At 60.9% G+C, this 57671-nt stretch carries 51 protein-coding genes and 1 pseudogene (2 of these 52 running past the window's edge); 17 read left to right on the top strand and 35 right to left on the bottom strand.

The annotated features are described in order from the left end of the window. The 11 genes from AB4N84_RS23005 to phnC form a co-directional block, all read right to left on the bottom strand. On the bottom strand, positions 1–64 hold the start of the coding sequence (locus AB4N84_RS23005; RefSeq protein ID WP_074749845.1) for an alpha-D-ribose 1-methylphosphonate 5-triphosphate diphosphatase. The gene continues 1100 nt to the left of window position 1, outside the view; the window shows 64 of its 1164 coding nt (coding positions 1–64); the start codon lies at positions 62–64; its stop codon lies beyond the left edge, outside the window. After that, the gene (gene phnL / locus AB4N84_RS23000; protein WP_460043330.1) at positions 58–774 is read right to left on the bottom strand and encodes a phosphonate C-P lyase system protein PhnL; all 717 of its coding nucleotides are present in this window, start codon (positions 772–774) and stop codon (positions 58–60) included. The genes AB4N84_RS23005 and phnL overlap by 7 nt, the downstream gene beginning before the upstream one ends. A gap of 33 nt (positions 775–807) precedes the next feature. Next, a complete protein-coding gene (gene phnK, locus AB4N84_RS22995; protein ID WP_460043328.1) occupies positions 808–1623 on the bottom strand; it encodes a phosphonate C-P lyase system protein PhnK in 816 nt (271 codons plus the stop codon). After that, positions 1620–2507: an alpha-D-ribose 1-methylphosphonate 5-phosphate C-P-lyase PhnJ gene (locus AB4N84_RS22990; protein WP_460043327.1), complete on the bottom strand. Its 888-nt coding sequence runs from the start codon at positions 2505–2507 to the stop codon at positions 1620–1622. The genes phnK and AB4N84_RS22990 overlap by 4 nt, the downstream gene beginning before the upstream one ends. Further along, the gene (locus tag AB4N84_RS22985; RefSeq protein WP_460043326.1) at positions 2504–3577 is read right to left on the bottom strand and encodes a carbon-phosphorus lyase complex subunit; all 1074 of its coding nucleotides are present in this window, start codon (positions 3575–3577) and stop codon (positions 2504–2506) included. Before AB4N84_RS22985 ends, AB4N84_RS22990 begins: the two co-directional genes overlap by 4 nt. Next, a complete protein-coding gene (gene phnH, locus AB4N84_RS22980; protein WP_074749835.1) occupies positions 3577–4182 on the bottom strand; it encodes a phosphonate C-P lyase system protein PhnH in 606 nt (201 codons plus the stop codon). Before phnH ends, AB4N84_RS22985 begins: the two co-directional genes overlap by 1 nt. Then, positions 4182–4649, bottom strand: coding sequence for a phosphonate C-P lyase system protein PhnG (phnG, locus tag AB4N84_RS22975; RefSeq protein ID WP_460043325.1), 468 nt, complete (start codon positions 4647–4649; stop codon positions 4182–4184). Before phnG ends, phnH begins: the two co-directional genes overlap by 1 nt. 14 nt (positions 4650–4663) lie before the next feature. Continuing rightward, positions 4664–5356, bottom strand: coding sequence for a phosphonate metabolism transcriptional regulator PhnF (gene phnF, locus AB4N84_RS22970; RefSeq protein WP_074750245.1), 693 nt, complete (start codon positions 5354–5356; stop codon positions 4664–4666). A gap of 96 nt (positions 5357–5452) precedes the next feature. Then, positions 5453–6241: a phosphonate ABC transporter, permease protein PhnE gene (gene phnE, locus AB4N84_RS22965; protein ID WP_074750243.1), complete on the bottom strand. Its 789-nt coding sequence runs from the start codon at positions 6239–6241 to the stop codon at positions 5453–5455. A gap of 91 nt (positions 6242–6332) precedes the next feature. Beyond that, a complete protein-coding gene (phnD, locus tag AB4N84_RS22960) occupies positions 6333–7337 on the bottom strand; it encodes a phosphonate ABC transporter substrate-binding protein (protein WP_460043324.1) in 1005 nt (334 codons plus the stop codon). 57 nt (positions 7338–7394) lie between these two features. Further along, on the bottom strand, positions 7395–8228 hold the full coding sequence (gene phnC / locus AB4N84_RS22955; protein ID WP_460043323.1) for a phosphonate ABC transporter ATP-binding protein: 834 nt from the start codon (positions 8226–8228) through the stop codon (positions 7395–7397). A 393-nt stretch (positions 8229–8621) separates the two neighbouring features. Between phnC and AB4N84_RS22950 the strand changes: the two genes are divergently transcribed. Further along, positions 8622–9494 (top strand): alpha/beta hydrolase, encoded by an 873-nt coding sequence (locus AB4N84_RS22950; protein ID WP_460043322.1) that lies wholly within the window; start codon positions 8622–8624, stop codon positions 9492–9494. Positions 9495–9665: 171 nt separating this feature from the next. Here AB4N84_RS22950 and AB4N84_RS22945 read toward each other — a convergent pair whose 3' ends face one another. From AB4N84_RS22945 to AB4N84_RS22935, 3 genes and pseudogenes are all read right to left on the bottom strand, one after another. Beyond that, the gene (locus tag AB4N84_RS22945) at positions 9666–10430 is read right to left on the bottom strand and encodes a methyl-accepting chemotaxis protein (RefSeq protein WP_425262193.1); all 765 of its coding nucleotides are present in this window, start codon (positions 10428–10430) and stop codon (positions 9666–9668) included. A gap of 141 nt (positions 10431–10571) precedes the next feature. Beyond that, positions 10572–11558 (bottom strand): annotated as a pseudogene (locus tag AB4N84_RS22940) (cache domain-containing protein); the annotation flags it as partial. A 388-nt stretch (positions 11559–11946) separates the two neighbouring features. Next, positions 11947–12387, bottom strand: a complete 441-nt coding sequence (locus AB4N84_RS22935) for a VOC family protein (protein WP_062382530.1) — start codon at positions 12385–12387, stop codon at positions 11947–11949. Between the two features lie 107 nt (positions 12388–12494). On the opposite strand from AB4N84_RS22935, the gene AB4N84_RS22930 reads away from it, so the two are divergent. Further along, entirely contained in the window at positions 12495–13361 is an 867-nt protein-coding gene (locus AB4N84_RS22930; protein WP_460043320.1) for a LysR family transcriptional regulator, read from the top strand. A gap of 181 nt (positions 13362–13542) precedes the next feature. On the opposite strand, the gene AB4N84_RS22925 is transcribed toward AB4N84_RS22930, so the two are convergent. The 7 genes from AB4N84_RS22925 to AB4N84_RS22895 all read right to left on the bottom strand — a co-directional run bounded on the left by AB4N84_RS22925 (position 13543) and on the right by AB4N84_RS22895 (position 20943). Then, positions 13543–14529: an oligopeptide/dipeptide ABC transporter ATP-binding protein gene (locus AB4N84_RS22925; protein ID WP_074749823.1), complete on the bottom strand. Its 987-nt coding sequence runs from the start codon at positions 14527–14529 to the stop codon at positions 13543–13545. Continuing rightward, complete coding sequence (locus tag AB4N84_RS22920; RefSeq protein WP_460043318.1) at positions 14526–15566, bottom strand: ABC transporter ATP-binding protein; 1041 nt, start codon at positions 15564–15566, stop codon at positions 14526–14528. Before AB4N84_RS22920 ends, AB4N84_RS22925 begins: the two co-directional genes overlap by 4 nt. Continuing rightward, positions 15563–16462 carry a D,D-dipeptide ABC transporter permease gene (ddpC, locus tag AB4N84_RS22915; protein ID WP_460043317.1) on the bottom strand — a complete coding sequence of 300 codons (900 nt, stop codon included), beginning with the start codon at positions 16460–16462 and terminating at the stop codon, positions 15563–15565. The genes AB4N84_RS22920 and ddpC overlap by 4 nt, the downstream gene beginning before the upstream one ends. Position 16463: 1 nt before the next feature. Then, entirely contained in the window at positions 16464–17480 is a 1017-nt protein-coding gene (locus AB4N84_RS22910) for an ABC transporter permease (RefSeq protein ID WP_074749817.1), read from the bottom strand. A gap of 234 nt (positions 17481–17714) precedes the next feature. Continuing rightward, a complete protein-coding gene (locus AB4N84_RS22905) occupies positions 17715–19283 on the bottom strand; it encodes an ABC transporter substrate-binding protein (protein WP_460043316.1) in 1569 nt (522 codons plus the stop codon). 183 nt (positions 19284–19466) lie between these two features. Next, positions 19467–20021, bottom strand: a complete 555-nt coding sequence (gene ddpX, locus AB4N84_RS22900; protein WP_460043315.1) for a D-alanyl-D-alanine dipeptidase — start codon at positions 20019–20021, stop codon at positions 19467–19469. A 70-nt stretch (positions 20022–20091) separates the two neighbouring features. Further along, positions 20092–20943 carry a MurR/RpiR family transcriptional regulator gene (locus AB4N84_RS22895; protein WP_425262190.1) on the bottom strand — a complete coding sequence of 284 codons (852 nt, stop codon included), beginning with the start codon at positions 20941–20943 and terminating at the stop codon, positions 20092–20094. On the opposite strand from AB4N84_RS22895, the gene AB4N84_RS22890 reads away from it, so the two are divergent. Then, positions 20942–21205, top strand: coding sequence for a hypothetical protein (locus AB4N84_RS22890; RefSeq protein WP_460043314.1), 264 nt, complete (start codon positions 20942–20944; stop codon positions 21203–21205). The genes AB4N84_RS22895 and AB4N84_RS22890 overlap by 2 nt on opposite strands. A 101-nt stretch (positions 21206–21306) precedes the next feature. Here AB4N84_RS22890 and poxB read toward each other — a convergent pair whose 3' ends face one another. Beyond that, a complete protein-coding gene (poxB, locus tag AB4N84_RS22885; protein WP_460043313.1) occupies positions 21307–23028 on the bottom strand; it encodes a ubiquinone-dependent pyruvate dehydrogenase in 1722 nt (573 codons plus the stop codon). A gap of 353 nt (positions 23029–23381) precedes the next feature. Beyond that, positions 23382–25316, bottom strand: a complete 1935-nt coding sequence (gene mrdA, locus AB4N84_RS22880; RefSeq protein WP_460043312.1) for a penicillin-binding protein 2 — start codon at positions 25314–25316, stop codon at positions 23382–23384. 688 nt (positions 25317–26004) lie between these two features. On the opposite strand from mrdA, the gene AB4N84_RS22875 reads away from it, so the two are divergent. The 4 genes from AB4N84_RS22875 (at position 26005) to AB4N84_RS22860 (ending at position 31149) form a co-directional block, all read left to right on the top strand. Next, positions 26005–26751, top strand: a complete 747-nt coding sequence (locus tag AB4N84_RS22875; protein ID WP_460043310.1) for a gluconate 2-dehydrogenase subunit 3 family protein — start codon at positions 26005–26007, stop codon at positions 26749–26751. 6 nt (positions 26752–26757) lie between these two features. Continuing rightward, the gene (locus AB4N84_RS22870) at positions 26758–28521 is read left to right on the top strand and encodes a GMC family oxidoreductase (RefSeq protein ID WP_460043308.1); all 1764 of its coding nucleotides are present in this window, start codon (positions 26758–26760) and stop codon (positions 28519–28521) included. Continuing rightward, positions 28518–29744, top strand: coding sequence for a c-type cytochrome (locus AB4N84_RS22865; RefSeq protein ID WP_460043307.1), 1227 nt, complete (start codon positions 28518–28520; stop codon positions 29742–29744). Before AB4N84_RS22870 ends, AB4N84_RS22865 begins: the two co-directional genes overlap by 4 nt. A 304-nt stretch (positions 29745–30048) precedes the next feature. Continuing rightward, positions 30049–31149 carry an SMP-30/gluconolactonase/LRE family protein gene (locus AB4N84_RS22860; RefSeq protein WP_074749801.1) on the top strand — a complete coding sequence of 367 codons (1101 nt, stop codon included), beginning with the start codon at positions 30049–30051 and terminating at the stop codon, positions 31147–31149. Between the two features lie 112 nt (positions 31150–31261). Here the strand turns inward: AB4N84_RS22860 and AB4N84_RS22855 are convergent, their stop codons facing one another. From AB4N84_RS22855 to AB4N84_RS22840, 4 genes are all read right to left on the bottom strand, one after another. Further along, complete coding sequence (locus AB4N84_RS22855; protein ID WP_460043305.1) at positions 31262–31870, bottom strand: hypothetical protein; 609 nt, start codon at positions 31868–31870, stop codon at positions 31262–31264. Positions 31871–32062: 192 nt separating this feature from the next. After that, positions 32063–33094 carry an alpha/beta fold hydrolase gene (locus AB4N84_RS22850; protein WP_460043303.1) on the bottom strand — a complete coding sequence of 344 codons (1032 nt, stop codon included), beginning with the start codon at positions 33092–33094 and terminating at the stop codon, positions 32063–32065. Positions 33095–33238: 144 nt separating this feature from the next. Continuing rightward, positions 33239–33616 carry a winged helix-turn-helix transcriptional regulator gene (locus AB4N84_RS22845; RefSeq protein WP_074749794.1) on the bottom strand — a complete coding sequence of 126 codons (378 nt, stop codon included), beginning with the start codon at positions 33614–33616 and terminating at the stop codon, positions 33239–33241. 86 nt (positions 33617–33702) lie between these two features. Next, on the bottom strand, positions 33703–34002 hold the full coding sequence (locus tag AB4N84_RS22840) for a hypothetical protein (RefSeq protein ID WP_074749792.1): 300 nt from the start codon (positions 34000–34002) through the stop codon (positions 33703–33705). A gap of 97 nt (positions 34003–34099) precedes the next feature. On the opposite strand from AB4N84_RS22840, the gene AB4N84_RS22835 reads away from it, so the two are divergent. Further along, entirely contained in the window at positions 34100–34552 is a 453-nt protein-coding gene (locus AB4N84_RS22835) for a hypothetical protein (protein WP_460043302.1), read from the top strand. Here AB4N84_RS22835 and AB4N84_RS22830 read toward each other — a convergent pair. Next, positions 34536–37421, bottom strand: a complete 2886-nt coding sequence (locus AB4N84_RS22830; protein WP_460043300.1) for a sensor domain-containing phosphodiesterase — start codon at positions 37419–37421, stop codon at positions 34536–34538. The two genes, AB4N84_RS22835 and AB4N84_RS22830, sit on opposite strands and share 17 nt — an antisense overlap. Before the next feature lie 296 nt (positions 37422–37717). Between AB4N84_RS22830 and AB4N84_RS22825 the strand changes: the two genes are divergently transcribed. From AB4N84_RS22825 to AB4N84_RS22810, 4 genes are all read left to right on the top strand, one after another. Then, the gene (locus AB4N84_RS22825) at positions 37718–38782 is read left to right on the top strand and encodes an NAD(P)-dependent alcohol dehydrogenase (protein WP_074749788.1); all 1065 of its coding nucleotides are present in this window, start codon (positions 37718–37720) and stop codon (positions 38780–38782) included. A 360-nt stretch (positions 38783–39142) separates the two neighbouring features. Next, positions 39143–39805: a (2Fe-2S)-binding protein gene (locus AB4N84_RS22820; RefSeq protein WP_460043299.1), complete on the top strand. Its 663-nt coding sequence runs from the start codon at positions 39143–39145 to the stop codon at positions 39803–39805. Then, positions 39805–40788: an FAD binding domain-containing protein gene (locus AB4N84_RS22815; protein WP_460043297.1), complete on the top strand. Its 984-nt coding sequence runs from the start codon at positions 39805–39807 to the stop codon at positions 40786–40788. The genes AB4N84_RS22820 and AB4N84_RS22815 overlap by 1 nt, the downstream gene beginning before the upstream one ends. Before the next feature lie 16 nt (positions 40789–40804). Continuing rightward, positions 40805–43039 carry a xanthine dehydrogenase family protein molybdopterin-binding subunit gene (locus AB4N84_RS22810; RefSeq protein ID WP_460043295.1) on the top strand — a complete coding sequence of 745 codons (2235 nt, stop codon included), beginning with the start codon at positions 40805–40807 and terminating at the stop codon, positions 43037–43039. Between the two features lie 136 nt (positions 43040–43175). On the opposite strand, the gene AB4N84_RS22805 is transcribed toward AB4N84_RS22810, so the two are convergent. Next, positions 43176–45185, bottom strand: coding sequence for a sensor domain-containing diguanylate cyclase (locus AB4N84_RS22805; RefSeq protein WP_460043293.1), 2010 nt, complete (start codon positions 45183–45185; stop codon positions 43176–43178). A 159-nt stretch (positions 45186–45344) separates the two neighbouring features. Beyond that, positions 45345–47615 carry a bifunctional 23S rRNA (guanine(2069)-N(7))-methyltransferase RlmK/23S rRNA (guanine(2445)-N(2))-methyltransferase RlmL gene (gene rlmKL / locus AB4N84_RS22800; protein WP_460043291.1) on the bottom strand — a complete coding sequence of 757 codons (2271 nt, stop codon included), beginning with the start codon at positions 47613–47615 and terminating at the stop codon, positions 45345–45347. Positions 47616–48190: 575 nt separating this feature from the next. Here rlmKL and rmf point away from each other — a divergent pair. Then, complete coding sequence (rmf, locus tag AB4N84_RS22795) at positions 48191–48406, top strand: ribosome modulation factor (RefSeq protein ID WP_010223328.1); 216 nt, start codon at positions 48191–48193, stop codon at positions 48404–48406. A gap of 175 nt (positions 48407–48581) precedes the next feature. Here the strand turns inward: rmf and AB4N84_RS22790 are convergent, their stop codons facing one another. Continuing rightward, positions 48582–49604: a quinone-dependent dihydroorotate dehydrogenase gene (locus AB4N84_RS22790; RefSeq protein ID WP_460043290.1), complete on the bottom strand. Its 1023-nt coding sequence runs from the start codon at positions 49602–49604 to the stop codon at positions 48582–48584. A gap of 276 nt (positions 49605–49880) precedes the next feature. Here AB4N84_RS22790 and AB4N84_RS22785 point away from each other — a divergent pair, with 276 nt between their 5' ends. The 4 genes from AB4N84_RS22785 to AB4N84_RS22770 all read left to right on the top strand — a co-directional run bounded on the left by AB4N84_RS22785 (position 49881) and on the right by AB4N84_RS22770 (position 54843). Next, a complete protein-coding gene (locus tag AB4N84_RS22785; RefSeq protein WP_460043289.1) occupies positions 49881–51089 on the top strand; it encodes a CmpA/NrtA family ABC transporter substrate-binding protein in 1209 nt (402 codons plus the stop codon). A 13-nt stretch (positions 51090–51102) separates the two neighbouring features. Further along, positions 51103–51678, top strand: coding sequence for an ANTAR domain-containing response regulator (locus AB4N84_RS22780; RefSeq protein WP_074749771.1), 576 nt, complete (start codon positions 51103–51105; stop codon positions 51676–51678). A 240-nt stretch (positions 51679–51918) separates the two neighbouring features. After that, entirely contained in the window at positions 51919–53130 is a 1212-nt protein-coding gene (locus AB4N84_RS22775) for a nitrate/nitrite transporter (RefSeq protein WP_460043288.1), read from the top strand. An 18-nt stretch (positions 53131–53148) separates the two neighbouring features. After that, a complete protein-coding gene (locus AB4N84_RS22770; protein WP_460043287.1) occupies positions 53149–54843 on the top strand; it encodes a protein kinase domain-containing protein in 1695 nt (564 codons plus the stop codon). A gap of 149 nt (positions 54844–54992) precedes the next feature. Here AB4N84_RS22770 and AB4N84_RS22765 read toward each other — a convergent pair whose 3' ends face one another. The 4 genes from AB4N84_RS22765 to AB4N84_RS22750 all read right to left on the bottom strand — a co-directional run. Next, positions 54993–56027 carry an OmpA family protein gene (locus AB4N84_RS22765; protein ID WP_460043286.1) on the bottom strand — a complete coding sequence of 345 codons (1035 nt, stop codon included), beginning with the start codon at positions 56025–56027 and terminating at the stop codon, positions 54993–54995. Positions 56028–56134: 107 nt separating this feature from the next. Further along, positions 56135–56725 carry an RNA polymerase sigma factor SigX gene (gene sigX / locus AB4N84_RS22760; RefSeq protein ID WP_460043285.1) on the bottom strand — a complete coding sequence of 197 codons (591 nt, stop codon included), beginning with the start codon at positions 56723–56725 and terminating at the stop codon, positions 56135–56137. Positions 56726–56814: 89 nt separating this feature from the next. Further along, a complete protein-coding gene (locus tag AB4N84_RS22755; RefSeq protein WP_074749761.1) occupies positions 56815–57639 on the bottom strand; it encodes a mechanosensitive ion channel family protein in 825 nt (274 codons plus the stop codon). A 2-nt stretch (positions 57640–57641) separates the two neighbouring features. Continuing rightward, positions 57642–57671, bottom strand: the end of a protein-coding gene (locus AB4N84_RS22750; protein WP_074749760.1) for a CrfX protein. It continues 234 nt past the right edge of the window; only the last 30 of its 264 coding nucleotides appear in the window; its start codon lies off the right edge, out of view — the gene reads right to left on this strand; it ends in the stop codon at positions 57642–57644.

Genomic DNA, 57671 nt, shown 5'->3' with positions numbered 1-57671 from the left:
TGCCGGTGAACACCTGATCGGCAGTGACGATTCTGGCATTCGTCAGGATCTGTTCGTTCAGCATTGCAGTAACTCCTTCGCAGTCAGGTCGAGCGGTGTCATGTCCAGATGGCGGTCGGACACCGCCTCGCGAGCCAGACGGTCATGGAAAATGCCGGTCACGGCAGCACCGGCAGTTTTCGCTTCGTTGATCAGCTCCAGCACCACCTGGCGATTGCTGTCATCCAGCGACGCCGTGGGTTCGTCCAGCAGCATCACGGGCCACGGCACCATGAAACCCCGTGCAATGTTGACCCGTTGTTGCTCGCCCCCGGAGAAGGTCCCCGGCGCCAGTTGCCACAGGCGCTGCGGGATGTTCAGACGGCTCAGCAGGTGTTCGGCACGGGCCTGGGCCTGTTCACGGTTCCAGCCACGTGCCAAGGCGGGCTCCATCACCACATCCAGCGTCGCGACACGGGGAATCACCCGCAGAAACTGGCTGACGTAACCCAGCGTCTGTTGCCGTACCGCCAGCACGTCGCGCGGCTCGGCACCCACCAGCTCCAGCCATTGGCCCTGATGCTGCACGCGGATGCTGCCGCCTGCGGGCAGATAATTGCCATACAACGTGCGCAACAGCGTGCTTTTACCGGCGCCGGAATGGCCGTGCAAGACCAGGCACTCACCGCTGCGTACCGCGAAACTCAAACCGCGCAACACGTTCAACACCACCCCGTTCTGCTGATGCAGGGTGAAGGTTTTCGAGAGGTCACGGACCTCGATCAGCGTGTTCATTGGGACACCTTACAGTCAAAGGCTGAATTCAAATCAGGGCTGCAGCACCGAGGACACCAGCAGTTGCGAATACGGGTGCTGCGGATCGTCGAGGATCTGGTCCGTGAGACCGGTTTCCACCACGTGAGAACGGCGCATCACCATCAAGCGGTCGGCCAGCAGGCGGGCCACCGCCAGGTCGTGTGTCACGATCACCACGGCCAGGTCCAGCTCACGCACCAGGCCGCGCATCAGATCGAGCAGCCGCGCTTGCACCGACACATCGAGGCCACCGGTCGGCTCGTCCATGAACACCAGACGCGGTCCGGAAACCAGGTTGCGGGCAATCTGCAGACGCTGTTGCATGCCGCCGGAGAACGTCCGGGGCAGGTCGTCGATACGGGCCGGATCGATTTCCACCTGATTGAGCCAGTCGAGGCCGGCTGCACGCAGTTGCTGATAATTGCGCACGCCCTGAGCCATCAGGCGTTCACCGATGTTGGCGCCCGCCGACACCGCCATGCGCAGACCGTCACGGGGGTTCTGCTCGACGAAGCCCCATTCGGTGCGCAGCAACGTGCGGCGCTCGGCTTCACTGGCGCTGTACAGGACCAGCCAGGCGCCTTGTGTGGTGCGGTAATCGATGACACCACGGTCAGGGGGGCAGCGACCGCTGAGCAGCGAAAGCAGCGTAGATTTGCCCGAGCCGGACTCACCGACAATGCCGAGCACCTCGCCTGGGTACAGCTCGAAGCTGACGTCCTGACAGCCCTTCTCCAATCCGTACAGTTTGGTCAGGCCATTGACCTTGAGCAGCGGTTGCGTGCGATCCGCGACCGTCACCTGAGAAACCTTCTGAGCGGCGTTCATTGGCCCTCCCTCCCCTCATTGACCCGCTGCGCGCAGTAGTCGGTGTCCGAACAGACGAAGCTCTGGGTGCCCTGATCGTCGAGAATCAGCTCATCGAGGAACGAGTCCTGGCTGCCACAGATGGCACAGTTGTGTTCCCACTTCTGCACCTCGAACGGGTGATCCTCGAAGTCCAGGCTGGTGACGCGGGTGTAAGGCGGCACCGCATACAGACGCTTTTCACGGCCTGCACCGAACAGCATCAACGCCGGGCTCATGTCGAGTTTCGGGTTGTCGAATTTGGGGATGGGCGACGGGTCCATCACGTAGCGCTCGTCCACGGTCACCGGGTAGGCATAAGCCGTCGCGATGTGACCGAACGTGGCGATGTCTTCGTACAGTTTTACGTGCATCACGCCGTAGTCGTTCAGCGCGTGCATGGTGCGGGTTTCGGTTTCCGAGGGCTCGATGAAACGCAGTGGCTCGGGGATCGGCACCTGATAGACCATGATCTGATCGGCGTGCAGCGGCGTCTCCGGGATGCGGTGGCGGGTCTGGATGATCGTGGCCTCCGGCGTGCGCTCGGTGGTTGCGACGCCGGCGGTGCGGGCGAAGAAGCGGCGGATCGACACGGCGTTGGTGGTGTCGTCGGCGCCCTGATCGATGACTTTGAGCACGTCTTCGGCACCCAGGATCGCGGCGGTCAGTTGCATGCCGCCGGTCCCCCAACCGTAAGGCAGCGGCATTTCACGCCCGCCAAACGGCACTTGATAGCCGGGAATTGCCACGGCTTTGAGCAGGCCGCGACGGATCATGCGTTTGGTCTGCTCATCCAGATACGCGAAGTTGTAAGCCTCGTCGCGCTGTGGGCGAGACTGCGGCCGAGGTTGCGTAGCGGCATTCATTGGGCCTGCTCCTTGGAGGGCTTGCGCAGTTTGCGGATCAGTTCCAGTTCGGCCTGGAAGTCGACGTAGTGCGGCAGTTTCAGGTGCGAGACGAAACCTGAAGCTTCGACGTTGTCGCAGTGCGCGAGCACGAATTCTTCCTGCTGCGCCGGTGAGATGATTTCCTCGGCGTATTCGCCAGCGCGCAGCGAACGGTCCACCAGCGCCATGCCCATCGCCTTGCGCTCGGCATGACCGAACGCCAGGCCATAGCCGCGCGTGAATTGAGGCAGCTCGGTGGCGGAACCGACGAACTGGTTGACCATCTCGCACTCGGTGACTTCGATGGCGCCGATGGCGATCGGGAAGCCCAACTCTTCAGGCTCGATCCAGACCTCGACGTCTCCGACCCGTATCTCGCCCGCAAACGGGTGGTTGCGGCCGTAGCCACGTTGCGTCGAATAACCCAGTGCCAGCAGGAAGCCTTCGTCGCCCCGGGCCAGGGCCTGCAAACGCTCTGCACGGCTGGCCGGGTATTCCAGCGGTTCGCGGGTGATGTCGGCGACCGGCGCGCCGGTGTCGGCCTCTTCCTTGATCAGCCCTTCCTTGGCGAGCAGGCCCAGCACCCGCGGGCAAGCCTCTACAGTGGCATCCGGTTTGCCTTGCGGCCCCGGGTATTCACCTTCGGCCAGCAGGGTGAAATCCAGCAGACGGTGGGTGTAGTCGAAGGTCGGCCCCAGCAACTGCCCGCCCGGAACGTCCTTGAAGGTCGCGGACAGACGACGGTTGAGCTGCATCGAAGAGGTGTCGATCGGCAGGCTCGCGCTGAAACGCGGCAGCGTGGTGCGATAAGCGCGCAGCAGAAAGATCGCCTCGACCAGATCGCCGGCCGCCTGTTTGATCGCCAGTGCGGCCAGTTCTTCGTCGTACAGCGAGCCTTCGGTCATGACCCGGGCGACGGCCAGCGGCAGTTGCTGACGGATTTGCTCGACGGCAAGCTCGGCCACCGAGGTGTCGCCCCGGCGCTTCTTCGCCAGCAGCTTGTGAGCATTGTCGATGGCCTGCTCGCCACCTTTGACGGCAACGTACATCAGGCACCTCCTTTCTTGAACGCGACCTGGGTGCTGCGCGGCAGGCCCATCAGTTCGCTGCCCGCGAGGAAGAACACGTCGATGCCACGGGGGAAATCGTTGTGCGCTTCACGTTCTTCCCAGAACGCTTCCTGCAACGGCAGGCTCACATGATTCCGGGTTTCGATGCCGGGACCGCGCAGGGCCACCTGACGCCCGCCCTGCAGACTCGGCAGCTGAATCAGCAGCGTGCAGGACTGGTCGGGATAACGGTCGTTGCCCAGATCGAAGCCACTGAGGTCGTGCAGTTGGCTGTCGTCCAGCAGGGCAAAGCGCGCATTCTGCCGGTCACTGACGATCGGGCAGCCACAATGAAAGGTCAGGTTGGCGCGAATCGCCTGGGTGTCGAACCTCGGTGCCAGCCACAGCGGTGTGTCGATATCCAGCAGCGCGAGGCACAACGCGTGGCTGGCCGATGCCAGGCCTTCGAGGTGCGGCGGGGTCTGCGCTGACAGCAGGCTTTGCGTGACGCCGGGACCTGCCAGGGCCTTGAGGGCGGCACGAAAACTGCGCTGGGCATCCAGCACGGGGTCGGCGAAAGCAGGCTGCAAAAGGGTCGCACTCATCAGTTTTCTCCTCTGACCAGCGTGAAGAACTCCACTTTGGTCGCTGCGGTTTCGGCTTGTTGTCGGGACCGGCGCGCGGCTTGCGCCTGGGCCAGCGGTTCAATCAGCTCTCGTATCCAGTGAGCCTGCTGTGCACCTTGCAAATGCGCATCGGCCAACGCGGCCAGTTCGGCATGGGCCTTATCGCGCCCCGCCAGATAGCTGTAACCGGTGCGGCCATCGGCCAGGCGCACGACACAACGCGTCACGCTCATTTCACCGACGTTGAACGGGGCGCCGCTGCCGCCCATGCGGCCACGCACCAGGGTCATGCCGATTTCAGGCGCGCGAATCAGCTGGTATTCGGCGTCACGCAGCGCGTTTTCATGGGGCAGCAACTCGGCGCGATGGGTGCGCGAGAGCACGCCGATCCAGTGCTGACGGGCAGCATGCTCAGGCGCGGTAGCGGGAACAGATGTGGCAGTCATCGAGGGCATCTCCATCAGGTGACGATCTGATACTGGAAGCGGTCGGAACGGCTGGTGGAATGGGCAATCTCCACCGGGTGTCCGTCCGCGTCACGGGAAAGGGTGAGCACGGTCAGCGCCGGAAGGTGGCGCGGCATCAGCAACACGCTGGCCTCCTCACGGCTGGGCAGGCGTGCGCCGATGAGGCTGAACGTGCGGGTCAGCGGCAAGCCGTGCGCCGCGAGAAACTGGCGCACCGAACCGCTTTTGTAGTCTGCGAGCAGGTCGCTGCGGCTGGCGCAATAACGATGCCGAATCAGGCTCACTGGCTGGCCGTCGAGACGACGCAGGGTTTGCAGTTCGATCAGCGGCGCGTGCTCTTCGAGGCCCAGGTGCCCGGCTTCCTCACGCGTCGCAACGCACGGGCGGCGTTGCAGCAGGATGGCTTCGACGCCATGGCCCTGCGCCGACAGCGACTGGCTGTACGCGCTTTCCGCCGCCACCGGGTACACCAGCGGACGGCCCAGCACCTGAGTGCCCTTGCCTTGACGGCGCAGCAGGCTGCCTTCGCGGACCAGCTCGTCGATCGCCCGACGCACCGTGTGGCGGTTGACGTCGAAGCGAGCCGCCAGTTGCGTTTCGGCGGGCAGGAATTCGCCTGCGATGTAACGGTTCAATTCGCTGCGCAAGGTGTCCGCCAGTTCGCGGTACACCGGTTCTCGGCTCATCGATTCCCGCTGCGGGGGTTCACGGTGCAGGGCTTCGGCTTGTCTAGACAACTGCATGGCTAAAAAAAGGGTTCGCACCCTCTCCTGTCGTTGGCATTAGATGAACTGCTTGCGCAGGCGCTGGGAGAAGATGTCGATCACGCTGACCACCACTATGATGACCAACAGCACCGAACAGGTCTGGGTGAACTGGAAGGCGCGGATGTTTTCCCAGAGGATCACACCGATCCCGCCCGCGCCGACCATGCCGACGACCGTGGCCGAGCGCACGTTGGATTCGAAGCGGTACAAGGCGTAGGAAATCCACAGTGGCATCACCTGCGGGATCACCCCAAAGATCACTTCCTGCAGTGCACTGGCACCGGTGGCACGCACACCTTCGACGGGGCCGGGATCGATGGCTTCCACGGCCTCGGCGAACAGTTTGGCGAGCACCCCGGTGGTGCTGATCCACAACGCCAGGACACCGGCGAACGGGCCCAGGCCTACGGCCACGACGAACAACATCGCGAAGACCATTTCATTGATGGAGCGGAATGCGTCCATGACCCGACGCAACGGTTGGTGAATCCACCACGGGGTGATGTTGTCGGCGCACAGCACGCCCAACGGCACCGAACAGACGATCGCGAGCAACGTGCCCCAGAGGGCGATGTGCACGGTGACGATCATTTCCTTGAGGTAAGCGCGCCATTCATGGAAGTCAGGCGGGAAGAAGTCGGCGGCGAACGTCGCCATGTTGCCGGAGTCGCGGTACAGCGCCAGCGGGTTCATTTCAGCGCCGTGCCAGGCCCAGGCCATGATGGCGAGGAACAGGCCCCAGCCCAGGTATTGCGGCCAACTGCGCTTGCCGGCGACTTCAACGTAAGCAGCGTGAGTGGTCATAAAATTTCCCGATTGCGAATGCATGAACTGCAATGACTGACGCGGCGCCCCGCTTGCCGTGAGGCTCAGCTTGAGCGCCGCGTCCGTACCATCAACCCGCCTTGGCGGTGTTCTGTTTTTCCAGTTCCGAAATGCGGTCCTGCAGTTTGGTCAGGCCAGCGTCGATCTCTTTCAGGCGGCTCGCCTTTTCGTCGGCGCTAAGCGTGGTGCTGGCGGTGGTTTCGGTCTTTTGCTTGAACAGCTCAAGCTGGCGAATGGTCAGCAACTGGTCGTCCGAAGACTTGAGGAACTTGCCCATCTGCATGTTCTTCAGCACGGCTTTTTCTTCGTCGGTGTCGCCATAATTGACGAAGAAATCGCGGATCTTGTTCTTGGTCTCATCGGCCATGCCCTTGCGCCAGACCATCGGGTCGGCCGGGATGATCGGCGACTTCCAGATCACCTTGAGCATGGCGGCCTTGTCCGGCTGCGTGACTTCCAGACGGTCCCAGCTTTCGGTGTTGAACGTCGCGACATCCAGCTGGCCCTTGGCAACGCTCAGCGCGTTGACTTCGTGGCTTGAGTTCAGCGTGCGTTTGAAAGCGGTGGCCGCATCAACGTGGTTCTTGGCGAACACGTAGTAACCCGGTACGAGGTAGCCCGAAGTGGAGTTCGGGTCACCGTTGCCGAAGGTCAGTTCCTTGGCGTGCTTGAGCATGTCCTCGACCGAATTGATCGGGCTGTCCTTGCGCGCAATGATCACGCTCCAGTAACCCGGCGCGCCGTTGGCGGCAGCGGTCTGGGCGAAGATTTCGCCGCCTGAACGGTCCACGGCTTCCATCGCCGCCTTGTTGCCCAGCCAGGCCACGTCGACCTTGTTGAAGCGCATGCCCTGGATCAAGCCGGCGTAGTCAGAGGCGAAGGTGGCGTTGACTTTCAGACCGGTTTTCTTCGACATGTCGTCGAGAAACGGCTGCCAGACGCTTTTCAGGTTCTGCGAAGATTCGGTGGACATGATGCCGAAGTTGATGGCGCTGTCGTCAGCCTGCGCGGTGCCCATCAGGCAACCGGCGAGCACAGCGGCAGACGCGAACACGCGACCGAAACGGTTCAACATGGAGAGCTCCTGGAACGTAGTTGTGGTGTGTTGTGAGTGGTTAAAGCGACGCAGTCGTCAGGCCTGGGCCAGCGCCAGCTGTGGCGGGTGGCCTTGATTGCGCCCTTTGTCTGCGAACATCAGACTGGCGTCGGCGTCGGCGCCATACAGGTCGTTGAGGAACGGTCCGCTGAGCTCGGCACCGTTACCGTCGAAGTGGATGCGGCCACCCTTCAGGGCCACGGCACGCGGGCAATAGCGCACGGCGTAGTCCACCTGATGCAGGGTGACGACGACGGTCTTGCCGTCCTGACGGTTGATGTCGGCAAGAATTTCCATGACCTTGCGCGCGGACTCCGGGTCCAGCGATGCGATGGGTTCGTCCGCCAGGATGACTTCGGCTTGTTGGGTCAGCGCCCGGGCAATCGCCACGCGCTGCTGCTGACCGCCGGACAATGTTGAAGCACGCTGGTGAGCCAGATCGGCCAGACCCACGCGGCCCAGGTTAGCCATTGCACGGGCTTTTTCCTCGGCATTGAACATTCCCAGGCTGCCACGCCAGCGCGGCATGCGGCCCAAACAACCGAGCAGGACGTTGTCCAGCACACTCAGGCGGTTGACCAGGTTGAACTGCTGGAAGATGTAGCCGATGTCGGCGCGCAGTCGGCGTACCTTGCCATTGAGTCGGCCCGAGGCCTGCACTTCACGGCCCAGAACCCGCACACTGCCGCCATTGCTGCGATCGCAGCAGGCCAGACCTGCGAGATGGCGCAACAGCGTGGATTTTCCCGAACCGGAAGCGCCGATCAGCGCGACCATTTCTCCGGGTTGTATAGACAATGCGAGGTCAACCAAAGCGGTTTTGCGAGCAAATGTCTTGTTCAAGCGGTCGACATGGATGGCTGCGTTCATGGGCTTCTCTTGTCTTTGATTGCGGCGTCCTGCCGAGGTGAATGTTCTACCGTTCAGCCCGTCCCTGGCCGCGTTCGGTGCGAGTGACATTAGAGAGCGCGTGTGGCAGTTCGATGAACCGTCCATGAACGCGAGATAACAGTTCGTTGACCATTTGATGCGGGGTAATTGGCGGTTTTTGTCGACATGTTTGCCGAAAACAGCGGCCTTGCGGGGGTGCTGGCTAGACAAGTCGAACGAAAGGAACGTGGCTTGTCCCGCGATCAACTGCGCAGAAGTCGTGAAGAAAAATGCAGTGGGTCAGGTAAAACGCGTAGCAGGCATTACGACCGGTTCCCGGCCGATCGCGGGACAAGCCACGCTCCTACACATTCAGCACCTGAGCACCTATCAATGAACTGGAAACAAACCCTCACCGTCGTACTGCTCAGCGTCTTGCCCTTCCTGGCCAGCGCCGACAATCAGGAGAAGCCCACTTTGGCCGCAACCGGCTCTGCCCATTACCGCTTCGAACGCCTGACCATCGATTCTCCGGATGGCCAGCGACATTACCGCCTCGACATCGGCATCCCTCGTAACCCTGCGCCAGCGATTGGCTATCCGGTGATGTACCTACTGGATGGCAATAACGTATTGGCCGAGTTGCAGGACAGCTGGCTGGGCGAGCTGGACGCAGGCTCCCCGCCGCTGCTGGTAATGATCGGCTACGACATCGAAGACACTTACGACGGCGAACAGCGCACCCGGGATTACACCGGGGCCACGTCTAAAGCGTTTCTGGAACTGATCGAGTCAACGATCAAACCGCAGATACAGGCGCGCTACGCGACCGACGTCACCCGACAAACGCTATGGGGCCACTCGTTCGGCGGGCTGTTCGTGCTGTCTGCGCTGCTGGAACGGCCTGATGCTTTCCAGACCTGGATCGCCGCCAGTGCATCACTGTGGTATCAGCCGATCACCTTCGACCATGGCATGGCGCTTGGAAAATTCCCCGAAGGGACCACACGCACCGTGCGCCTGGTCAGGGGCGAAAGAGAAGGCAAGCCGCCCATCGCACAATTCGATGGCGGCTCGCCGGAAAGAAGGAAAGCGATGCAGGCAGTGCCCAGCGACGCCAATCGCCTGCTGGCAGAACACCTGGCCACCCTGCCCGGCACCGAGGCCAGCTACGAGCAGTACAATGGCCGCAACCACGGGCAGATGTTCAGCACGGCGTTGCACCTGGGTTTGCGCAGGGCAGCCGGATTGCCCGAGCGGCCTTGAGGTTCTGAGGTTCTGAGGTTCTGAGCGATAAGTCGTGCTCACGACAAAACCTGTGGGAGCGAATTCATTCGCGATGCAATCCATCAGCCGACACATCCGCGGCGGATGCAACGGCATTTCGCGAATGAACTCTCTCCCACAAAGGCGTGCGTTGCGCCGCAATCGGTGTTGTCAGATCCTGAACGTCCCCACCAGGTGCTGCAACCGCGCTGCCTGATGCTCAAGATGGGTACAGGCGTCCAGCGTCGACTTCAGGTTGTCCACGCCTTCCTGGTTCAGGGTGTTGATCTCAGTGATGTCAACGTTGATCGACTCGACCACCGCGGTCTGTTCTTCGGTCGCGGTGGCCACCGACTGGTTCATGCCGTCGATTTCACCGATGCGGCGTGTCACGCTGTTCAACCGTTCACCGGCCTGGTTGGCGATGGTCACGCTGCTTTCGCTCCGGCGCTGGCTTTCAGTCATGTTCGCCACGGCATCGCGAGCACCCACCTGCAGCTCTTCGATCATGCCCTGCACCTGCTGGGCCGAATCCTGCGTCCGGTGCGCCAGGTTGCGCACTTCATCCGCGACCACGGCGAAACCACGACCTGCCTCACCCGCCCGCGCCGCTTCGATGGCCGCGTTGAGCGCCAGCAAGTTGGTCTGTTGCGAAATGCCGGTGATCACCTCGAGAATCTGGCCGATGTTGGCGGTCTTGTTGTTCAGCGTTTCGATGTTCAGGCACGACTCGCTGATCTTTTCCGACAGCTGATCCATCGCCTTGATCGTCTGCGTAACAACGCCCTGACCCTCGCTGGCCAGTTGCGTGGCTTCGCTGGAATGCTGCGACGCCATGGCGGCGTTCTGAGCGATTTCCTGGGCTGCGGCACCCAGTTGATTGATCGCGGCGGCCACGCTGCTGGTGCGGCTGGCTTGCTGGTCGGAATTGCTCATCGACGAGTTGGAAGCGCCCACAACGCGTGCCGCCACTTCACCCAATTGACCGGCGGTGGACGCCACCTCACGTATCGAGCCATGAATACGCTCGACGAAGCGGTTGAACGACTGCGCCATCGCGCCGAATTCGTCCTGCGAGACAATCGACAGACGCTTGGTCAGGTCGCCCTCACCGTCCGCGATGTCCTGCATGGCGCGGCCCATCTGATGCAGCGGCTGCATGAGCACGCGGATCAGCAGGCCAAGCAGCAGCATGATGATTGCCACGGCGATGACCATGGCAGTGATCGCCGAAGAACGGAACTCACTGAGCATCGAATACGCCGCATCCCGGTCCAGCACCAGCGCCACATACCAGTTGGCCGAGGACAATCCCTCAACCCTGGTGAACGAAATGAACTGCGCCTTGCCGCCGGATTCGATTTCAGCCACGCCTGGGGCGATCTTCGGCGCCCCGTTGGGGTAGGCCTCACTGACGTTCTTCAGGACCAGCTTGCTGTCGGGGTGGATCAGGATCTTGCCGTCGGCGCTGACAATATAGGCGTAGCCGTGCCCGCCGAAATTCAGCGCGTTGATGGTCTTGCTGATGGCATCCAGCGAGATGTCCGCGCCCGCGACGCCGATCATCTGGCCCTGCTGACGAACCGGCGTGGCCAGCGTCACCACCAGTTTGCCGGATGAAGCCGCGATGTAGGGCTCGGTGACAATGATGCCCTGCGCAGCATCGGCCGCCTTGTACCAGCCGCGAGCACGGGGGTCATAGTCGGCGGCCCGGTTACCGGCCGGGACCGAGAACATCAGGCCGTCCTTGCCGCCGAAGTAACTGAGCTGGAAGTTATCCGGGTACACCGGCAGGCCGACGATGCGCTGCAAACTGCTCGGAGTCGGGCCGTCAGCGGCAATCTGCTGAGCCATGGAGTACAAAAGCTGAGTGCGACTGTCCAGCCAGGTTTGAATGTTCTGCGTGGTCAGACTGCCCAGTTGTTGCAGTTCTGCATCTACGTTGTTCTTCAATGTTTCCCGCTGACGAAAATCGTTCACCAGTATGAAACACGAGAAAGCAACAACAACTATCAGTGCAGCGGCCAGCAGGATCTTTCTGCTGAAACCCAGACGATTGATCATACGATTGTGTCCATAACCAAGAATGACAGCGACGTGAATGCGTAGCCGATCAGGCACGCGCCGCGCTTTTTACGGGGTTATGCGAAGAAAGGGAAGACGCGGCCTGAAATATACTTCGGCCGTTGAGTGGCAGAGTTTAATGCCGGTCGTCGACGACACTAATCGGTCAGTACTTATTAGGGGCAATAGTTGGGTTTTTATTTAAACATCCGTCTAAGTGTGTTTAAAGCTGGATCCAATAATGTGTATCACGCCGGAACGTGTAGGCGCTTGCTTGCCCGCGATTGCGGAGTGTCAGTTGATAAATTCATCTCAGACAGATCGCATTCGCGGGCAAGCGCGCTCCTACAATAAATGTGCGGCGTGTCAGGGCCCGACACGCACGTCGTTATTTCGCGAACAACTGCCCGATGTCCTTGAACGCTTTGAACTCCAGCGCGTTGCCGCACGGGTCGAACAGGAACATGGTCGCCTGCTCCCCGACCTGCCCCTTGAAGCGCACGTAAGGCTCGATCACAAACTTCACGCCCTGACCCTGCAATCGATCCGCCAACGCTTCCCACTCTTCCCAACCCAGCACCACGCCAAAATGCGGCACCGGGACGTCATGGCCGTCCACGGCGTTGGTGCCAGCGTGGGCTTGTGAATCGGTTTTCGGGTGTTCGTGGATCACCAGTTGATGGCCGAAGAAATCAAAATCCACCCAGTGATCGCTGGAGCGGCCCTCGGGCAAATTGAACACGTTGGCGTAGAAATGCCGTGCGGCGGCCAGGTCATAGACGGGAATGGCGAGGTGAAACGGCGAGAGCTTCTGAGGGGTGGCGGTCACGGTCAACTTCCTCTGTTTGGGATGGGAACATCTTTACCCATTGAATCATTGATTGAAAGATCATAATTTTCGCGTCGAGCCACAACTATTTTGATCAGTGAGCCGCCATGATTCGCGAGTTGAAAACCTTCCTTACCGTCGAACGCCTGGGCACGTTCGTCGCGGCGGGCAACCAGATCGGCCTGACCCAATCGGCGGTCAGTGCGCAGATCCGCACCCTGGAAAAAGCGCTCGGCACGAAGCTGTTTGATCGCAGCGGACGCAGCGCCACCCTCAATGCGGCCGGTCAACGCGCATTGCCGATGGCGCGTGAAATCGTGGAGCTGTATGAACGCATGGCCACGCCGTCAGCCGACAGCGGCTACTTTGGAGAGCTGGTGATCGGCGCTATCGCCACCGTGCAAACCGGCTTGTTGCCCGACGCGCTCGTGCAACTCAATACCCAGGCGCCCACGGTCGAGGCCAAAGTGGTGCCGGGTGTTTCGCAGACATTGCTCAACAGCGTTGATGCCGGCGAGATCGACCTGGCAATCCTGATCCGACCGCCCTTCGCACTGCCCAAGGAATTGTCGCTGGAGGTCATCGAACGCGAGCCGTTCGTGCTGATCGCACCCGTGCAGATAGAAGGCGACGATCCCCTTCAACTGCTTCGCGACAACCGGTTCGTGCGATACGACCGCCATTCATTCGGCGGCCGTCAGGTGACGCGGTTCCTGCGTGAACAGAAAATCGAAACACGTCCGGGGCTCGAACTGGACGAAGTCGACGCCATCGTGCGCATGGTCGAGGCCGGACTCGGTGTATCGCTCGTGCCGCGAGCGGGTTTATGGCTGGAACGCGCGGCCCATATCCGGATCGTCGAACTCGGTGCGCTGACGTTTTACCGTGAGCTGGCGTTGGTGATGCGTCATGCGAACCGGCAACTCCCGCTGCAGCGGTTGTTTCGCGAGTGTCTGGCACCAAAACGCCTGTAGGAGCGGTCGGTTCGACGCCTCACGCGCGATCAAGGGCGCGTGAGGCTCACCGCAGATCAGCTTTTGTAGGGGCGCGCTTGCCCGCGAAGACGGTGTGTCAGTCGATACATTCGTCGCAGGCATACCGCCTCGTCCGGATGCGACCCGGAACACGCGCACTCCGACAGGGTCCTGGCCCAGTTCACACCGACTGCAAATGACACCTCACCCACTCGGCACCGGCTGCGCCTCTGGCGGGCAACAACGCCTGCGGCTTATCGCAGCCCACGGTTGCCTTCGGGCAGCGGTCCCGAAAGAAACACCCGGTGGGCAGGTTGCGATTGCCGGGCAATTCAGTCGGCGCGGAGACCTGGGCGTCGTCCACCGCCACGCCCAGGCGCGGCACGGCTTCGAGCAATAACTGGGTGTAGGGATGACGCGGGCGCTCCAGCACCTCGGCGGCGCTGCCCAGCTCGACGATCTGCCCCAGGTACATCACCGCGACCCGATCGGCCATGTGCCGCACCACCGAGACATTGTGCGAGATCAGGATGTACGTCAGGTCACGACTGCGTTGCAGTTCGGCCAACAGGTTGAGGATCTGCGCCTGCACTGAGATATCCAGCGCCGAGGTCGGCTCGTCGAGGACGATGATGTCCGGGTTCGACGACAGCGCCCTGGCGATGGCGATGCGCTGCCGCTGACCGCCGGAAAACTGATGCGGAAAACGGTCCATGTACTCCGTACGGATCCCGACCTGAGAAGCCACTTTGGCAGCGATGTCACGCATGTCCCGACGCGGCGCCGAACGCTGGACGAACAGCGGCTCGGTGATTACCTTCCACACCGGCAGTCGCGGATCGAGGGACGATTGCGGGTCCTGAAACACGATCTGCACGTTGCTGCTGCGCTCCTTGGCGTTGTTGTAAATCCACTCGAGCTTGCCTGAGGTCGGCTTGATCAGCCCCATCAGCAATTGCGCCAGCGTGCTCTTGCCGCACCCCGACTCCCCCACCACCCCCAGGGTTTCCCCGGCACGCACCTGCAGGTCGATGCCGTTCAAGGCGTGGGCCAGGGCCTTTGGTCGACCGAGCCAGTCCTTGCCCATGGGGTAATGCACGCGCACGTCTTCAAGGCCGAGAATCACCGGGTGTTCATCGGGCAAGGATTCAAGGGCTGCACGGGTCATGACGGCATCTCCTGTGCTGAAGAATGGGATGGCTCGCTCAGCCAGCAAGCGCTCTTGCGATCAGCAACGGCATCGATGACCTGCATGGGCGGACGCTGCAGGCATTTGGGCATGGCATAAGCGCAACGGTCGCGGAAGGTACAGCCCTCAGGCAAGGCCGACAGATTGGGGACCTGACCGGGAATGGTCATCAGGTCCTGACCGGGTTCGACCTGTTCCGGCAACCCACTGAGCAGCCCTCGGGTGTAGGGATGACGAGGATCGGCCATGACTTGCGAGGTCACGCCCTGCTCCACCACGGCGCCGGTGTACATCACATAGACCCGGTCGCAGAACTGCGAGACCAGCGCCATGTCGTGGGTGATCAGTAAAATCGCCGTGCCTCGCTCGCGGGCTTTTTCGCGCAACAGCAGCAACACTTGCCGCTGGACAGTCACGTCCAGCGCCGTGGTCGGCTCGTCGGCAATCAACAACTGTGGATCGCAGGAGAACGCCAGGGCGATCATCACCCGTTGACGCATGCCGCCGGAAAGCTCGAACGGGTAACTGTTCATCACCTGCTCGGGATCGGCGATGTGCATGTCGCGAAGCAAGGCGACGGCTTTGGCGCGGGCGTCGGCCTTGCTCAGTTGCTGGTGATGAATGATCACGTCGAGCATTTGTCGGCCGATGCGTCGTGTCGGATTCAGCGCGGTCATTGGTTCCTGAAAGATCATCGCGGCGTCGCGGCCACGGACCTTCAGCAGGTCTTTCTCCCTGGCCCTGAGCATGTCGCGGCCCAGGATGCTCAGACTGCCGCTCTTCACCTGATACGCGCGTTCAGGCAACAGGCGCAGGCTGAGCATGGCGGTGACTGACTTCCCGGACCCGGACTCACCGATGACCCCGACAATCTCACCGGGATTGACGTGCAATGACACACCATTGAGCGCCTTGACGGTGCTCTTGTACGCAGGGAACTCGATGCTCAGGTTGTCGATGGTCAATACCGGTGAAGGGCCGACAACGGGATTGGAGGCTTGTGCGTGCATGGTCATTTCCCCTGCTGGCGTGGGTCGAGCAGGTCACGTACGCCGTCGCCCAGAAGGTTGAAGCCCGTGGCGGTGATCAGAATCGCCACACCGGGAAAGGTCGAATACCACCATTGATCGAGGATGTAATTGCGCCCTGTCGCGACCATCGCCCCCCATTCGGCCGTGGGCTGTTGCGCACCGAGGCCAATGAATCCCAGCGCCGAGGCCATGAGAATGGCGCTGCCGATGTCCAGACTGAGCTGCACCAGCAAAGGCGGCATGGCGTTGCGCGCCACGTGCCAGAGCACCATGTGCCAGCGCCCTGCGCCGAAGGTTTCAGCGGCTTTGACGTAGCCCATCTGGCGGATGCTCAGGGCTTGCCCCCGCGCCAGTCGCACGTAAAACGGAATCCGCACCAGGGTGATCGCCAGCATCGCATTGAACAGGCTTGGGCCCAGCGCCGCGGCCAGCGCCATAATCAGCACCAGCGACGGCACCGAGAGCATGATGTCCATCAAGCGCATGATCAGGCTGTCGAAGCGCCCGCCGATGATCCCGGACATACAGCCCAGCAAGCCGCCCGCGATACATGACGCGAATGCGACGAACAGTCCGACGCCCACTGACTGACGGCTGCCGTACAAGACCCGGCTGAACAGGTCGCGGCCCACTTCGTCAGTGCCAAACCAGTGCGCGGCAGACGGCGCCGCCAGGCGCTGGCCCAGATTAAGCGCGTTGGGATCATGGGACGCCAGCCAGGGCGCGAAGACCATGCACAGCAGCACCATCAGGGTGATCAGCAACCCGGCCATGGTCAGCGGGCTGCGCCGCACCTGGTGCGCCAGGTACGCGAGTTTGTCCTGCCAGCGCGAAGCCTTGGGCAGCGGCGCCACGACCGGCGCAGTGAGGGGAGTGGACATTTCAATTGACCTCGCCGATGCGTGGGTCGATCAGGCGGTACACCAGATCGATCGCCATGTTCAGCAGTACATAAATGAAGGACACCAGAATCGCGAAGCCCATGACCGCCGGGAAATCCAGCGACTGGATCGACTTGACTACGTAGGCGCCCATGCCGGGCCAGGCGAATACGGTTTCCGTCAGGACCGCGCCGTAGAGCAGATCGCCCAGGGTCAGGCCCAGCACGGTCACCGAAGGGATCAAGGCGTTGGGCAGCGCATGGCGCAGGATCACTGCCCACTTCGACAACCCATAGGCCCGCGCTGTACGGATGTAGTCTTCACCCAGTTGATCGAGCATCGCCGAGCGGATCTGCCGCGCCACTACGCCAAGATTGACGAAACCCAACGTGATCGCCGGCAGGATCAGGTGCTGGACAGCATTGAAGAACAGGCTGGTATCCCCCACCAGCAAGGTATCGATCAAGTAAAAACCGGTCACCGTCGGCGGCGGTTCCAGGCCTTCGTCAATCCGTCCGCTGCCGGGCAGCCAGTTCAAATGCCCGTAAAACAGCACGATCAGTCCCAGCCCGAGCCAGAACGCCGGGGTGGAAATCCCGGTGACCGCCAGGGTTCGCGCCACCTGATCGATGAAGCGGTTGTGGTAAACCGCCGACAACACGCCCAGCGGCACCCCGACCAGAATCGACAGGGTCAGCGCCGCCAGCGCCAGCTCGAGGGTCGCCGGGAAGAACGCTTGCAGGTCTTCGAGCACCGGACGATGGGTGCGGATGGACGTGCCCAGATCGCCCTGCAACAGGTCGAGCATGTAGCGGCCGTATTGCTGGTACAGCGGCAAGTCCAATCCCAGTTGATGGCGAATGTTCTCGACAATCGCATCGGTTGCACGGTCGCCGGCAATCAGCCGCGCAGGATCACCCGGAATCAGATGAGAGATGGAAAAGGTAATCAGGGAAACGCCAAACACCACCAGCAGCAGGCCGCCCAGGCGTTTACGCAAAATATTCAGGAAGGCCATCAGGCACCTCGGTCACGCATTCAATCGACAACGCGAATCAGCTCGCGGACACAGCCTTGCCATCCACCCGATACTCTGTGTGCGGATTCATTCGCGATACGGCGGTACATCCGGCAGAGATTTATTGGATGTACGGCCAATCGCGAATGAATTCGCTCGCACAGGGCCCAGAACCATGGCAACACGATCACTTTGTCGCCCATGGGCTTCTTGAAATCCATGGGCGACGACGGCTTACTTGGTGATCGTGCCGATGTTGAACACTTGCTCCAACATCGGGTTGAACACGTAGCCCTTGACCTTCTCGCTCATCGGCAAGGTGTAGGCCTTCTGGTACAGGTAGGCGTAAACGCTGTCGTTGAGCACGATCTTCTGCGCCTGCTGGTACAGCTCGGTGCGTTTGGCCATGTCGTTGGTGGTCGCCGACTCGCGGATCAGCTTGTCCACTGCCGGGTTGTCGTAGAACGAACGGTTACCCGCCAGCCCTTTCAGCTTCGAATCGAAGAAGAAGTTCATGAACATGTAGGGGTCGGCGAAGTCCGGGCTCCAGGAACCGATGGCAACGTCAAAGTCACCGGTGCCCAGACGCTCACGCATGCTCGCGTTGGCCAGCTTCTCCATCTTCAGGTTCACACCCAGCGACTGCAGACCGGCTTGCAGCGTCAGACCGATCGGCTCCCAGTTAGGGTCCTTGTCGGAGTACATGAAGGTCAGGTTGCTGATCTTCGGCGAGACCTTGGCCAGGTCTTCCTTCGCTTTGGTCATGTCCTGCTTGAACGCAGGCTGCTTCTCGTCGTACGCCCACATGCCTTGAGGGATCGGGCCGTTCAGCGGCTTGGCCTTGCCTTTGAGAATGCCGTTGATGATGCCGTCATAATCGAGCGACTCGACGATGGCGCGACGTGCATCCGGGTTGTTCATCGGCGCTTTCTGGGTGTTCAGGTAGAGCAAGGTGACACGCAAGGACGGATAGTCGCCGACCACGATGCCGGGCTTCTTCGCCAGTGCTTCGAGCTGGTCTTCGGGCATGTCCTCGATGATGTCCAGATCGCCGTGTTCCAACTGCAGACGACGCACCGACGCCTCACCGATAATCTTCACCACGACCTTTTTCAGGGTCGGCTTGGGACCGGCGTAGTAGCTGTTCTGCTCCATGGTGAGGGTCTGGCCCTTCTGCCAGTTGACCAGTTTGAACGCACCGGAACCGGCAGTGTGGTTCGACAGATAAGCCTCGGCGCCTTCGCTTTTCTTGGCCACATCGGGGTTGATGATTGCCGCGCCGTTGTGCGCCAGCGTCGAGAGAAACGGTGCGTACGGCGCTTTGAGCGTGAATTTCACGGTGAGCGGATCGACCACCGACACCGTCATGTCGTCCGGGAATGCACCGGAAGGCCCTTGCTTGAGCTTCATCACCCGATCAAACGAAAACTTCACCGCCTCGGCGTTCACGTCGGCGCCGTCATCGAACTTGTTGCCGGGCTTGAGCTTGAATTCCCAGGTCAGGTTGTCCGCCGACGTCGACCAACTGCTGGCCAGCTCGCCCATGACTTCGGTGCTGCCTTTGCCGTTCTCGACCTTGTACGTCACCAACCGCTGATACGCAGGATAGGTCACGGTCCAGTCGTTGTTGTCGATGGTCACAGCCGGGTCGAGGGTCTGAGGGTCGGACGGTTTGCCGATCATCAGGGTGTCCTGAGGCACGGCTGCGCTGGCCGATTGCCAGGCACCCAGGCCCGTGGCGGTGCAGAGGACTGCCATCGCCAGCGTGCGTGGGAGGGCGAGTGAGGTAACGATTGATTTCATGCCGGTTCCTTGATCGTTCGATGTGTGGAAGTTCGTCAGGTTTGTTGTTGGCGCTATACCGGGCAGTCAAAGCTCGAAGCCTTGCGGGCTTCGACAGGGGGCGCCCTGCTCTTGCGAGTCAGGTCGTCACCAGGTTCAGCCGGGATTCATGTTCGTCCCGGTCAGGTGTCACAGGTGTCTCGGTCAGTGGGCGGGGCGGATCGAACCGTCGTCGATCAGCGGATAATCGTCGGCGCCAGGCAGCTCGTAGTGCCACCACTCGCTGTCGATGTAAGTGAATCCGGCGGCCAGCATGATCCCCAGCAGCAGCAGGCGATTGCGCTGCACGTCGGCGGGCAGATCGGCGAAAAACTGGTGAGAGTGCTCACGCATGTCATCGAAGCCTGTGCCCATGTCCAGCGCCTGCCCCGTGGCATCGATCAGCGTCAGGTCGACCGCCACCCCCCGGGAATGATGCGAACCAAGGCTCGGATCACGCACGTATTCGGGGTTGGGCAGCGCTTCCCAGAGCAGGTATTGCGCGTACGGCGGACGATAGGCATCGAAGATGCGCAGGGTCAGCCCGGCCTGACGCGCCAGTCGGCTGGCCTTGCGCAGGCAGGCTTCGGCGTCGCGGTGCAACAGGCAGCGCGGATCCTGATAAATCTGCTTGCCGGCCAGGTTGTCGACGCCGGCATAGATCAGGTCGACTTCGACCTGCAGCGCCTTGGCATCGACTTCGACGAGGGGGCTATTCACGTAAACATTCTCCAGATCAGCTCAAACGGTTCATCACGCCCAAGGCGCTTGTCTCAAACAGGCAATCGGGTTATTCGAACTGCCCGAACAGTTGTTGCAGTTCACGGTTCTTCGCCAGGCGTTGATCGAGCCGGTCCCCGTACTTCTCGGCCACCGCCGACACCATCAGGTTGAACAGGCAGGTCAGCGGCGCGAGCGAGTCCCAGAACTGGCCGACATCAGAGTTCAGTTGCAGCAGATCGGTGGGGTAATCCCGCGCCCATGGGCAATGGAAATCCGTGATAAATGCCAGCGCCAGGCCCTGCTGGTGCGCCACCTCGCAGAACGTTCGAGTGACCGCCGAGTAGGTGCGAAAGTCAGCGATCACCGCATAAGGATTGTCGAACTGCGAGTTGAGCGATTCGGCATAGGTGCCTGAAAGCCCATCGACGTAGTAGACCTTGGGTCGGATGTATTCGAGGTGCGAAAAGAACGCATTGAGAATCCCCCGTGTGGTCTGAATGCCGACGATGAACACCGCATCGGCGCTGCACAACCGCTCGACGATGCGCACAAACGTGTCACTGCGGGCCAGGCCGTAGACGCGCTGGATGGCTTCCAGCTCCCGGTTCATCGAACGTTCCAGAGCATCGCCATGGGTGCTTTCTTCGCGAAAAGCCCCGAGACGGTCGGTGATCACCCACGGGCTGACACTGTCGCCGCGCAGGCTTTGCTTGACGTCGTCAATGTTGCGATAGCCCAGCGAACGCAAGAACCGGCCCACCGAAATCCCGGTGGTGCCCGTTTGCTGGGCGATGCTGTCGGCAGTCTCGAACGGCAGCTTCTGGGGATTGGCCAACAGATACCCGGCGATACGCTTGCCGGTCGGCGTCAGGTCGCTGAACCGCTGCTCCAACGTCTCGAGGAAAGGACTCTTGACCATGAACATTCCGCTTGAAACCGGCATTGAGGACAGTCGAAAAATGTTATCAGGAAGTCATTCCTCGACAGGATGTTACCAACATAACATTGGTTTTCGAGATGGCACAATGATTTTTTTCAGGCGTTTTCAGTGGGGAGTTTTTGTGGTTCAGGGTGGTGCGGGCGGGACGCGAAATGCGCTTTTTATGGGCAAAAAAACATCCCTGGACCGCTCTCCTGTAGGAGCGTGGCTTGTCCCGCGATCGGCGACGGAGTCGTCGTAAACCCTCACACTGAGTCGTATCTCAAACGCCGCGTTTACCGAATCCACGGCCGGTTCCCGGCCGATCGCGGGACAAGCCACGCTCCTACAGGAGAATGGCGCTTACCGCAAATTGGTCTTCGCCAGTTCCAGCACCTGATCCGCCTTGCCATTCATCACGGCCTTGAGCATGAACAGGCTGAACCCCTTGGCCTGCGCCAGTTTGATCTTCGGTGGCAGGCCCAATTCCTGTTTGGCGGTGACCACATCCACCAGCACAGGCCCCGGGTGTTCAAAGGCTTTTTTCAAGGCGTTGGGCAGGTCCGCCGAGTCCTCCACGCGGATGCCCAGAATGCCCGCGCCGATGGCGATGTTGGCAAAACTGGTGGCGTGCAGATCGGTGTCGTGTGGCACGTAACCGCTGGCCTGCATTTCCATGGCAACGAAACCCAGCGAGCTGTTGTTGAACACCACCATCTTGATCGGCAGGTTGAGCTGACGAATGCTCAGCAAGTCCCCCATCAGCATCGACAGGCCACCGTCACCGCACAGCGCCACCACCTGGCGTTGCGGGTGCGCAGCTTTCGCGCCCAGCGCCTGCGGCATGGCGTTGGCCATCGAGCCGTGGTTGAACGAGCCCAACAGTGAACGCTGGCCGTTCATGGTCAGGTAGCGCGCGGCCCACAGCGTCGGTGTGCCGACATCGACGGTGAAGATCGCGTCCGGGTCGGCGTAGGCATCGACCATGCGCGTCAGGTATTGCGGATGAATCGGCTCGCCGTGTGCCGACGGCGTGGCCAGCTCGTCGAGCTCTTCCCGGGCCTTGGCATAATGATCCAGCGCCTTGTCCAGGAACTTGCGGTCGGTATGAGTCTTGAGCCGTGGCAGCAGCGCGACGATGGTTTCGGCAATGCCGCCCGCCAACCCCAACGTCAGCGGCACACGCCGGCCGAGCGCTGCGGGGTCGATGTCGATTTGAATGATGTTGGCTTTTTCCGGGTAGAAATTGCGGTACGGAAAACCGCTGCCCAGGATGAGCAGCGTGTCGCAGGACAGCATCGCGTGGTAGCCAGAGCTGAAACCGATCAGACCGGTCATGCCGACATCGAAGGGGTTGGCGTATTCGATGTATTGCTTGCCACGCAGCGCATGGACCACGGGGGCCGACAGCTTTTCCGCCAGGGCCACCACCTGATCGTGAGCGTCGGCGCACCCGGCACCGGCCAGAATGGTCACGGCTTTTGATTGGCCGAGGAGGTCCACCAACCGTTGCAGATCGTGCTCAGTCGGAATGACATGCGGTGGCGTGTGATTGACCCACGCAGGTTTGGCGTCCGGCGCCTCGCTCAGGGCGACGTCGCCCGGAATCACGATCACTGCAACGCCACGCTGACTGATCGCCGCACGCATGGCGCGCTCAAGCACGCGGGGAAACTGCTCGGCACTGCTGACCGCTTCGACGAAGTGGCTGCATTCTTTGAACACATCCGTAGGATGGGTTTCCTGAAAGTAGTTCAGCCCGATCTCGGACGACGGGATTTGCGCAGCAATGGCCAGTACCGGGACGCGGCTGCGATGGCAGTCATAAAGGCCGTTGATCAGGTGCAGGTTGCCCGGACCACAGCTGCCGGCACACACCGCCAACTGGCCAGTGGTCGCCGCCTCGGCCCCGGCCGCAAACGCCGCAACTTCCTCATGCCGGGTGTGCATCCACTTGATCTTGCCCAAACGCTCCAGGCTGTCGGTCAGCCCGTTCAGGCTGTCGCCACTGACGCCCCAGATTTTCGAGACGCCTGCAGCGGCGAGGGTTTGCGCGAGGTAGTCGGCGATGGTTCTGCTGGACATGGGGCAGGTTCCTTGTCGAGTCAAAAGGTACGCACGATGCCAAAGCCGACATCGCGCGCCGTTTCAAATCGACCTGTAGCACCGGTCACAGTTCAGTGCTTGTCAGGATGTGCGCCTTGTGGGCAGCCGAATACGCAATGAACTGCACTGAACCTGTGGCAACGGGGGCCGCGTCAGGGCGGCGGCGAAGCCAGAGCACCATTCCCGCGCCATGCACAACATCTCACGCGCCACACACAACCCTTGTGGGAGCGAATTCATTCGCGATTGGCCGGTACAGACGAGACATCTCCATCGCCTTCCACATCCTTCGCGAATGAATTCGCTCCCACAGGGGTTCGTTCACGTATTTCTCACACCGGCGGCTGCGCCACGGCCTTGCTCGGTGCGGCGATCTGCACTTTCGGGTTGACCGCTGTGGCCGCAGGCGTCGCGTATTGCTGCTTGAGGTGGCCGTCCTGGTCCAGCAGCCAGGCGTCGAGGATCTGCCGCACGACGGGACCGGCCACGCGACCGCCCGCCTCGCCGTTCTCGATCATCACCGCGACGGCGATCTTCGGGTTGGCGGCGGGCGCAAAACCAACAAACAAGGCGTTGTCACGATGACGCTCCAGCGTCTTTTCACGGTTGTAGCGCTCGCCCTGCTTGATCGCCACCACCTGCGCGGTACCGCTCTTGCCGGCAATTCGGTATTGCGCGCCTTGCGCGGCGGCACGGGCGATGCCGCGCGGGTCGTGCATCACCGCTTGCATGCCGTTGTTCACCTGATCCCACTCACGAGGATCACGCAGAACGATGTTCGGCATCGGGTGCTCGTCGACCGGTGCGACCCCGCCGATTTCCTTGGCCAGGTGCGGCCGGTTCCATACGCCTTTGTTGGCAATCAACGTAGTGGCCTGCGCCAGTTGCAACGGCGTGACCTGCATATAACCCTGACCAATACCGAGAATGACGGTTTCGCCCGGGAACCACGCCTGACGCCGGGTAATGCGCTTCCACTCCTTGGACGGCATCAAGCCGGCGGATTCCTCGAACATGTCCAGCGAGACCTTCTGCCCGAGGCCGAACATGGTCAGGTAATCGTGCAGCCGGTCGATGCCCAGCTTGTGCGCCAGATCATAAAAGTACGTGTCGTTGGACCGCATGATCGCAGCGTTGAGGTCTACCCACCCGTCGCCGCTGTGGTTCCAGTTGCGGTATTTGTGATCGAAGTCCGGCAACTGGAAGTAACCCGGGTCGAACACCCGGGTCGATGGGGTGATGATGCCGCTGTCCAGACCGGCGATCGCCACTTCCGGCTTGATCGTCGAACCCGGCGCATACAACCCGCGCAGCACGCGGTTGAACAGCGGCCTGTCGACCGAATCGCGCAGCGCCGAGTACTCCTTGAAGCTGATTCCGGTCACGAAGAGATTGGGGTCGAAACTGGGTTTGCTGACCATCGCCAGCACCTCGCCGGTGGCCGGATCGATGGCCACCACCGAGCCGCGTCGATCACCGAGCGCTGCCTCAGCCGCTTCCTGCAACTTCACGTCCAGGCTTAGCGTGATGCTTTTACCGGCCACCGGATCGGTGTGTTTGAGGACCCGCAGAACCCGACCCTGCGCATTGGTTTCCACCTCTTCATAGCCCACGTGGCCATGAAGTTCGTTCTCATAGAACCGCTCGATGCCGGTCTTGCCGATTGATTGAGTGCCGCGGTATTCGACTTGATCCAGCTGAGAGGCTTCTTTTTCGTTGATACGCCCGACGTAGCCGATGGAGTGCGCAAAATGCTCGGCCAGCGGGTAATGCCGAACGAATTGCGCCTCGACGTCCAGCCCCGGCAACCGGAACTGGTTCACCGCCAGCAGCGCGATCTGCTCTTCGGTGAGTTCATAGAGCAGCGTGACCGGCACGAAACGGTGCGGCGAGTTCTTCATCGCCTTGTCGAAGATGATGCGGTCTTCGTCCGGCAGGCTGAGGATCTGCATCAGTGTGTCAATGACCGCGTGCCAGTCCCCTGCCCGTTCGCGGGTCATGGTCAGGTTGAAGCTGGGACGATTGTCGGCGAGAACCACACCGTTACGGTCGTAAATCAGCCCACGTTCCGGTGGAATGGGCAGCACGTGGACGCGGTTGTTTTCCGAGATGGTCGAGTGATAGGCGTATTCGGTGACCTGCAGGAAATACATCCGGCAGACCAGTGCAACGCTGAGGATGGCCACGAACAAGGCGCAGGCGATCAACCGCTTGTTGACCAGTCGCGTCTCTTTCTCATGGTCCTTGAGGGGTATGGGATCAGGCATTTCTACAGCTACTCGGTGAAGATATGAACGGCACAGACAGCGTCCGCTGAAGATTGTCTGGACGCAAATGGCGTGCACGATACCAAGAAGCGCCTTCTTTCATGGACCGAACTTCATGAAAATCCTGTCATGTTGGGGAAAAACGACCCAGGGCCGTCATCGCTGATGTGATCTCGCCAGGCCATCTTCATTGAAGAATTATTACTGCAATTCAATGCAATGCCCGACTGCCGATCAGTACAGATGATCGCCCCTGGAACGGATCAGATTGATCTCGTTTTTCACGCCCCTTCCATCAGCACACGAAACTCAGTAAATACCTGCTTCCAGGCAATCTTGAATATCTGTGCTGCAACAGGATCCGGATCAGCGCACACGTGGGCAAAAAACTCGACTATTACCAAATACGTAACAGTGATTTACGGATTCCACAGGATGCAACAGCCAGTAACACATCTATGATTGTGATTCGCGTGGAAAAGATGGCTGTCGGTAATGGTAGTGCCCCGCCTAGCGTGCGCCTTTCGCTCGCGGGCTCGCCAGAGACCTAATGTCACACCCGCCGCAAAGACGACCGCACGACACCTCGCGCTGTCGTGCAAAACCGTGAATGACACTTTTAACGCCGCCCGCCTTTGGACCGTGCCCGTCATGGCCCTTGGACGGGTGCGTTCGCAAGGAGCCCTGAATGACAGAGAAATCCAAAGGCTTCACCCGCCGGCAGTTGCTGAAGTCCTCAGCAGCGTCGCTGGCCGTGGGTGCTGCCGCTACGGCCAAGGCCGCCACCGTCGTCGGCGTGCCACAATGGGTGCCCTTCGACCACAACGGTCCGATGCACTACGACACACCAGGCTGGCAGTTCTTCAGTGCTGCCGAGGCCACGGCGGTCGAAGCCATTGTCGCGCGCCTGATTCCGGCCGATGAATTGAGCGTAAGCGGCAAAGACGCCGGTTGCGCGGTGTTCATCGACCGCCAGCTGGCCGGTGAATACGGCACGTTCAGCCGTCTGTACATGCAGGGCCCGTTCGAAAAAGGCACGCCGATGCAAGGCGATCAGTCGCAGTTCGTGCCCCGCGACCGCTACCGCCTTGGCCTGGCCGGGCTTGAGGCGTACTGCCAGAAGCAGTTCCAGAAGGGCTTCGCCGCCCTTGCCCCGGAAGAACAGGACAAGGTCCTTGTCGGCCTGGAAAAAGGCGAGATCGCCCTGGACGGCATCGACGCCAAGCTGTTCTTCCAGCAGATATTGGGCAACACCATGGAAGGCTTCTTCGCCGACCCGGTCTACGGCGGCAACCGCGACATGGTGTCGTGGAAGATGATTGGCTTCCCCGGTGCCCGCTACGACTACCGCGAGTACATCGGCCTGCACAACCAGAAGCTCGACCTCGTGCCGCTCTCCATCATCGGCAGCTCCGCCTGGACCAAGAAGGGTTAATTCGACATGGCCAAAAAACTACCTTCCACGGACGTCGTGGTTGTCGGGCTCGGCTGGGCCGGATCCATCATCGCCAATGAACTGGCTGACGAAAACCTGACGATCATCGGCTTCGAACGTGGGCCATGGCGCGACACCGCTGCGGACTTCAACATCGCCTCGGCGGCCGACGAATTGCGTTATTCCCGTCGCCAGGAACTGATGCTGAGGACCCGGCAAAACACCACGACCATTCGTAACAGCGTCACCGAGACAGCGCTACCCATGCGCGCCTGGGGTTCTTTCCACCCCGGCAACGGCACAGGCGGCGCGGGTAATCACTGGGCGGGCATCACCTTCCGCTTCCAGCCTCACGAATTCCATCTGGCCACGCACCTCAAGGAACGGTACGGCAAGGAACTGTCGCCGGAACTGACCCTGCAAGACTGGGGCACCGACTGGGAAGAAATGGAGCCGTTCTACACCAAGTTCGACCGCCTGGCAGGCGTCTCGGGCAAGGCCGGCAACATCAAGGGCGTGATTCAGGAAGGCGGCAACACCTTCGAGGGTGCGCGCTCCGAGGAGTACCCCAACCCGCCGACGAAACAGACCTACGCGCCGACACTGTTTGCCGAAGCCGCGAAAAACCTGGGTTACAAGCCGTTTCCGGTGCCATCGGCGCTGGTGTCCCAGCCTTACGTCAACTCGTTGGGCGTCGCGATGGGACCGTGCACCTATTGCGGCTTCTGCACCAACTACGGTTGCGCCAACTACTCCAAGGCCAGCGCCATCACCACCGTGTTGCCGGTGCTGATCCGCAAGCCGAATTTCACCGCGATGACCAACTGCGAAGTCCTGCGCGTGACCATGGACGGCAGCGGCAAACGCGCCACCGGTATCGTCTACATGGACGCCAATGGCGAAGAGTGGGAACAGCCTGCGGAGTTGGTGGTGATCAGCGCGTTCATCTTTGAAAACGTGCGCCTGATGTTGCTGTCCGGTGTCGGCCAACCGTACGACCCGGTCACCAACACCGGCACGACTGGCCGCAACTACGCGTACCAGACCGCCAACAGCGTGCGCATGTTCTTCGACGACAAGAACTTCAACCCGTTTATCGGTGGCGGCGCCATCGGCATGGGGATCGACGAGTTCAACAACGACAACTTCGACCATTCGGGCCTGGGCTTCGTCGGTGGCGGCAGCACGCGGGTCACGCCGATCGGCGCCGCGCCTATCGACTCGCGCCCCCTGCCACCCGGCACACCTGCCTGGGGTTCGGAATGGAAGAAGGCCACGGTCAAGAACTACGCCAGCACCATGTCCATCGGCTGTGAAGCCAGCAGCTATGCCACACGCACCAACTACCTGTCGCTGGACCCTACCTACAAGGATCCGCTGGGGCGTCCGCTGCTGCGCATCACCTTCGACTTCCCGGAAAACGACCGCAAGATGGCGGCGTATGTCACGGGCAAGGTCGGCGAAATCGCCAAGAGCATGAACCCGCGCCAGATGGTGCCGAGCGCCCAGACCGGCCACTGGAACAGTTCGCCCTATCAGTCTTCGCACATCGTCGGCGGCTTCATCATGGGCGCCGATCCGAAGAACAGCTCGGTCAACAAGTACCTGCAGGTCTGGGGCGTGCCGAACCTGTTCGTGGTCGGTTCCTCGGCCTTCCCGCAGAACCCTGGCTACAACCCGACCGGCACCGTCGCGGCGCTGGCCTTCAAAGCGGCGGACGCCATCCGCACCCGCTACCTCAAGCGTCCAGGGGAGATGATCACACTATGAAAACCCTTCTGACTGTTTGTGCGGGCGTCATCGGACTGTCCTTTTCAATCGCTCACGCCGCAACCGGTGCCGATTCCTACAACATCGTGGAAAAAGGCCGTTATCTGACCACCGTTGGCGACTGTACGGCGTGTCACACCAGGCCGGGCAAACCGCTGTTTTCCGGCGGCGTGATCCTCGACACGCCGTTCGGCAAGCTGGCGGGCGCCAACATCACGCCGGACCCGGTCAACGGCATCGGTCGCTGGAGCTTCGAAGACTTCCAGAACGCCATGTCCAAGGGCCACGGCCTGGACGGCAAACGCTTGTATGGCGCCATGCCGTTCACCGCGTACACCAAGGTCCTGCGTGAGGACAATCTGGCGATCTTCGCGTATCTGAAAACCGTCGACCCGGTGGACAACAAGGTCGAGACCAATCAGCTACCCTTCCCGTTCAACGTGCGCACCAGCCTGATCGGCTGGAACCTGATCAACTTCAAGGAAGGCGAATTCAAGGCCAATCCGCAGAAGTCCGAACAGTGGAACCGGGGCGCGTATCTGGTCGAAGGCCTGGGCCATTGCGGCACCTGCCACACGCCGAAAAACCTGATTGGCGGGGACAAGAATGACCAGTTCCTGACCGGCGCCAACCTGCAGAACTGGGTGGCGCCGAATATCACCTCGACCGGCCACGACGGGCTTGGCGCGTGGAGCGAGGACGACATCGTCAAGTACCTGAAGACTGGCGCCAACCGCTTCGACATCGCCTCCGGGCCGATGGCCGAAGAAGTCGAACACTCGTCGCAACACTGGACCGATCAGGACCTGATGGCCGTGGCGGTTTACCTGAAGGACGGCGCGAAGCCGGTGGAAGCGGCCAAGCCGGTTGCAGCGACCGATGCCTCGATGGTGGCAGGCAAGGCGATCTACGCCGACCGCTGCTCGGCGTGCCATACGCCCAATGGTGAAGGCGCGCCTAACCTGTTCCCGAAACTGGCGATGGCCCCGCTGATCAACAGCAACGACCCGTCGTCGCTGATCCGTGTGGTCCTGGCGGGCAGTCGCGCAGGCGCCACCGACGCGGCGCCTACCGCCCCGGCCATGCCGGCGTTCGGCTGGAACCTGTCAGACGATAACGTCGCTGACGTGCTGACCTACGTGCGCAACACTTGGGGCAACGCCGCGCCCGCGGTGTCCAGCGCCAGCGTGAAGGATGTGCGCGAGGCCTTGCGAGCGAAGTAACCGCGCCGCAACGGTTCACAGGCTGTTGGCGACATGAAATGCCCGGCCTCAGAGATGAGGTCGGGCATTTTTTAGCGTCATTAAAACGTGCATCGAAATACGTGATCGGCACTGCGTAAAAACCTGTAGGAGCGCGCTTGCCCGCGATTGCGGTGAGCCAGGAACAGCCTCGTAGCCAGACCTACTGCACTCGCGGGCAAGCGCGCTCCTACCCATTAACGCGCCACCGCAACACTTGTACGATGTCTTATCACAAGGTATTACTAGCGCGCCCGTAAGAAAAACAATCAACGGAGAACGCTACATGGACTCAACGCTTTCTGACCTGCCCGGCAACGACGGTCGCAGACGTTTCCTGAAAAAATCCCTGGCTGTTTCGGCCACCCTCGCCGCCGCTGGCAGCATCACCCTGCCCCGCATCGCCAGCGCAGTGGAACCGCTTAGCCAGCGTTATCCGGACCCTCTGATTCACATCCTCGACGACAGCTTTCTGGAACTGCGCGTGTTCAACGCCGGGGTCGAAAAGCTCGCCACCGGCATGCGCTGGGCGGAAGGCCCGGTGTGGGTCGGCGACGGACGCTATCTGCTGGTCAGCGACATCCCCAACAACCGCATCATGCGTTGGGACGAGATCACCGACACCTTCACGGTGTATCGCCAGAACTCAAACTTCTCCAACGGCATGTGCCGTGATCGCCAAGGGCGTTTGATCGTGTGTGAGGGGTCGACCACTACCAGCGAAGGTCGTCGGATCACCCGCACCGAGCCCAACGGCAGGATCACCGTGCTGGCGGACAGCTTTGACGGCAAACCCTTCAACTCGCCGAACGACATCGTCTGCAAGCGCGACGGCTCGATCTGGTTCACCGATCCGCCTTTCCAGACCGGCAACAACTACGAAGGGCACAAGATCACGCCGACGCAGCCTCATGCCGTGTACCGGATCGATGGTCAGAGCGGCAAGGTCACCCGGGTCATCGACGACATGAAAGGCCCGAACGGCCTGTGCTTTTCGCCGGACGAGAAAACCCTGTATGTGGTCGAGGGCCGTGCGACGCCCAATCGCCTGATCTGGGCCATCACAGTGAGCGAAGACGGCTCCCTGGGCGCCCGACGCAAGCACATTGAAGGGCTGGATTTTGCCGCCATCGACGGCATGAAATGCGACGAAGCCGGCAACCTGTGGTGCGGTTGGGGCGGCAACGGCGACCCGAAAGCCGACCTGGAGAAGCTCGACGGTGTGCGGGTGTTCAACCCGCAAGGCAAGGCGATCGGGCATATTTCCCTGCCTGAACGCTGCCCGAACCTGTGCTTTGGCGGACGCGAAGGCAACCGGTTGTTCATGGCCAGCAGCCACTCGATCTACTCGCTGTTCGTCAACACGCGGGGCGCCACTTTCGAATGAGGGTGAACGCCGCCCCATAGCCGTTTGGCTCAGGGGCAAAGAAAAAAGGGCAGCCGGTTTACACCGCTGCCCCTCTTCATGAATCACCCAGCTGACCTTTCCAGTCAACCCCTCAAGCCATTTCAGCCTTGGCCATCGCGATCTTGGTCTTGACCTCTTGCTCAGCGATCTGCTGCTTTTGCTTCTGCAAATCGGCCACTTTCTTGTCGACCGCCGCCTGCTGCTCCGGCGACATGCCGTCGTACTCTTCCTTGCTCACACCGGTCAGTTGCTGACGCACCTTCTCGGCATCGGTCTGGTTCATGTACGCCAAAAACTGCTCTTTGGCCGACGAAGTCGCCGACGCACCGGAATCGCTGCTATCCACCGCAGCCATTTCGTTGTCGACGGTTTTGGTGACGCTGTCCGTCGCCGCGATTTGCTTATCAGCGCTGGACGAAAACGCAGCCGCAGCGGCCGCTTTGTCGTCATCCGACACTGAAGCGGTGGTGTTGGCCATGGCCGCCTTGAGGTTCACCATCATTTTGGCGAAAGACTCGTTGTAGCCCTGATCAGTGCTGCTTGCGGTCGAACTGTCGTTACTGCCGGCAATCGCCGCGACAGGCGCAGACGCCCCTGCCATCGCGCTGACGGTGTACGCATCCTTCTCCGTTGGGTCGAAGTGCGTGTGGGCCACGGCTTTCGACGCAAAGTGCTGGATGGCACTGTTACCGATGATCATCTTTCACCTCCTTATCCAGGTTATCGATGTATCACAGGTCACAGCAAAACCGGTGCCACATGCCGTTACATATGACGCAAGCCCCGTCCTGCAAGGCCTCCGACCTTGTCTGTCCGCCAACCGGAGCGGCAATACCGGCCCCGATTTGCCGTCGGCGGCAGCCGCTCGCCGCAGGGTCACTCCGCGCGTCTCTCATTCAAGGAACGCTTTCACCGTCTGGTCGACCTTTTTCATTTCGCAGACCGGTGCCATGTGCCCGCAATCGTTGTCCAGCACCAGCAGTTTTGTGGTGCGTTTCTGGGCGGCCAGGGCTTTGGAGGGCGCCGGATCGACCAGACGATCCGGCTCGGAGGTGATGATGAGCATCCGGGCCTTGATCTTGCGGGACAAGGTTGCCATGTCGCCGTCCCGCACCAGATCAAAGGTGGTCATGGCCTGCAATTGTCGATACCAGTCAACCGCGCTGAAATTCTGGCTGGTTTGCGTGCCATGGAGGCGGTCTTCCGTGGGGCGCCTGGCCGCCACGGTTTTCGCCGCGGCATGCTCCGGCGTCCACAGCGACTCGGTGTGCAGCGCGGCAAGGTTTTTGAAGGGCGTGCCCGGCAGGTAATTTCCGCCGTTCCACCCTGGATTGCGCTCGATGGCGGTCAACTCGGCGTTCCAGATCTGCAGATCGTTGGCCGTCGGTTGCGGCGTGCCGACGATGGTCACGATGTTGCTGGCGTAATCGGGGTACATCACGGCCCATTGCAACGCCTGCATGCCGCCCATCGAAATGCCGACGATGGCATGGACGTGATCGATGCCCAAGGTCAATGCCAGCAACCGATGTTGTGCCTTGACCATGTCGCGAATCCCGAACTGAGGGAACTTCAGGCGCGGGTCGGTCTTGCTGTTGGAAGGCGAACACGACACGCCATTGCCCACCGCATCCAGCGCGACGACGTACCAGCGATCGGTGTCGATGAGCTTGCCAGGGCCGATCATGTCGACCTGATCCGCCGTCCGTCCGGTGAGCCAGGTCGGCACCAGCACCACATTGCTCTGGTCAGCCGCCAGCGTGCCGTAGGTGCGATAGCCGATCGAGCATTGTTTGACCTTGCCGCCAACCATCGTCAGTGAGCCGATACTCGCCAGTTGTTGTTCAGACGCGATGGACACACAGGCACTCGTCACCGCCAGCAGCGCGCAGAGCGTCTGGCCCGTCATTCGAAACAGATTCATGGCCTTCCCCCAAGAAGATCAGACGTCAATAATGCGGCCGAGGAAAACCATGTACGTCACAGACCATGCCGTCGTGCTGCAGGCTCAGCGTAGACGGTTGTAGCGCGGGGAATGAAAGAAGGGATGAACTGCCGTGTTCGCGCGTTACACCGGCGATTGTGAATCGGGGTCTTCAGCCTGCAACTGCAAGCCCCAGTCACGCAACGACGCGACCACCGGCCCGACCGCTCTCCCCTTGACGGTCAGCAGGTATTCCAGCCGTGGCGGGTGCTGTTCGTACAGCCGGCGCTCGATCAACCCGTGGGCTTCAAGCGCTTTGAGCCGCGTCGACAACGTGCTGGGCGCGCACCCCTTGAGCGAGTCCTGCAGGTCTTGAAAACGTCGCGTGGGGTTGCGCAGCAGATCACGCAGGATAAGGATCACCCACCGCTCCCCGATCACCTCCAGCGCGGTAATCACCGGGCAAAAGGCGTAGGTCGGCATGGCCTTGAAGTCTGTTTTCTTGGTAGGGATGTCTGACATGGGCAGGAGTCTAGCAAGGGCATACGGCACTGGAAAGCGCCCATTCCCGAGGTCAATCCGAGCCGTGCAAGCAATCGACGTGCGTTTCACTGGGCAGCACGACACCACCACGATTGCGCGTACCAGCGCTCGCCATCGAACTCGATCCCGCTTAGCGTGAAGCCCTCTCTGGCCATCGCCGAAACCGTCGCGTCGTAGAGTTCTGGCAGTAACAACGCGCCCGCCCCGTAGACCGGTCGCAGGCTCGCCACGTTGGAATGCCGGTTCAGCGATTCGCACACGCGGTGGGCGATGGTCAGGTCGCCGAGGATGGCTGCGGTGCGTTTTGCAGGCACCGACTGGAGTGCAACGCCTTTGCTGCGTCGAGGGGTGATGACAAATTGCATGGTGGGGTTGCTCGATTAACTGTACGTATATACAGTTAACGCAACAGGGCGCGCAGGGTCAACGGCGCTGAACCTCATTCCGACAAGGTGACTGCTCATGTGCGGCGGAATCGAAGCGAAAGACAAGAACCGGGCGTACGAGCCCGTGCGGGTGTATTTCCCCAATCCCAAAGCGGCGTTCCCGGTCATGCTTGAAGACGGCACCGATCTGGGTTGGTTGCCGTGGGGACGTCGTAAGGAACAACCTGGCAGCGGGCCGCAAGGCGGCTGGGCACGACAGGAGAGTTTAGAAAATGGCAGCTGGGCGAAATACCGTCCCCAGCGCGCATTCGGGCTGATCAACCGCTACATGGAGAAAGACGCAGAGCGCGTGTCGCACTGGTTCGACGTGGAAGATGGGCAGGCGCTGGAATGCGTGGTAACCGGTGAGCCGGGCGACCAACGCGTGTATGTCGTGACCGCCTCATCGCCGCTGCAGTTTTCAGCCATTCACGACCGCTGGCCGCTGATCGCGCACATTCCGGGTGATGGGCTCATTGCAGCGTACTGAGGTCCAGTTTGTCCTGCGGCACCGGCATCGAAAAATAGTAGCCCTGCGCTTGCCCTGCTCCCATCTCCCTCAACAGCTGCAGAGTCGCCGCGTCCTCGACCCCTTCGGCGACCACCGTCAGCCCCAGGGACTCGGCCATGCGCACAATAGCGCGGACGATGGCGCGACTACGGGAACTGGTGGTCAGTTCCAGGGTGAACGACTTGTCGATCTTCAAACCGCTGAAATGGTACTGGTGCACGTAACTGAGCGAAGAGAAACCCGCGCCAAAATCGTCGAGCACCACGGAAACACCGTTGTCGGCCAGGTGCTTCATGGCCTGACGGGCCAACTCGGGCTCCGCCACCAGTGCACCTTCGGTCAGCTCGAGGCAGATGCGCCCCGGCGCCACGCCGTGTTGACTGAGTAAACCCAGCACCTCACTGGCGAACTCAGGCCGGCTGATGCTGTAGCTTGAGCAATTCACGTGCACCGTCGGCCAATGCGCATGCTCGGGCTGGGCGAGCATCGCCACGACCTGCTGCAGCATGTAGAAATCCAGTCTGCCGATCAGGCGCAACCCCTCCAGCGCGGGCAGGAATTGCCCAGGCGCAATCACCCGGCCATCGGCCTGGCGCCAGCGAATGAGCGCTTCCAGCGCGAGAATCCTGCCGGTAGCGACATCAATGATCGGCTGAAAATACGGCAGCAATTCGTCGGTGCGCTTGAGCGCATTGCGCAGCGCCCCTTCCTGCTCCATCTGGTCAGACACTTCGCGGCGCACTTCCTGGTTGAACACCGCATAACTGTCACGGCCGGCGTTCTTGACGCGGTACATCGCCGTGTCGGCATCGCGCAGCAAATCGGCCGGCTCTTTGTGGAACTGCAAATCGGCCCCCACCACACCGATGCTGCACGAGGAAAACACCGCGTGCCCGTCGATGTAAAACGGCACGTCGAACGCCAGCAGAATGCGCTCGGCAATCGCAACCGTGACGTCGGGCGGCGCCGCATAGGCCAGCACCGCGAACTCGTCGCCCCCCAGCCGCGCCAACAGGTCGCTGTCACGCATGCAACTGCGCAAGCGGTCGGCGGCCTGAATCAACAACAAGTCGCCCGAATGATGCCCCAGGCTGTCATTGACCATCTTGAAGCGATCGAGGTCGATGAACATGACCGCCAGTTCCTGACCCTTGTCGCAGAAGTTGTCCCACGCCACCTGCAGACGCTGTTGCAAATGACTGCGGTTGGGCAAGCCGGTCAGTGAGTCATGGGCGTTTTCATGCTGCAGCTTGGCGTTCGCGTAATCCAGCTCACGGGTGCGGTCTTGCACACGGGCTTCAAGCCGCAGATTGGCGGTATGGATCGCCTCGGCAGCGCTGCGGCGTGACAACGCGGTGTCGATGTGCCGGGAGACGAAGGTCAGCAAATCCTGATCGCGAAGCGAATAACTCACCTGCGGCGAATAACTCTGCACCGCCAGCACCCCGCGCACGACATCGCCGTCGAACAGGGGGATCCCCAGCCAGGAGCAGGAACGGTTGATTTCGTTCTGGAGCGTGATCTCACCCGAGTTTTCCAGGCGCCGTGCCTCGGCACTGTCGATCAGGCACGGACGGCGCTGGCGAATGACGTACTCGGTGAACCCACGCTCACCCCGTCGCGGCTCCGGTCGGCGGGTCAGGCGCTCGTCGACGTAGTACGGGAAGGTCACCTCCCCCGTCGCATCGTCGAACAGCGCGATGTAGAAGTTCAGGGCAAACAGCAGCTCGCCCACGATGCCGTGCAGGCTTTTGAACAAGTCGGCCATATCGCCCGGCTGACTGGACAGCTCGGTGATCTGGAACAGCGCACTCTGCAAGTGTTCGGCGCGCTCGCGGTCGGCGACTTCGCTGCGCAAGGCGTCGTTGAGGCGCGAGAGTTCAAGGGTCCGGCGGGCCACGGTCTCTTCCAGCTGAGCGCGGTGCAGGATGCGGTCCAGCGCCATGGCCACGTGACGGGCGACGACCAGAAACAGCTCCTGATCCTCAACGCTGTAGACCCGCGAAACGTCATAGACTTGCATCGCGAGCATGCCGAACACATCGTCGGAGGCATTCTTCAGCGGCGCCCCCATCCAGAACTCGGGGCGGTGCCCGACGCAGTGAAAATGCTCCGACGCCTGTGCGCGCTCGATACCAGCGGCATCAACGAACAGCGGTTGCTCGGTGGTGAGGACATACCCGGTCATGGACAGCCGTTCCGGGTCGAGAAACTCCTGGGTTTCGGCCTCCAGCGCGTCAACGTCGGTGATGTCGATGTAATACGGATAGGTGACCTTGCCGCTGTGGCTCTCGTACAGCGCCAGGTAGAAGTTTTCGGCGTCGATCAGCGTGGACAGCTGTTCATGAACACCCTGAAGAAACGCCGAACGGTCACGGGTCGAACTCGCCAGGTAGGTGATCTCGTACAGCACCCGCTGAGTGGCCTGGGCGCGCGCCAGCGCATCGGTCTGCAAACGCATCCCCAGCTTGCTGGCCAACGCCACCAGAAACGGACTCCCCGACTCGCGCTCAGGGGTCAGTAACCAGCCCAAGGCCGATTCGCCGTGCCCCGTTACCCAGCGCTGCAAACCATGATCGCGACAGAACACGGCGAAGTCTTCCCGCGCAATCAGCCGGGGCCACTCGGTCGACGCATTGCCCTGCCCCATCAGATGCATGTGCTGGCCGGCACGGTAGGCCGCCCAGCTCAAGTCAGGAGCGGCCAGCTTCGCTGCGCGCAACAACGATTCAAGGGTGGTTTCGTCGATCATCGAAGACACATCTTCCAGCCCGTGGTCGGGTGATCGCGTCGCCTGTTCGTCGGCGAATGGCGAGCGCTGGGTAGGGTTCGAGACACGGGAATTCATTGGCGCTCCATTGCCAGCGTGGGACTGGGCTATCTTCATGGGGTCTGACAGATGGTTGCAAGCGCCATATTCGTTTTTGCTGCCTATAAACGACGGAAAATCGGAATTTCACGACATTTCACGTGACTCCCGCTTCTTTATCGGCAGGCTGGCATCGAAATGAAAGATTTTGCTGAAACGCTGGTCGGGTAAAGGGTCTGCAACGTTGCGCTGCCAGCGATTGTCCTTTGACCGTTTTCCCCGGTCTCAAAACCCCAAAACACCGTCCTTTTTGCCCAACTGGAGATGATCGCAAAATGATCAAGACTTACAGCTATGCCGCGCAAAGCGCCACCGACAAACTGGCGCCCTTTCAAATCGAGCGCCGTGATCCGGGCGCCGATGACGTGCAGATCGACATTCTCTTTTGCGGCGTCTGCCACTCCGACCTGCACACCGCGCGCAACGAATGGAAGAACACCCTGTATCCCTCGGTGCCGGGCCACGAAATCGTCGGCAAAGTCACGGCCGTTGGCGCCAACGTCAAACAGTTCAAGGTCGGTGATCTGGCGGGCGTCGGTTGCATGGTCGACAGCTGCCAGCACTGTGCTTCCTGCGCTGAAGGCGACGAGCAATATTGCGAAAGCGGTTTCACCGGCACCTACAACGGGCCTGTGTTCGGCGGTGAGAACACCTTCGGCGGCTACTCCGACAAGATCGTGGTGAAGGAGAAGTTCGTTCTGAAGATTTCTCACAGCGACAACCTTGCCGCTGTGGCGCCGCTGCTGTGCGCCGGGATCACCACCTATTCCCCGCTGCATCACTGGAAAGTCGGCCCAGGCAAGAAAGTCGGCGTGGTCGGGCTCGGCGGTCTGGGTCACATGGCCGTGAAGATCGCGCATGCCATGGGCGCACACGTGGTGCTGTTCACGACTTCGCCGAACAAGCGTGAAGACGGCCTGCGCCTGGGCGCCGACGAAGTCATCGTCTCCAAAAACGCAGATGAGATGGCGACTCAAACCAACCAGCTCGACTTCATCCTCAACACCGTCGCCGCGCCTCACGATCTGGATGCGTTCCTGAACCTGCTCAAGCGCGACGGCACCATGACGCTGGTCGGCGCGCCGGATCATCCTCATCCATCGCCTTCGGTGTTCAACCTGATCTTCAAGCGCCGCAGCCTGGCCGGCTCGCTGATTGGCGGCATCAAGGAAACCCAGGACATGCTGGATTTCTGCGCCAAACACGGGATCGTCTCGGACATCGAGATGATTCATATGAAGGACATCAACGAAGCCTACGAACGCATGGTCAAGGGCGACGTGAAGTACCGTTTCGTGATCGACATGGCCACCCTTAAAGAAGAAGCGTCAGCCGCCTGATACTTCCCAGGTGCAGGGCTGATCAGTTTCACCTGATCAACCCTGCACCTTTAGTAACAATCTGTGTTTTCCATCTGCGAAATTCCCGCAACCATTCCCTCCAGCACAGGTCACAAACCCTGCGTCCCTTGCTCCGCAAGCCCCGCACTCCCTTGTTCCGCCCGAGTCGCCAGCCTGTTTTTCATACCCATGGCAGGGATTAGAGAGAACCATTCAAAAGTGTATGTACTTATTCAAATGAATGCGCAGACCGTTCATTGATTATGGTGGGTCGCTTGACGCATCAACTGCCGTACATGCCTGGGCGCCCGCTCACCGTCGGGGGCCAGGCTTGACTCAACGCTGACGAGGAACCTGTCCATGACCGATCAGCCTGATAAAAATGAGCCGCAATCCGACCTCACGGCCTTCACCGTGCCGTCGCGCAGAAACTTCCTCAAATCCATCGGTGTTTCCAGCCTCGCCGCAGCGACGGCGCCGATCTGGACCCAGGCACTGGAAGCGCAGGCGGCCGTGCCGGACGACACCGACCCACCGGCCAAAGATGAGCGGCGCATGACCCTCAAGGTCAATGGCCAGGCCCATACCCTCAACCTCCCCGCCAATGCTGCGCTGCTGGATGTTCTGCGTGACCGCTTGCAATTGACGGGCACCAAGAAAGGCTGCGACCACGGCCAGTGCGGGGCCTGCACCGTCCACGTCAATGGCACTGCAATCAACTCATGCCTGTCGCTCGCCGCCATGCACGAAGGCGACGAGATCACCACCGTTGAAGGCCTCGCGAAAAACGGAACACTGCACCCGGTGCAGGAAGCCTTCTGGGAACACGACGCCTATCAATGCGGTTACTGCACTAGCGGCCAGATCATGAGCGCCGTGGCCATGCTTCAGGACAAGAACATCGGCAGTGACGACCACAGCGTGCGCGAGGCTATGAGCGGCAATATTTGCCGCTGCGGCGCCTACAAGAACATTCTCGCGGCGATTCAGAGCGCGAGAATCAAGCTGCAGGAGGTGACCTGATGAGAGCCTTTGATTACGTGCGCGCGGGCAGCGTCGAGCAGGCCGTCGCGACCCACGCGAAAAGCGACACGGCATTTTTTCTCGCCGGTGGTACCACCCTCCTCGACCTGGTGAAACTCGACGTGATGCCAGCCGATCAGGTGATCGACGTCAATCACCTGTCCCTCAAGCAGATCGACGTGCAGAAAGACGGCAGCGTGCGCATCGGGGCGCTGGTGACCAACAGCGATCTGGCGCATCACGCCTACATTGTCGAACACTACCCGGTGCTGTCTCAGGCGCTGCTGTCCGGTGCGACCACGCAGTTGCGCAACAAGGCGACCACGGCGGGCAACGTGATGCAGCGGGTGCGCTGTAATTACTTCCGCGACGGCTATTCGCCGTGCAACAAACGCCAGCCTGGCTCAGGCTGCGCGGCCATCGACGGCCATAACCGCAGCGTGCACGCGGTCCTCGGCACCAGCGACCAATGCATCGCCACGCATCCGTCGGACATGTGCGTGGCAATGGCGGCGATTGGCGCAACAATTGACGTGCAGGGGCCCAAAGGCAAACGCAGCATCGACTTTCTCGACTTCCATCTGCTGCCCGGTTCGACGCCCTGGAAAGAGCATGCCCTGCAGGACGACGAATTGATCACCCACGTGATGCTGCAGGCACCGCTGGCCGGGAGCACATCGGGTTACCTGAAGCTGCGTGACCGGGCGTCGTATCAGTTTGCCCTGGGGTCCAGCGCGGTGATTCTGGTGATGGACGGCGACACCGTGCGCGAGGCACGCATTGCCATGGGCGGCGTGGGCACCAAACCGTGGCGGGCGATGGAAGCCGAACGTGCGCTCAAAGGCGCGAGGCTGACACCGCAAAACATGGAGAAGGCGGCCGCGATCGCCATGCAAGGTGCCAAACCCTATCGCCATAACGCCTACAAGATCGCCCTTGGGCAACAGGCGATCGTGCGCAACCTCAGCACCCTGACGGCATGACCGGGAGGACACGAACATGACGGACTCAACCATGATCGGCTCGGCGCCACGCCGGATCGACGGGCGACGCAAGGTGACCGGCACGGCCATGTACGCCTCTGATCACCACCTGAAAAACATGGCTTACGGCTACGGCGTTTTCAGCACCGTCGCCAGCGGCAAGATCACCGCGCTGGACCTCGACGCGGCACGCAAATCCCCAGGCGTGCTGGATGTTTTCCACCACGGCAACTTTCCGTCGCTGTACCACAACTCGGCGCTGCCGATGTCCTTCGCGCAGATCCTCAAGGCGGCCAAGTCCGACGAAAGCCGCCTGCCGTTCGAGGACGACACGGTGTACTACGCCGGGCAGTTCGTCGCCCTGGTAGTGGCCGATACGTTCGAGCACGCCCGCGCGGCGGCCTACAAGATCAAGGTCAGTTACAGCAAGAGCACCGCCGTTGCCAACCTTGAGCAGGGCCTGAAAGCCGGCACGCTGCAGGACGGCAGCCCGAACCACACGCGAGGAAATGCGGCATCGGCCTTTGACAGCGCCGCGCACAGCATCGACGCGACGTATTCGACGCCGGTGGAAACCCACAACCCGATGGAAATGCACGCCACCGTCGCCAGTTGGGAAGATGGCCGACTGATTGTCTATGAGGCCTCCCAAGGCGTGGTTGCGCATCGCAACTCGCTGGCGAAAATCTTCGGGTTGATGCCTGAAAAGGTCGAGGTTCGCGCGCCGTTCATTGGCTCGGGGTTTGGCAGCAAACTGTGGATCTGGCCGCATTCGGTCGCAGCCTGTGGCGCAGCCAAAGTGCTCAACCGCCCTGTGCAACTGGTCGTTCCGCGGCAACAGATGTTCACCACCACCGGGCATCGGCCTGAAACCCGGCAGCGACTGCGCCTGGCCACCGACGACCAGGGCAAGCTGGTGTCGGTCCGTCACGAGTCGATCAACACCACCTCGTTCACCGACCCGTACAAGGAAAACTGCGGCACCTCGACCAAAAGCCTGTACAGCTGCGCGAATGTGCTGGTGACCCACAAGACCATCGAGGTCAATCGCGGCACACCGACCTCGATGCGCGCGCCAGGCGCCGCGCCCGGACTGTTCGCGCTGGAATCGGCGATGGACGAAATGGCCGACAAGATCGGCATGGACCCGCTGCAGTTCCGCAAGATTAACGTCTCGGAGCGTGACGAGAGCCAGAACCTGCCATGGTCCAGCAACCATTTGCAGGAATGCATCGATCAGGCGGCTGAACGCTTCGGCTGGAGCAAGCGCAATCCCAAACCGGGTTCGATGAAGGAAGGCACTGAAATCATCGGCTATGGCATGGCGGCCTGTAACTGGGACGCCTATCGCACCCCCGCCGAGGCGCAGGTTTCATTGCGTGCAGACGGCACGGCGTACGCGATCTGCGGTGTGCAGGACATCGGCACCGGCACTTACACCATCGTGGCGCAGGTGGTCAGCAGCATCACCGGCATACCGCTGGATAAAATCGACGTCGAACTCGGCAACTCCTCGTTCCCGCCCGCGCCCGTATCGGGCGGCTCATGGGCGACGGCCAGCGTGTTGCCTGCGATAGCCGAAGCGACGCGTCAGGCCATCGAGCAGCTGAAAGCCTTCTCTGCAGCGCCCAAAGGCGTGTTTGCAGGGACCAAGGCCGATCAGATCAGTTTTGAACAGGGTCAGTTGAAAAGCGGAGAGAAATCCTTTGCCATCGCCGACGTGCTCAAGGCGCAAAAGCAGTCCAGCGCTTTCGGCGAAGCGAAAACCGGGATGAACGACACCAGCAAGCATTCATTCCGCTCGTTCGGCGTGCATTTCGTAGAAGTTCGCTGGGATCCGGGCATCTCGCGGCTGCGCGTCGCGCGAGTGGTCAGCGCCATCGACGTCGGCAAAGTGATCAACCACAAGACCTCGCTCAATCAGGTCGAAGGCGCCATCGTCATGGGCGTCGGAATGGCACTGTTCGAAGCCACTGATTTCGACGAACGCGACGGCATGCCGGTCAATAACAACTACGCCGAGTACGTGGTGCCCGTGCACGCGGACCAGCCGGAAATTGACGTGATCCTGCTCGATTATCCCGATTACGAACTCAATGAGTTCGGCGCACGCGGCATTGGCGAGATCGGCATCACGGGCCTGGCCGCTGCCGTCGCCAACGCTGTGTCGCACGCCACCGGCAAACGCATCCGAGACCTGCCGATCACCCTCGACAAATTGATGGAGTTACCGCCAACGATGAGTGCGTAAGTGCTTGTGCCCGCAGGGCGTACGAGCGAGCCTCGCTACGCCCTGCGGGCAGAATCAAGAGCCTTTCATCCACCGCTGCGCCTCTGCCGAGGGCGTAGGAGCGCGCTCGCGCTGCGGGCAGAATCAAGGCAGCGGATCACGGCAGCTCCGGCTCGATCCGGTCCCGCCCTCCCATTTTCGCGGCATAGACACCCGAATCCGCGCGCAGTAGCAAGGCATCGCCGCCCTCGCCTTTACGCCAACTGGCGATCCCGAAACTCGCGGTCACCCGGCCAACGCCGTCCACCGGCTCAGCACGCAACGCCGCCCATAACTCACTGGCGAGTGCAAACGCCTGATCGCCATCGGTGTCCGGGCACAGCACCATGAATTCCTCGCCTCCCAGGCGGCAGAACACATCGCTGCGGCGCAAACGGTGACACAAGCGCTTGCAGATCGCCTGCAACACATGGTCACCCACCGCGTGCCCCAACTGATCGTTGATGCACTTGAAATGATCGATGTCGAGCATCACCACCGAGAAAATCCCGCCGTGGCGGTCAACGCGCAGCAACTCCGCCTGCAGACGCTCCTGGAAATAGCGACGGTTGTAGACGCCGGTCAACGCGTCGGTCACTGACATGGTGCGCAGCTCTTCCTCGACACGCTTACGCTCGGTGATGTCCAGACACACCGCCAGGTAGCCAATCCACTGATCGTGCTCATCCAACACCGGACTGACCTGCATGTTGACCTGCAGATGGCTGCCGTCCTGGCGCACCAATGTCCAGTCATGTGCCTGATGGCCATGCTCCTCCACCGACTCCACGAGCATGGCTTCGCCGGTCTTGATCGAGCGTCCATATCGCTGGCTCAGCTCGCAGACATGCTCGGCCAGTTCGGACGACAGGTGCAGTTGACGCAGGGTGAGTTGCCCGCACACCTGCGCACTGCTGTAACCCAGCATGCGTTCGGCGCCAATATTGAAGGTGGTGATCACCCCTTCCAGATCGGTGGCGATGATCGCCACCTGCGTCGCGGCGTCCAGCACATTACGCAACTGGCCGTGCGCGCTGCGCAATTGCTGCTCGCGCTGACGCAATTGCACAGTGCGCTGCTCCACCAGCCGCACGGCGCGCTGACGCTGGCTGATCAAGGCATACAACAAGGCACTGAGCATGAAACTGAGCAACGCGCCGAGGACCACCACGCTGTCATTGCCGGACGGGTTGGCAGTCATGAACACCGCCGTCGGGCGAACCTGCAAGCGATAGCTGCGCCCAGCAAAATCCACCGTTTGAGTGAGTTGCAGATCGCTGATCGCCGCTTTGGCAGCCGACCCATACAGCACTTGGGGCGCCTGCGCCGACGTGATGTCCTCCAGACCCACCGCCAGATTGTCCTCATCAGTGGCGGGCAGACCTTCGGTCATCAATTTGCGCAGGCTGATCACCGCCAGCAGGAAACCCTGAAACGGCCCCGCCTCGGGCCCGGTGGTATGAGAGCGGGCGGTCACGGGTGCGACCAACAGCACCCCTTTACGGTTTTCCGTTTCCAGGCCGACCAGTTCCATCAGGGACGATGCTGCCATATCACCCGATTGGAGCGCGCGCTCAAGCGTTGCCCGCCGTACGGGTTCGGAACTCACATCGAAACCCAATGGCAAGGCCAGGGTGCTGCGGCTAAGGGTATACCGCACCGGGAAGTAATACGGGCGTGTGTCGGCGACCTTTAGGCTGCTGTCGGGACCAAGCTCTCGCACGGAATAATCCGTCACACCGGCCTCGCGCACGCGATGCTCGTACGATTCCCGCTCGGCGTCGGCCACTTTTGGCGTCCACGAGTAGGCCTGGGTGTACACCAGCAAAGGGTGGGCGAATCCATTGAATTCGTCCTCGGACACCTCATCTGAATACACGAAAAAGCGACGCAGACTGTCCAGCCCTCGGACCTGTCCCTGGAGGCGGTCCTCGATCCGGCTGACGCGCTCGCTGGCCAGCAGTTCGAACCGCTGACGCAACTGACGCTGGTACAACTCGACATTGGCCAGCGCCAGCAAGGCAGTCAGCACCGCGCCCGCCGAAAACACGAGCGTGCCCACAACCCATGAGGAGCTGTCTTCGCTGATGAGGCCAAGGATCTTGGCGCTTGCCTTGTTTGACGACATACGCTGAACTCATGACGCCACAGTGTTGCCGCGACACGTGGCCAGAATTCACTTATAGCTATTCGCCATTAGTTTGCATAGTGCTGTGTGTCGCTCCGCTTATAACGCGTCGAAGCGCCAGCCCGTGCGGGTTGGCGCCTAACGTAGCGCGCTGACCGCTCAGCGCGCGGTGATTTTCCAGGCGCGGTGGATTTTGCCGTTACGGGCGAAATCCGGGTCGATGGTCTGCTGGGTGATTTCCTCGACGGCATAACGCTCGGCCAGGTTTTCTTCCAGCTGGAACTTGCGGAAGTTGTTCGAGAAATACAGCACCCCGCCGCTGGCCAGACGCGCCATCGCCAGGTCAATCAGTTGCACCTGATCGCGCTGCACGTCGAACACACCCTCCATGCGCTTGGAGTTGGAGAAGGTCGGCGGGTCGATGAAGATCAAGTCGTACTCGTCCCGACTGGACTCAAGCCAGGCCATGACATCGCCTTGCTCCAGACGGTTCTTGTCCGAGAAACCGTTGAGCGAGAGGTTGCGGCGCGCCCAGTCCAGATAGGTTTTCGACAGATCGACACTGGTGGTGCTCCGTGCCCCACCTTTGGCCGCATGGACGCTGGCCGTGGCGGTGTAACAGAACAGGTTAAGGAAACGCTTGCCCGCCGCTTCACGCTGAATGCGCATCCGCATGGGTCGGTGATCGAGGAACAGACCGGTATCCAGATAGTCGGTCAGGTTGACCAGCAGCTTGATGCCGCCCTCGTTCACCTCGTTGAACTTGCCCTGCGCGCTCTGACGTTCGTATTGCTTGGTGCCGCTCTGGCGCTCACGGCGCTTGACCACCACGCGGCTCTTGTCGATGTTCAGCGCCTGCGGAATCGCGGCCAGTGCGTCGAACATGCGAATCGAGGCCTTTTCAGGGTCGATGGACTTCGGTGCTGCGTATTCCTGAACGTGAACCCAGTCGTGATACAGGTCGATGGCCATCGCGTATTCAGGCATGTCCGCATCGTAGACGCGATAGCAGTCGATCCCTTCGCGCTTGACCCACTTGCCCATCGCCTTGAGGTTCTTCTGCAGGCGATTGGCAAACATCTGCCCGCCTTCGCTCAGGCGTGGCTGCTCGATGACCGGAGCCGGCGCGGGTGCCGGTTTGATCGGGTTGCCGTTCTTGTTGAATTGACGCGCTTGCGGCTCGTCCGGGGTCTGGTCGTACGCGGCCTGCTCGCGCTCGGCCTGACGCTGCTCCGGAGTACGCCGCTCGCCCGTGACGAACTGGTCTGGCTGGACTTTGATCAGCAACAGCTTGCAGGGCAATGCACCGTTCCAGAATGCGTACTGCTTGTGGCTGCGGATGCCCATGCGCTTGCCCAGGTCCGGGGCGCCAGTAAACACGGCCGCTTCCCAGTTCAGGCATGCCTGACGCAGACGCTCGCCGAGGTTCTGGTAGAGGTACAACAGGCTCGCCTCATCACCCAGCCGTTCGCCGTACGGAGGGTTGCAGATGACCAGGCCTTTCTGGTTCTGATCCGGACGTGGCTCGAAGGTCGCAACTTCACCCTGGTAGATCTTGATCCAGTCAGACAGGCCGGCGCGCTCGACGTTGTTGCGGCCCGGTTGAATCAATCGTGGATCGGCTTCGTAGCCACGGATCCAGGACGGTGTCTTGGCAAGGCCCGCCTCGGCACGCGCCAGCGCTTCGTCGTGCAATTTGCGCCACAGGGCCGGAACATGCCCCAGCCAGGCAGAAAAGCCCCAACGTTCACGTTTCAGGTTCGGGGCGATATCGGCGGCGATCATGGCAGCTTCGACCAGGAACGTGCCTACACCGCACATCGGGTCAGCCAGTGCGCCGCCTTCCGCGGCGATACGCGGCCAGCCGGAACGAATGAGGATGGCGGCTGCCAGGTTTTCCTTCAACGGGGCCGCGCCCTGCTGCAAGCGATACCCACGCTGGTGCAGGCTGTGGCCGGACAGGTCCAGGGAGAGAATGGCTTCGCCACGGTCCAGCCGCAGATGAACGCGCAGGTCGGGGTTGAGCTTGTCGATCGAAGGGCGCGAACCGTCCGAGGTGCGCAGGCGGTCGACGATGGCGTCCTTGACCTTCAAGGCGCCGAAATGGGTGTTGTCAATGCCCGAGCCGTGACCGCTGAACTCCACCGCCAGCGTGCCATCGGACTCCAGATGGTCGGCCCACTCGATGTCGTGAACGCCGTGATAGAGGTCTTCGGCGTCCTTCATCGGGAAGCGCTTGAGCACCAGCAAAACACGGTTGGCCAGCCGCGACCACAAACACAGCCGGTAGGCGGTTTCCATGTCGGCGCTGCCACGGATAGTCGAGGTGTGCTCGCGGGTTTCCTGGAGGCCAAGTGCAGTGGCTTCCTCAGCGAGCAGCCCTTCGAGGCCTTTGGGACAGGTGAGGAAAAGTTCGTAACGGTCCGACATGAGTATTCCAGAGCCTTGGCTATGAGTGGCTGGACAACGCATTGTCCAGCCCGATTCAAACAGACGCCTTTCATGGAGGACGCCTGCGTGGCACACACATTGTGCCGATCCACCACACCGATACATTTCGAGTGTGGCAGCTGTGCCGGCCCGCAATGGCGGGCCGACATTCTGATATTAAAAAACCACTATTCAGCCCGACGATGGCAGTAATAAAAAGTCACATCACTGACCCTTCGTCGTTTTAAATCTGACGTCAATCAGCCATCAGACCTACATGAGAACCAGTCGCGAATCTCATGAAGACCCCCGAATCAGGGCGCCTGGTGAAAAAATCACCCTTCAAACCTCTCATCCCTTATGGTCGTAACGCCTCAATGGTTACGTTCTTATGACAAAACGATCATTCACAGCGTCCCATGCATTGGTTAGAAATCAACTCAGGTTGTCGTCGCAACGGCGACAGCACCTGGCCCGCGACGCCGGCAGCGGGCCTGCAGAGGCAGAAGATTTCTGCCTGACCTCGACACGAGGTCTCCAAGGACATAACAGTCAACAAACGAGGGCAACACCCTATGAGAAGACTTAAGCGTGATCCGTTGGAAAGAGCTTTTTCGCGCGGATATCAATACGGCGTAACTGGTAAATCCCGTGAGCTTTGCCCATTTACTCTACCGTCGGTACGTCAAGCCTGGATCAATGGCTGGCGAGAAGGACGAGGCGACAACTGGGACGGTATGACCGGCACTGCGGGTATACACAGGCTCAACGAACTTCACGCGGTCGGCTGACGCTTAACGACCAAAGGGACATTCCGACTTTTTAAGATTTCCTCAGGAAATTCGACAATCAGATTCGTTTCACCCTAACCATGCACGTCCCATCCGGACGGCGGGCTAAAGCCCAAGAGGGGTTCCAGTCGGAACCCCTCTTTTTGTTTCGGCCTTTCAAGCGCGTTGGCGTGATCTATTTCGGCATCGCGGCGATGGCGTCAACCGACTCGCGAATCAGCGCCGGACCTTTGTAGATGAACCCTGAATAAATCTGCACCAGGCTCGCACCGGCGGCGATTTTCTCCGCTGCGTGCTTGCCCTCGGTGATGCCGCCCGCCGCGATGATCGGCAACTTGCCGCCCAGCTCACTGGCCAGCACTTTGACGATGTGCGTGCTTTGCTCACGCACTGGCGCACCCGACAGACCGCCCGCTTCGTCGCCGTGAGGTAGCCCTTCGACACCCACGCGGCTCAATGTGGTGTTGGTGGCGATCACCGCGTCCATCCCCGACTCCAGCAGCGAGGTGGCGACCAGTACCGTTTCTTCGTCGCTCATGTCCGGGGCGATCTTGATGGCCAGCGGCACGCGCTTGCCATGGGCCAGCGTCAAGGCCTCCTGACGTACACGCAGCGCTTCGAGCAACTGCTTGAGCGAATCACCGAATTGCAGACTGCGCAGGCCAGGGGTGTTTGGCGAGCTGACATTGACGGTGATGTAGCTGGCGTGGGTGTAAACCTTGTCCAGGCAGATCAGGTAATCGTCGACCGCACGCTCGACCGGGGTGTCGAAGTTCTTGCCGATATTGATGCCCAGCACGCCGTTGTATTTGGCGGCCTGCACACGACTGATCAGGTTGTCGACGCCCAGGTTGTTGAACCCCATGCGGTTGATGATGCCTTCGGCATGGGGCAGTCGGAAAATCCGCGGCTTGGGATTGCCCGGCTGCGGACGCGGTGTGACGGTGCCGATTTCAACGAAGCCGAAACCCAACTGAGCAAACCCGTCGATGGCCGCACCGTTCTTGTCCAGACCCGCGGCAAGCCCGACCGGGTTTGGAAACTGCAAGCCCATGACCGTCACCGGCAACCGCGCGGGCGCCTTGTTGAGCAGACCATTGAGCCCCAGACGACCGCCCGCGCCGATCAGGTCGATGGACAGATCGTGGGAGGTTTCCGGGGAGAGTTTGAACAGTAACTGGCGGGCCAGGTTATACATGGGCGGGCGCGGCTCGTTTGAGGCTGAAGTCAGCGGCGGATTATAGACGCGCACAGGGGTGCAGCGCGAGGCATGTCTAGCACTTTGCTCAACGTTGGACCGCTCACTGGCATATGGCTTGCTTGAACAGGTTATCGAGCTCCCTCCAACGGCGGAGAGAGTGATCGGACAATGGCGTCGTTTTCGTCCCGGTTAAGGCCCGGACGTGGCGACGTTTTTTTATGGAAGACCGGCAGCGCCTGCGGGCACGTCGATCTTCAGGCGGAACCGAAAACCATGAACGACACCCTTGATACACCACTGGCCTGGGTCAACGGCAGCGACGCTCCGGAACTGACCACCATCGACGTAGGCTTCATGGCGCTCACCGACGCCGCTTCGCTGATCATTGCCGCGACGCAGGGTTTCGCTCAACCGTACGGCCTGAACATCAACCTGCACCGGCAATCGTCCTGGGCGAGCCTGCGCGACAACCTGGTCAATGGCGGATTGCATGCCGCTCACAGCCTTTACGGTCTGGTGTACGCCGCACAGCTGGGGATTGGCGGCCCTGCGAAAGACATGGCGGTTTTGATGGGGCTGAATCAAAACGGCCAAAGCATCAATCTCTCCCGGGCCCTCCAGGCACAAGGGGTGATCACTCCTGAGGCGCTGGACCGTCGCACGCACCAAAGCGGAACAAAACTCACCTTTGCGCAGACCTTTCCGACGGGCAATCACGCCATGTGGTTGTATTACTGGCTGGCCAGTCAGGGGATTCACCCCTTGCAGGACGTCGACAGCGTGGTCGTCCCACCGCCGCAGATGGTCGAACACCTCAAGGCCCAACGCATTGACGGCTTTTGTGTCGGTGAGCCCTGGGGTGCGAGCGCCGTCAGCCAGAACCTGGGCTTCACCCTGGCGACCACCCAGGCCATCTGGCCAGATCATCCTGAAAAGGTGCTTGGCTGCAGCCTGGAGTTCGTCGAGCGATACCCCAATACCGCGCGCGCCCTGGTCATGGCCGTGCTGGAGGCCAGCCGATTCATAGAACAGAGCACGGAAAATCGCCGCAGTGCCGCGCATATGCTCAGCGGCAGCGATTACGTGAACGCCCCCGTCGAGGACATCGAAGGTCGTCTGCTCGGCCAGTACGGCGACGGTCTCGGCAACCACTGGCAGGACCCACATGCCGTGAGTTTCCATCGCAACGGAGAGGTGAACATGCCTTACCTGTCGGACGGCATGTGGTTCATGACCCAGTTTCGCCGCTGGGGCTTGCTGCGCGAGGACCCGGATTACCGCGACATCGCCCGGCGGGTGCAGCAGCTGGCGCTCTATCGACAGGCTGCCGAGGCATTGAACATCCCCGTGCCCGCCTCAGCGATGCGCAGCAGCCAGCTCATCGACGGCAAGGTCTGGGACGGCAGCGATCCGATCGGTTATGCCCATGGTTTCAAACTGCACGCGCTGGCCCCTGCCGCGCCTGCCTCCATTGATCACTGAGGGAGACGCAATCATGCTGCGAATCCTGTTGATCAACGACACCCCCAAGAAAGTCGGACGCTTGAAGGCTGCGCTCATCGAGGCCGGTTTCGAGGTGATCGATGAGTCCGGGCTGATTATCGATCTGCCCGGGCGCGTGCAGGCGGTGCGTCCGGATGTCATTCTGATTGACACCGAATCGCCGGGACGCGATGTGCTGGAGCAAGTCGTGCTGATTACCCGCGACCTGCCCCGCCCGATCGTGATGTTCACCGACGAGCACGACCCGGGCGTCATGCGCCAGGCCATCAAGTCCGGCGTCAGCGCCTACATCGTTGAAGGCATTCACGCACAACGCCTGCAACCCATTCTCGACGTGGCCATGGCGCGCTTCGAGAGCGATCAGGACCTCCGCGCGCAGCTCCACGCCCGTGACCAGCAACTGGCCGAGCGCAAGCGCATTGAAACCGCCAAAGGCCTGCTGATGAAGATGAAGAGCTGCACCGAGGATGAGGCCTATACGCTCATGCGCCGTCAGGCCATGAGCCGGCAGCAGAAGCTGGTGCAAGTGGCAGAACAGATTATCGCCATGAGCGAGCTACTGGGTTAACGATTGGCCCACGTTTTGCTAGATAGTTCGTACAGGTAGCCAACGGCGGTTGCCCCACTTTCGACAAAGACGTCGCACACCCCTTCGCACAGCGCGAACAGGGTTGCGACGTTTTTTCGTTTTGGCCCCACACAACGGGCCAGGTGGAGCGCCGGACGGGTGCTTCACCTGCAAGACCTGACCCGTGACGGTGAGAGCGACAGCCGCTCCCGCAACGATTTCCTGCAGATGAGGTGTTAGATGAATACAAGCTTCTGGAAAGCCGGACATAAACCCACGCTGTTCGCAGCCTTCCTCTACTTCGACCTGAGCTTCATGGTCTGGTACCTGCTCGGTCCACTGGCCGTTCAGATCGCCACAGACCTGCACCTCACCACGCAACAACGCGGGCTGATGGTCGCCACACCGATCCTGGCGGGTGCGCTCCTGCGTTTTGTGATGGGCATGCTCGCCGATCAGTTGTCACCCAAAACAGCCGGCATCATCGGCCAGATCATCGTCATCGTCGCCCTGCTTTGCGCCTGGCAACTGGGCATTCACAGCTATGAACATGCGTTGTTGCTGGGCGTGTTCCTGGGCATGGCGGGCGCCTCGTTTGCCGTCGCCCTGCCGCTGGCGTCGCAATGGTACCCGCCGCAGCACCAAGGCAAGGCGATGGGCATCGCGGGTGCCGGTAACTCCGGAACGGTGTTCGCCGCCCTGATCGCACCGGTATTGGCCGCAAGCTTTGGCTGGAGCAATGTATTCGGCTTCGCGGTCGTGCCATTGGTGCTGACACTGATTGCCTTCTCGCTGATGGCCCGCAATGCGCCAGAGCGCCCGAAAGCCAAGTCCATGAGTGACTATTTCAAGGCTCTGGGCGACCGTGACAGCTGGTGGTTCATGTTCTTCTACAGCGTCACATTCGGTGGCTTCATCGGCCTGGCCAGCGCCCTGCCCGGCTACTTCAACGATCAGTACGGCCTGAGCCCCGTGACTGCGGGTTACTACACCGCAGCCTGCGTGTTCGGCGGCAGCATGATGCGCCCTCTCGGCGGCGCGCTGGCAGACCGCTTTGGTGGCATTCGCACCCTGTCCGGGATGTACGCGGTTGCCGCGATCTGCATCGCCGCGGTCGGTTTCAACCTGCCAAGTTCATGGGCCGCGCTGGCCCTGTTCGTCGCCGCCATGCTGGGCCTGGGTGCAGGCAATGGCGCGGTGTTCCAACTGGTGCCACAGCGCTTTCGTAAAGAAATCGGTGTGATGACCGGCCTGATCGGCATGGCGGGCGGCATCGGCGGATTCCTCCTCGCCGCGGGCCTGGGTGCAATCAAGCAAAATACCGGCGACTATCAGTTGGGTCTGTGGCTGTTCGCCCTGCTCGGTGTACTGGCATGGTTCGGCCTGATGAACGTCAAGCGCCGCTGGAGAACCACCTGGGGATCAGCTGCCGTCACCGCTGCTCGTGTCTGAGCCTGACGGAGGTTGGCGATGAATCAGCCGTTGGCGTCGAGTCCGGCCAAGGCAGTCGGGTTGCAGGTGCGCTTTGCCGAGTTCAGCGCCAGTGGACCACGGCCTGAGAACCAGGACGCCACGCGCCTGGTCACGCCCGCGCCAGCACTCGCCGCCAGCAAGGGATATCTGTTCGGGCTGGCGGACGGTGTCAGCCACTGTTCGGATGGCGGCCTGGCGTCCCGCTCGACCCTTCAAGCCCTGGCAATGGATTACTACTCAACACCGGAAACCTGGGGCGTCGCTCAAGCGCTGGACCGCCTGCTGCTCGCACACAACCGCTGGCTGCTGGCGAACGGCCTTTTGACCACGCTCAGCGCGCTGGTCCTGCGAGGCCGTCGCTTCACCCTCGCCCATGTCGGTGACTGCCGGGTGTACCGCTGGCATGAAGGGGTGTTACAGCGCATCAGTGAGGATCATGTCTGGGAGCAACCGGACATGCAGCACGTACTCAAACGCGCACTGGGCCTGGATCAATACGTCGTCATGGATTATCTGGACGGTGAGCTGCGTCAAGGCGAACGCCTGCTGCTGATCAGCGATGGCGTCTGGTCGACACTGAACGATACGCGGATCGGCACGATCCTCAGCGAACAGCAGGATCTGGACGCCGCTGTGCGGACGTTGGTGAACGCCGCGCACCTGTCTGGAAGCCAGGACAACGCCAGCGCCGTGCTCATCCAGATCGATCAGTTGGGCACCGATACGCTGGCCGATACGCTCATTCAGTTACAGCAATGGCCGTTGCCGCCGTCACTCAAGCCTGGCCAATCCTTTGAGGGCTGGCAGATCGAGCAGCGCCTGGGCGATTCAAGACAATCCTTGCTGTATCGGGTCCTGGACGCCGAGCGACAACCTTGGCTGCTCAAAACCCTCCCGGACGCCCGTCACGACGAGCCCGGAGCCGGTCAGGCATTGCTGCTTGAAGAGTGGTTTTTGCGCCGGGTTGCCGGACGTTTCTTCCCTCAGGTTCATCCGCTGCCCGATCGCCAACACCTGTACTACGTCATGCGCCAGTACCCGGGCCAGACGTTGGCGCACACCTTCCAGAAACAGGGACCGATGGAACTGGCGCGATGGCCAAGCCTGGCGCGGGACCTGATAGGGGCCGTCGGCTTACTGCACCGACGCAACATCGTCCATCGCGACATCAAGCCGGAGAACGTGCTGATCGACGACAACGGCGAGCTACGCGTGCTGGATTTCGGCCTTGCCTTCTGCCCCGGTCTGTCTGCCGACGGTGAAGGCGACGTGCCCGGCACGCCTAGTTTTATCGCCCCGGAAGCGTTCGAAGGCGCCGACCCCGCGCCAGCGCTCGATCTGTACGCCGCCAGCGTCACGCTGTATTTCCTGCTGACCGGGCACTATCCGTACGGAGAAATCGAAGCCTTTCAACACCGACGTTTCGGCAACCCCATTCCCGTCAGCCGCTACCGTCCAGACGTCCCCGAATGGATCGAACACCATCTGGATCAGGCGCTTCAGGCCGTCCCGGCAAAACGCTTTGAAACGGCCGAACAATGGCTGCTGCAGCTCCAGCACGGCGAACTTGCGACATTGAATACGCGGACCAGACCCTTGCTGGAACGCGAACCGCTCAAAGTCTGGCAAACCGTGGCACTGCTGTCGCTGGCGCTTAACCTGTTGTTGTGGATCATGTTACTTAAACACTGACGCTGCCAACCCTGCGTGAATCCATCGCTGCTCATCACGCCATGCGCGAATACTTCCAAAGAAGAATGCATCGCAACGCCGATTATTTTTACAAACGCCAGAAAAAGAAAAACCCGGCCGAGGCCGGGTTTTTCGTGAAGCGGGGCTAATTACTTAGCTTGAGCTTCTACTTGTGCTTCTACGCGACGGTTTACAGCGCGGCCTGCTTCAGTTGCGTTGTCAGCAACTGGGCGGGATTCGCCGTAGCCAACCGAGTTCACGCGGTTAGCGCCAACACCGTACTGGTTAACCAGAACTTGCTTAACGGCGTTTGCACGACGCTCGGACAGTTTCTGGTTGTAAGCGTCAGGACCGACGGAGTCAGTGTGACCTTCAACAGTGGTGGTGGTTTGTGGGTACTGCTTCATGAAGTCAGCCAGGTTCTTGATGTCGCCGTAGCTGTTTGGCTTGACGACCGACTTGTCGAAGTCGAATTTCACGTCCAGCTCAACACGTACGACTTCAGCAACAGCCGGGCAACCGTTGGCGTCAACAGTAACGTTGGCCGGGGTGTCTGGGCACTTGTCGACGTTGTCGCACACGCCATCGTTGTCGCTGTCGGAGCACACTTCAGCTACTGGAGCTGGTGCTGCTTCAACTTTCTTGGAGCCGCCACCGAAGTTCACGCCGATACCGACGCTAGGTGCCCACTCGGTGTCGCCCTGGTCGATGTTGTACTGAGCTTCAACGCCAGCACGGGCGTAGAAGTTGTCGGTGAAGTACAGCTTGGCACCGCCGCCGACGTTGGCGAAGGTGGAGCGGTTACGACCGCCGCTGCCGTTCTGACCGATGCTCTGATCGGAGAAACCAGCCGAGACGTACGGACGCAGCATGTCGCCCGGGTTGTTGAAGTGGTACAGAGCGTCCAGAGCGGTGTTCGCGCCCTTGATGTTCTTGCCATCATCGCTACGAACGTTGTGAACTTCGTCGTAGCCCAGACGCAATTCAACGTCGTCAGTCAGGAAGTAGCCAACCGAACCGCCGAACAGGTTACCGTCGTTTTTGAAATTACGAGCGCTGTCGAACTGTTCTTTCTTGGCGAAGCCTTCGATTTCGACTGCGCCTTGGCCTTGTGCCAGAGCGCCGAACGAAGTTGCGGCAACAATAGTACCAATGGCCAAGCCCAAGGTGTTTTTCAGTTTCATCCGTTAAATCCCCATCTGGTGATTGTAAAGCGGTCCCCCTAATCGAGGGACAACTCGTCGGCAAGTCTATCAGAACTTGCCTGCCCGTTAGAGATATTTGCTCCGAGTTAAGTTTCGGTAACGCCTGCAAATTTCTCACGTAATTTATCAAGTGCCCGTTTGTACCGCATTTTCGTTGCACTCAGGCCCATATGCATTATGTCTGCGATCTCCTGAAATTCCAGCTCTGCGACAAATCGAAGCACCAGAATTTCCCTGTCAATCGGGTTCACATGCACGAGCCAGCGATCGAGGCCGCCCTTCTCTTCCGGTTTCGGCGTCTTCTCTTCAGACGCTTCCTCGAGGGGGTCCAGACTCAAAGCGTCCATCAACCGACGCTTTCGTCGCTCCTTTCTGTACTGCGTGATGCATTCGTTGTAGGTGATGCTGTAAAGCCAGGTTTTGAATTTCGATTTCCCTTCAAAATTCTTCAACCCATACAACACCTTAAGCATCACCTCCTGACAGACATCGTCCGCGTCGCGATCGTTCCCTAAATAGCGCGCGCAGACGTTAAAAAGTGTCCGCTGGTAGCGTCGCATCAGCTCTTCGTAGGCTCGAGTCACATGGAACAACTCGGCGTGCGAGCGCGCAACCAACTCCTCATCAGAGAGCTCGCGGGGGTCGTAACGCAGTGAGAGCGATTGGGGTTTATTCAAAACAGGTCGTGCCGACAGTCAGATAAATGTCCGCCTGGTCCCGGAACCTCCGGGATTTTGCGGCGGCATACATTAGCAGATTTGCCGGTTCAGCGGCTGCTCACTCGCTGCTCGAGAAGGATGCGGTTCGACAACGACACCAGTTCCCCTTCATCGGTCAGCAGTGTGGTCTTCACCGTGCCAATCTCTTCGATCTGTCCTTCGACCTCTCCAATACGCACTTGTTGCCCTACCTGATACAACTCCCGCACATAAATTCCTGCCAGGATCTGGCTTGCGATCTCCCGACTGCCCAGGCCCATGGCCAGCGCAACTGCCAGACCAACGGTAATCAAACCAATCACGATGACGTGGTTCAGCAGGTCGGTTTTCACCTCCAGCTGACTGATCGCGACCGAAATGCTGATGATGATCACCAGCCATTGCGCGACGCGCCCCAACCCCGCCGAGTAATCCAGCCCAACGCCTTCTGCCGCGCCGCGAACGATGCCGTTGACCAACTGCGCCAGCAGCACGCCGACCAGCAGCACCAGCGCCGCGCCAAACACCTTCGGCAGGTACAGCGCAAGCATGTCCAGGGTTGCCGAGACACGTTCAAGGCCCAGCGACTCTGCCGCCGACACCAGGAAAATCAACAACACGAACCAGTAGACAATCTTGCCGATCAGCGTCGAAATCGGGACCTGAATCCCTGCGCGGCTGATCAGTTTCGTCAGGCCGGTGCCGCCCATCAAACGGTCCAGACCCAGTTTTGCCAACAGCTTGGACAACAGGGTGTCGAGCAGCTTCGCCACCACGAAACCCAACAGAACAACCACCAGAGCGCCGAACAGATTCGGGATGAAGTTCGCGACTTTGGTCCACAACGCAGTCATTGCGGTGACCAGGCTCTGTGTCCAGAGATCCAATTCCATATTCAATCAGCCTTGTCTTTGGCAGCGGTAAA

It is taken from the genome of Pseudomonas sp. S2_H01 (genome assembly GCF_054668305.1).
This window is presented reverse-complemented; position numbering and strand designations above follow the sequence as displayed.

Coding starts and splice junctions, on each gene's coding strand:
- AB4N84_RS22810 (WP_460043295.1), top strand. CDS start 40,805: ATGACGGACTCAACCATGATCGGCTCGGCGCCACGCCGGATCGACGGG.
- AB4N84_RS22985 (WP_460043326.1), bottom strand. CDS start 3,577: ATGTACGTTGCCGTCAAAGGTGGCGAGCAGGCCATCGACAATGCTCAC.
- rlmKL (WP_460043291.1), bottom strand. CDS start 47,615: ATGTCGGACCGTTACGAACTTTTCCTCACCTGTCCCAAAGGCCTCGAA.
- AB4N84_RS22805 (WP_460043293.1), bottom strand. CDS start 45,185: ATGTCGTCAAACAAGGCAAGCGCCAAGATCCTTGGCCTCATCAGCGAA.
- AB4N84_RS22775 (WP_460043288.1), top strand. CDS start 51,919: ATGAATACAAGCTTCTGGAAAGCCGGACATAAACCCACGCTGTTCGCA.
- phnH (WP_074749835.1), bottom strand. CDS start 4,182: ATGAGTGCGACCCTTTTGCAGCCTGCTTTCGCCGACCCCGTGCTGGAT.
- AB4N84_RS22845 (WP_074749794.1), bottom strand. CDS start 33,616: ATGTCAGACATCCCTACCAAGAAAACAGACTTCAAGGCCATGCCGACC.
- AB4N84_RS22925 (WP_074749823.1), bottom strand. CDS start 14,529: ATGACCCGTGCAGCCCTTGAATCCTTGCCCGATGAACACCCGGTGATT.
- AB4N84_RS22865 (WP_460043307.1), top strand. CDS start 28,518: ATGAAAACCCTTCTGACTGTTTGTGCGGGCGTCATCGGACTGTCCTTT.
- AB4N84_RS22920 (WP_460043318.1), bottom strand. CDS start 15,566: ATGACCATGCACGCACAAGCCTCCAATCCCGTTGTCGGCCCTTCACCG.
- AB4N84_RS22770 (WP_460043287.1), top strand. CDS start 53,149: ATGAATCAGCCGTTGGCGTCGAGTCCGGCCAAGGCAGTCGGGTTGCAG.
- AB4N84_RS22850 (WP_460043303.1), bottom strand. CDS start 33,094: ATGAATCTGTTTCGAATGACGGGCCAGACGCTCTGCGCGCTGCTGGCG.
- AB4N84_RS22785 (WP_460043289.1), top strand. CDS start 49,881: ATGAACGACACCCTTGATACACCACTGGCCTGGGTCAACGGCAGCGAC.
- phnC (WP_460043323.1), bottom strand. CDS start 8,228: ATGAACGCAGCCATCCATGTCGACCGCTTGAACAAGACATTTGCTCGC.
- AB4N84_RS22870 (WP_460043308.1), top strand. CDS start 26,758: ATGGCCAAAAAACTACCTTCCACGGACGTCGTGGTTGTCGGGCTCGGC.
- AB4N84_RS22890 (WP_460043314.1), top strand. CDS start 20,942: ATGAACATTCCGCTTGAAACCGGCATTGAGGACAGTCGAAAAATGTTA.
- phnK (WP_460043328.1), bottom strand. CDS start 1,623: ATGAACGCCGCTCAGAAGGTTTCTCAGGTGACGGTCGCGGATCGCACG.
- ddpC (WP_460043317.1), bottom strand. CDS start 16,462: ATGTCCACTCCCCTCACTGCGCCGGTCGTGGCGCCGCTGCCCAAGGCT.
- AB4N84_RS22875 (WP_460043310.1), top strand. CDS start 26,005: ATGACAGAGAAATCCAAAGGCTTCACCCGCCGGCAGTTGCTGAAGTCC.
- AB4N84_RS22755 (WP_074749761.1), bottom strand. CDS start 57,639: ATGGAATTGGATCTCTGGACACAGAGCCTGGTCACCGCAATGACTGCG.
- poxB (WP_460043313.1), bottom strand. CDS start 23,028: ATGTCCAGCAGAACCATCGCCGACTACCTCGCGCAAACCCTCGCCGCT.
- AB4N84_RS22835 (WP_460043302.1), top strand. CDS start 34,100: ATGTGCGGCGGAATCGAAGCGAAAGACAAGAACCGGGCGTACGAGCCC.
- phnD (WP_460043324.1), bottom strand. CDS start 7,337: ATGTTGAACCGTTTCGGTCGCGTGTTCGCGTCTGCCGCTGTGCTCGCC.
- rmf (WP_010223328.1), top strand. CDS start 48,191: ATGAGAAGACTTAAGCGTGATCCGTTGGAAAGAGCTTTTTCGCGCGGA.
- phnL (WP_460043330.1), bottom strand. CDS start 774: ATGAACACGCTGATCGAGGTCCGTGACCTCTCGAAAACCTTCACCCTG.
- AB4N84_RS22765 (WP_460043286.1), bottom strand. CDS start 56,027: ATGAAACTGAAAAACACCTTGGGCTTGGCCATTGGTACTATTGTTGCC.
- AB4N84_RS22945 (WP_425262193.1), bottom strand. CDS start 10,430: ATGAGCAATTCCGACCAGCAAGCCAGCCGCACCAGCAGCGTGGCCGCC.
- AB4N84_RS22780 (WP_074749771.1), top strand. CDS start 51,103: ATGCTGCGAATCCTGTTGATCAACGACACCCCCAAGAAAGTCGGACGC.
- AB4N84_RS22825 (WP_074749788.1), top strand. CDS start 37,718: ATGATCAAGACTTACAGCTATGCCGCGCAAAGCGCCACCGACAAACTG.
- phnF (WP_074750245.1), bottom strand. CDS start 5,356: ATGAGCCGAGAACCGGTGTACCGCGAACTGGCGGACACCTTGCGCAGC.
- mrdA (WP_460043312.1), bottom strand. CDS start 25,316: ATGCCTGATCCCATACCCCTCAAGGACCATGAGAAAGAGACGCGACTG.
- AB4N84_RS22860 (WP_074749801.1), top strand. CDS start 30,049: ATGGACTCAACGCTTTCTGACCTGCCCGGCAACGACGGTCGCAGACGT.
- AB4N84_RS22950 (WP_460043322.1), top strand. CDS start 8,622: ATGAACTGGAAACAAACCCTCACCGTCGTACTGCTCAGCGTCTTGCCC.
- AB4N84_RS22790 (WP_460043290.1), bottom strand. CDS start 49,604: ATGTATAACCTGGCCCGCCAGTTACTGTTCAAACTCTCCCCGGAAACC.
- AB4N84_RS22905 (WP_460043316.1), bottom strand. CDS start 19,283: ATGAAATCAATCGTTACCTCACTCGCCCTCCCACGCACGCTGGCGATG.
- AB4N84_RS22815 (WP_460043297.1), top strand. CDS start 39,805: ATGAGAGCCTTTGATTACGTGCGCGCGGGCAGCGTCGAGCAGGCCGTC.
- AB4N84_RS22930 (WP_460043320.1), top strand. CDS start 12,495: ATGATTCGCGAGTTGAAAACCTTCCTTACCGTCGAACGCCTGGGCACG.
- AB4N84_RS22820 (WP_460043299.1), top strand. CDS start 39,143: ATGACCGATCAGCCTGATAAAAATGAGCCGCAATCCGACCTCACGGCC.
- AB4N84_RS22830 (WP_460043300.1), bottom strand. CDS start 37,421: ATGAATTCCCGTGTCTCGAACCCTACCCAGCGCTCGCCATTCGCCGAC.
- AB4N84_RS22840 (WP_074749792.1), bottom strand. CDS start 34,002: ATGCAATTTGTCATCACCCCTCGACGCAGCAAAGGCGTTGCACTCCAG.
- AB4N84_RS22910 (WP_074749817.1), bottom strand. CDS start 17,480: ATGGCCTTCCTGAATATTTTGCGTAAACGCCTGGGCGGCCTGCTGCTG.
- phnG (WP_460043325.1), bottom strand. CDS start 4,649: ATGACTGCCACATCTGTTCCCGCTACCGCGCCTGAGCATGCTGCCCGT.
- AB4N84_RS22990 (WP_460043327.1), bottom strand. CDS start 2,507: ATGAATGCCGCTACGCAACCTCGGCCGCAGTCTCGCCCACAGCGCGAC.
- AB4N84_RS22895 (WP_425262190.1), bottom strand. CDS start 20,943: ATGGTCAAGAGTCCTTTCCTCGAGACGTTGGAGCAGCGGTTCAGCGAC.
- phnE (WP_074750243.1), bottom strand. CDS start 6,241: ATGACCACTCACGCTGCTTACGTTGAAGTCGCCGGCAAGCGCAGTTGG.
- AB4N84_RS22855 (WP_460043305.1), bottom strand. CDS start 31,870: ATGATCATCGGTAACAGTGCCATCCAGCACTTTGCGTCGAAAGCCGTG.